The 57,230-nt window shown below is 60.7% G+C and carries 48 protein-coding genes and 1 pseudogene (1 of these 49 running past the window's edge); 26 read left to right on the top strand and 23 right to left on the bottom strand.

Translation table 11 applies throughout. The annotated features are described in order from the left end of the window. The 3 genes from BOP96_RS20000 to BOP96_RS19990 form a co-directional block, all read right to left on the bottom strand. Positions 1-886 carry the 5' portion of a vWA domain-containing protein gene (locus BOP96_RS20000; protein WP_003189625.1) on the bottom strand. The gene continues 293 nt to the left of window position 1, outside the view, so 886 of the gene's 1,179 nt are visible here — the first part of the coding sequence; the start codon lies at positions 884-886; its stop codon lies off the left edge, out of view. Beyond that, entirely contained in the window at positions 886-1,731 is an 846-nt protein-coding gene (locus tag BOP96_RS19995) for an AAA family ATPase (RefSeq protein WP_003189627.1), read from the bottom strand. Before BOP96_RS19995 ends, BOP96_RS20000 begins: the two co-directional genes overlap by 1 nt. 192 nt (positions 1,732-1,923) lie before the next feature. Beyond that, positions 1,924-3,000 (bottom strand): DUF748 domain-containing protein, encoded by a 1,077-nt coding sequence (locus tag BOP96_RS19990; protein ID WP_060767247.1) that lies wholly within the window; start codon positions 2,998-3,000, stop codon positions 1,924-1,926. 125 nt (positions 3,001-3,125) lie between these two features. Here BOP96_RS19990 and cysK point away from each other — a divergent pair, with 125 nt between their 5' ends. Then, on the top strand, positions 3,126-4,100 hold the full coding sequence (gene cysK / locus BOP96_RS19985; RefSeq protein ID WP_014717498.1) for a cysteine synthase A: 975 nt from the start codon (positions 3,126-3,128) through the stop codon (positions 4,098-4,100). Here the strand turns inward: cysK and BOP96_RS30620 are convergent. Continuing rightward, positions 4,099-4,191 (bottom strand): annotated as a pseudogene (locus BOP96_RS30620) (outer membrane lipoprotein carrier protein LolA); the annotation flags it as partial. The gene cysK and the pseudogene BOP96_RS30620 sit on opposite strands and share 2 nt — an antisense overlap. Positions 4,192-4,339: 148 nt before the next feature. Between BOP96_RS30620 and BOP96_RS19980 the strand changes: the two are divergent. Then, complete coding sequence (locus BOP96_RS19980; protein ID WP_005786126.1) at positions 4,340-5,278, top strand: aspartyl/asparaginyl beta-hydroxylase domain-containing protein; 939 nt, start codon at positions 4,340-4,342, stop codon at positions 5,276-5,278. Between the two features lie 181 nt (positions 5,279-5,459). Here BOP96_RS19980 and acnA read toward each other — a convergent pair whose 3' ends face one another. After that, entirely contained in the window at positions 5,460-8,201 is a 2,742-nt protein-coding gene (gene acnA, locus BOP96_RS19975) for an aconitate hydratase AcnA (RefSeq protein WP_073453811.1), read from the bottom strand. A gap of 196 nt (positions 8,202-8,397) precedes the next feature. Between acnA and rlmM the strand changes: the two genes are divergently transcribed. Continuing rightward, positions 8,398-9,474, top strand: coding sequence for a 23S rRNA (cytidine(2498)-2'-O)-methyltransferase RlmM (gene rlmM / locus BOP96_RS19970; protein WP_038449465.1), 1,077 nt, complete (start codon positions 8,398-8,400; stop codon positions 9,472-9,474). 129 nt (positions 9,475-9,603) lie between these two features. Beyond that, positions 9,604-9,849, top strand: a complete 246-nt coding sequence (gene tusA / locus BOP96_RS19965) for a sulfurtransferase TusA (RefSeq protein ID WP_020302891.1) — start codon at positions 9,604-9,606, stop codon at positions 9,847-9,849. On the opposite strand, the gene BOP96_RS19960 is transcribed toward tusA, so the two are convergent. Then, complete coding sequence (locus BOP96_RS19960; RefSeq protein ID WP_014717502.1) at positions 9,846-11,240, bottom strand: MATE family efflux transporter; 1,395 nt, start codon at positions 11,238-11,240, stop codon at positions 9,846-9,848. The genes tusA and BOP96_RS19960 overlap by 4 nt on opposite strands. A gap of 251 nt (positions 11,241-11,491) precedes the next feature. Between BOP96_RS19960 and pdxB the strand changes: the two genes are divergently transcribed. Continuing rightward, positions 11,492-12,634 (top strand): 4-phosphoerythronate dehydrogenase PdxB, encoded by a 1,143-nt coding sequence (pdxB, locus tag BOP96_RS19955; protein WP_014717503.1) that lies wholly within the window; start codon positions 11,492-11,494, stop codon positions 12,632-12,634. 102 nt (positions 12,635-12,736) lie between these two features. Here the strand turns inward: pdxB and BOP96_RS30140 are convergent, their stop codons facing one another. Then, positions 12,737-12,910 (bottom strand): PA1571 family protein, encoded by a 174-nt coding sequence (locus tag BOP96_RS30140; protein ID WP_014717504.1) that lies wholly within the window; start codon positions 12,908-12,910, stop codon positions 12,737-12,739. 237 nt (positions 12,911-13,147) lie between these two features. Here BOP96_RS30140 and BOP96_RS19950 point away from each other — a divergent pair, with 237 nt between their 5' ends. Next, positions 13,148-14,953 carry an ABC transporter ATP-binding protein/permease gene (locus BOP96_RS19950; RefSeq protein ID WP_175563001.1) on the top strand — a complete coding sequence of 602 codons (1,806 nt, stop codon included), beginning with the start codon at positions 13,148-13,150 and terminating at the stop codon, positions 14,951-14,953. A 65-nt stretch (positions 14,954-15,018) separates the two neighbouring features. Here BOP96_RS19950 and BOP96_RS19945 read toward each other — a convergent pair whose 3' ends face one another. Further along, positions 15,019-16,947, bottom strand: coding sequence for a transglycosylase SLT domain-containing protein (locus BOP96_RS19945; RefSeq protein ID WP_014717506.1), 1,929 nt, complete (start codon positions 16,945-16,947; stop codon positions 15,019-15,021). Positions 16,948-17,160: 213 nt separating this feature from the next. Here BOP96_RS19945 and BOP96_RS19940 point away from each other — a divergent pair, with 213 nt between their 5' ends. After that, positions 17,161-19,083 carry an ATP-binding cassette domain-containing protein gene (locus BOP96_RS19940; RefSeq protein ID WP_020302894.1) on the top strand — a complete coding sequence of 641 codons (1,923 nt, stop codon included), beginning with the start codon at positions 17,161-17,163 and terminating at the stop codon, positions 19,081-19,083. Positions 19,084-19,265: 182 nt separating this feature from the next. Here BOP96_RS19940 and BOP96_RS19935 read toward each other — a convergent pair whose 3' ends face one another. Next, complete coding sequence (locus BOP96_RS19935) at positions 19,266-19,706, bottom strand: universal stress protein (protein WP_014717508.1); 441 nt, start codon at positions 19,704-19,706, stop codon at positions 19,266-19,268. Between the two features lie 105 nt (positions 19,707-19,811). Between BOP96_RS19935 and BOP96_RS19930 the strand changes: the two genes are divergently transcribed. From BOP96_RS19930 to BOP96_RS19895, 7 genes are all read left to right on the top strand, one after another. Further along, a complete protein-coding gene (locus BOP96_RS19930) occupies positions 19,812-20,249 on the top strand; it encodes a hypothetical protein (RefSeq protein WP_019818247.1) in 438 nt (145 codons plus the stop codon). 486 nt (positions 20,250-20,735) lie between these two features. Next, complete coding sequence (gene fadB, locus BOP96_RS19925) at positions 20,736-22,883, top strand: fatty acid oxidation complex subunit alpha FadB (protein ID WP_005786151.1); 2,148 nt, start codon at positions 20,736-20,738, stop codon at positions 22,881-22,883. A 29-nt stretch (positions 22,884-22,912) separates the two neighbouring features. Then, the gene (fadA, locus tag BOP96_RS19920) at positions 22,913-24,088 is read left to right on the top strand and encodes an acetyl-CoA C-acyltransferase FadA (RefSeq protein ID WP_003189650.1); all 1,176 of its coding nucleotides are present in this window, start codon (positions 22,913-22,915) and stop codon (positions 24,086-24,088) included. Between the two features lie 98 nt (positions 24,089-24,186). After that, positions 24,187-24,423 (top strand): DUF1653 domain-containing protein, encoded by a 237-nt coding sequence (locus BOP96_RS19915; protein ID WP_003189651.1) that lies wholly within the window; start codon positions 24,187-24,189, stop codon positions 24,421-24,423. Positions 24,424-24,537: 114 nt separating this feature from the next. Next, complete coding sequence (topA, locus tag BOP96_RS19910) at positions 24,538-27,159, top strand: type I DNA topoisomerase (protein ID WP_003189652.1); 2,622 nt, start codon at positions 24,538-24,540, stop codon at positions 27,157-27,159. A 191-nt stretch (positions 27,160-27,350) separates the two neighbouring features. After that, positions 27,351-27,872: a DUF6586 family protein gene (locus tag BOP96_RS19905; protein ID WP_003189653.1), complete on the top strand. Its 522-nt coding sequence runs from the start codon at positions 27,351-27,353 to the stop codon at positions 27,870-27,872. A gap of 530 nt (positions 27,873-28,402) precedes the next feature. Continuing rightward, positions 28,403-28,636, top strand: a complete 234-nt coding sequence (locus BOP96_RS19895; RefSeq protein WP_014717511.1) for a hypothetical protein — start codon at positions 28,403-28,405, stop codon at positions 28,634-28,636. 36 nt (positions 28,637-28,672) lie between these two features. On the opposite strand, the gene sulA is transcribed toward BOP96_RS19895, so the two are convergent. Together sulA and lexA are read right to left on the bottom strand one after the other, a co-directional pair. Next, positions 28,673-29,146, bottom strand: coding sequence for an SOS-induced cell division inhibitor SulA (gene sulA, locus BOP96_RS19890; protein WP_005786162.1), 474 nt, complete (start codon positions 29,144-29,146; stop codon positions 28,673-28,675). Positions 29,147-29,156: 10 nt separating this feature from the next. Continuing rightward, positions 29,157-29,765 carry a transcriptional repressor LexA gene (lexA, locus tag BOP96_RS19885; protein WP_003172575.1) on the bottom strand — a complete coding sequence of 203 codons (609 nt, stop codon included), beginning with the start codon at positions 29,763-29,765 and terminating at the stop codon, positions 29,157-29,159. 263 nt (positions 29,766-30,028) lie between these two features. Between lexA and BOP96_RS19880 the strand changes: the two genes are divergently transcribed. Together BOP96_RS19880 and nagZ are read left to right on the top strand one after the other, a co-directional pair. Beyond that, positions 30,029-30,736: a TetR/AcrR family transcriptional regulator gene (locus BOP96_RS19880; RefSeq protein WP_014717512.1), complete on the top strand. Its 708-nt coding sequence runs from the start codon at positions 30,029-30,031 to the stop codon at positions 30,734-30,736. Positions 30,737-30,871: 135 nt separating this feature from the next. Beyond that, a complete protein-coding gene (nagZ, locus tag BOP96_RS19875; RefSeq protein WP_019818244.1) occupies positions 30,872-31,882 on the top strand; it encodes a beta-N-acetylhexosaminidase in 1,011 nt (336 codons plus the stop codon). A 101-nt stretch (positions 31,883-31,983) separates the two neighbouring features. On the opposite strand, the gene BOP96_RS19870 is transcribed toward nagZ, so the two are convergent. From BOP96_RS19870 to mfd, 3 genes are read right to left on the bottom strand one after another with little or no spacing between them, the layout of a single operon-like run. Continuing rightward, positions 31,984-34,674: a DEAD/DEAH box helicase gene (locus BOP96_RS19870; protein ID WP_073453807.1), complete on the bottom strand. Its 2,691-nt coding sequence runs from the start codon at positions 34,672-34,674 to the stop codon at positions 31,984-31,986. Between the two features lie 9 nt (positions 34,675-34,683). Further along, the gene (locus BOP96_RS19865; protein WP_014717515.1) at positions 34,684-35,250 is read right to left on the bottom strand and encodes a CsiV family protein; all 567 of its coding nucleotides are present in this window, start codon (positions 35,248-35,250) and stop codon (positions 34,684-34,686) included. A gap of 10 nt (positions 35,251-35,260) precedes the next feature. Then, positions 35,261-38,710 (bottom strand): transcription-repair coupling factor, encoded by a 3,450-nt coding sequence (gene mfd, locus BOP96_RS19860; RefSeq protein WP_003189666.1) that lies wholly within the window; start codon positions 38,708-38,710, stop codon positions 35,261-35,263. Between the two features lie 340 nt (positions 38,711-39,050). Here mfd and BOP96_RS19855 point away from each other — a divergent pair, with 340 nt between their 5' ends. Then, positions 39,051-40,514 (top strand): glyceraldehyde-3-phosphate dehydrogenase, encoded by a 1,464-nt coding sequence (locus BOP96_RS19855; protein ID WP_032873405.1) that lies wholly within the window; start codon positions 39,051-39,053, stop codon positions 40,512-40,514. A 171-nt stretch (positions 40,515-40,685) separates the two neighbouring features. Here BOP96_RS19855 and BOP96_RS19850 read toward each other — a convergent pair whose 3' ends face one another. Next, positions 40,686-41,219, bottom strand: a complete 534-nt coding sequence (locus BOP96_RS19850; RefSeq protein ID WP_073453805.1) for a chalcone isomerase family protein — start codon at positions 41,217-41,219, stop codon at positions 40,686-40,688. A gap of 214 nt (positions 41,220-41,433) precedes the next feature. Between BOP96_RS19850 and sthA the strand changes: the two genes are divergently transcribed. After that, a complete protein-coding gene (gene sthA, locus BOP96_RS19845; RefSeq protein ID WP_003189670.1) occupies positions 41,434-42,828 on the top strand; it encodes a Si-specific NAD(P)(+) transhydrogenase in 1,395 nt (464 codons plus the stop codon). Between the two features lie 42 nt (positions 42,829-42,870). Here sthA and BOP96_RS19840 read toward each other — a convergent pair whose 3' ends face one another. After that, the gene (locus BOP96_RS19840; protein ID WP_014717518.1) at positions 42,871-43,593 is read right to left on the bottom strand and encodes a glycerophosphodiester phosphodiesterase; all 723 of its coding nucleotides are present in this window, start codon (positions 43,591-43,593) and stop codon (positions 42,871-42,873) included. Between the two features lie 44 nt (positions 43,594-43,637). Then, positions 43,638-44,216: a PilZ domain-containing protein gene (locus BOP96_RS19835; RefSeq protein WP_014717519.1), complete on the bottom strand. Its 579-nt coding sequence runs from the start codon at positions 44,214-44,216 to the stop codon at positions 43,638-43,640. Between the two features lie 94 nt (positions 44,217-44,310). On the opposite strand from BOP96_RS19835, the gene BOP96_RS19830 reads away from it, so the two are divergent. The 3 genes from BOP96_RS19830 to BOP96_RS19820 are packed head-to-tail and all read left to right on the top strand — an operon-like array spanning position 44,311 to position 47,557. Beyond that, positions 44,311-45,561: a lipoprotein-releasing ABC transporter permease subunit gene (locus BOP96_RS19830; RefSeq protein ID WP_014717520.1), complete on the top strand. Its 1,251-nt coding sequence runs from the start codon at positions 44,311-44,313 to the stop codon at positions 45,559-45,561. A gap of 7 nt (positions 45,562-45,568) precedes the next feature. Then, positions 45,569-46,252: a lipoprotein-releasing ABC transporter ATP-binding protein LolD gene (lolD, locus tag BOP96_RS19825; protein ID WP_019818240.1), complete on the top strand. Its 684-nt coding sequence runs from the start codon at positions 45,569-45,571 to the stop codon at positions 46,250-46,252. A gap of 60 nt (positions 46,253-46,312) precedes the next feature. Then, a complete protein-coding gene (locus BOP96_RS19820) occupies positions 46,313-47,557 on the top strand; it encodes a lipoprotein-releasing ABC transporter permease subunit (RefSeq protein WP_014717521.1) in 1,245 nt (414 codons plus the stop codon). 128 nt (positions 47,558-47,685) lie between these two features. Here BOP96_RS19820 and BOP96_RS19815 read toward each other — a convergent pair whose 3' ends face one another. Together BOP96_RS19815 and BOP96_RS19810 are read right to left on the bottom strand one after the other, a co-directional pair. After that, entirely contained in the window at positions 47,686-49,035 is a 1,350-nt protein-coding gene (locus BOP96_RS19815; protein ID WP_019818239.1) for a heavy metal sensor histidine kinase, read from the bottom strand. Next, on the bottom strand, positions 49,032-49,712 hold the full coding sequence (locus BOP96_RS19810; protein ID WP_020302902.1) for a heavy metal response regulator transcription factor: 681 nt from the start codon (positions 49,710-49,712) through the stop codon (positions 49,032-49,034). Before BOP96_RS19810 ends, BOP96_RS19815 begins: the two co-directional genes overlap by 4 nt. Positions 49,713-49,868: 156 nt before the next feature. Between BOP96_RS19810 and copI the strand changes: the two genes are divergently transcribed. Together copI and queF are read left to right on the top strand one after the other, a co-directional pair. After that, positions 49,869-50,390 carry a copper-resistant cuproprotein CopI gene (copI, locus tag BOP96_RS19805; RefSeq protein WP_003189683.1) on the top strand — a complete coding sequence of 174 codons (522 nt, stop codon included), beginning with the start codon at positions 49,869-49,871 and terminating at the stop codon, positions 50,388-50,390. Between the two features lie 66 nt (positions 50,391-50,456). Further along, positions 50,457-51,287 (top strand): NADPH-dependent 7-cyano-7-deazaguanine reductase QueF, encoded by an 831-nt coding sequence (queF, locus tag BOP96_RS19800; protein WP_073453803.1) that lies wholly within the window; start codon positions 50,457-50,459, stop codon positions 51,285-51,287. A 135-nt stretch (positions 51,288-51,422) separates the two neighbouring features. Here queF and BOP96_RS19795 read toward each other — a convergent pair whose 3' ends face one another. Together BOP96_RS19795 and BOP96_RS19790 are read right to left on the bottom strand one after the other, a co-directional pair. Next, on the bottom strand, positions 51,423-51,689 hold the full coding sequence (locus BOP96_RS19795; protein WP_014717525.1) for a DUF4404 family protein: 267 nt from the start codon (positions 51,687-51,689) through the stop codon (positions 51,423-51,425). Positions 51,690-51,800: 111 nt separating this feature from the next. Then, a complete protein-coding gene (locus BOP96_RS19790; protein WP_003189687.1) occupies positions 51,801-52,409 on the bottom strand; it encodes a hypothetical protein in 609 nt (202 codons plus the stop codon). 195 nt (positions 52,410-52,604) lie between these two features. On the opposite strand from BOP96_RS19790, the gene BOP96_RS19785 reads away from it, so the two are divergent. Next, positions 52,605-53,294 carry an MlaA family lipoprotein gene (locus tag BOP96_RS19785; RefSeq protein ID WP_003189688.1) on the top strand — a complete coding sequence of 230 codons (690 nt, stop codon included), beginning with the start codon at positions 52,605-52,607 and terminating at the stop codon, positions 53,292-53,294. 137 nt (positions 53,295-53,431) lie between these two features. Here BOP96_RS19785 and BOP96_RS19780 read toward each other — a convergent pair whose 3' ends face one another. Beyond that, a complete protein-coding gene (locus BOP96_RS19780) occupies positions 53,432-53,728 on the bottom strand; it encodes a PilZ domain-containing protein (protein WP_003189689.1) in 297 nt (98 codons plus the stop codon). A 276-nt stretch (positions 53,729-54,004) separates the two neighbouring features. Between BOP96_RS19780 and rssB the strand changes: the two genes are divergently transcribed. Next, a complete protein-coding gene (gene rssB / locus BOP96_RS19770; protein ID WP_014717527.1) occupies positions 54,005-55,186 on the top strand; it encodes a two-component system response regulator RssB in 1,182 nt (393 codons plus the stop codon). Beyond that, positions 55,186-55,668 (top strand): anti-sigma factor antagonist RssC, encoded by a 483-nt coding sequence (rssC, locus tag BOP96_RS19765; protein ID WP_010212025.1) that lies wholly within the window; start codon positions 55,186-55,188, stop codon positions 55,666-55,668. Before rssB ends, rssC begins: the two co-directional genes overlap by 1 nt. A 196-nt stretch (positions 55,669-55,864) precedes the next feature. On the opposite strand, the gene tal is transcribed toward rssC, so the two are convergent. Continuing rightward, entirely contained in the window at positions 55,865-56,791 is a 927-nt protein-coding gene (tal, locus tag BOP96_RS19760; RefSeq protein WP_014717528.1) for a transaldolase, read from the bottom strand. Positions 56,792-57,230 lie beyond the last annotated feature (439 nt).

Raw genomic sequence — 57,230 nt, 5'->3', positions numbered from 1 at the left:
GCAGATCCTGGGTGGACGTGCGCTCCGAGGTGCGACGCTGGTTGTTCTTCCACACCGACTCGTACACAAAGTTATGGAAATAGAAGTACTCCAGGTGCTTGAACTCGGTCTTGCACGCGGAGAACAGCTCTTCGCAGATCTTCACGTGGGCATCCATCGAGCCGCCGATGTCGAACAGCAGCAACAGCTTGATGGTGTTACGCCGTTCGGGGCGCATCTGAATATTCAGCAAGCCGGCATCGCGAGCGGTGTGGTCGATGGTGCCATCGATATCCAGCTCTTCGGCCGCACCCTGGCGCGCAAACTTGCGCAGGCGGCGCAGGGCGATCTTGATGTTGCGCGTGCCCAGTTCCACTTGGTCGTCGAGGTTCTTGTACTCGCGCTGGTCCCAGACTTTCACCGCCTTGCCCTGGCGCTTGCCGGCGTCACCGACGCGAATGCCTTCGGGGTTGTAGCCGCCAGAACCAAAGGGGCTGGTGCCGCCGGTGCCGATCCACTTGTTGCCACCGGCGTGGCGTTCTTTCTGTTCTTCCAGGCGCTTCTTGAACTCTTCGATCAGTTTGTCCAGGCCACCGAGGGACTGGATCTGCGCACGTTCCTCATCGCTCAAGGAACGTTCGAATTCCTTGCGTAGCCATTCTTCGGGGATCAGCGCCTGCAGGTGGTCGTCGAGCTTTTCCAGGCCGTTGAAATAAGCGCCGAAGGCCCGGTCGAACTTGTCGAAATGCCGCTCGTCCTTGACCAGGATCGCCCGGGCCAAATAATAAAACTCGTCCATGTCGGCGAAGGTCACGCGCTGTTTGAGCGCGTTGATCAGGTCGAGCAGCTCGCGCACCGACACCGGCACCTTGGCGGCACGCATCTCATTGAACAGGTTGAGCAGCATCAGCGATTACCGCGACGGCTCATGAACGCCAGACGCTCCAGCAACTGCACGTCTTGCTCGTTCTTCACCAAGGCGCCGGCCAGGGGAGGGATGGCCTTGGTCGGGTCGCGCTCGCGCAGCACCGCTTCGCCAATATTGTCGGCCATCAGCAGCTTGAGCCAGTCGACCAGCTCGGAGGTGGAAGGTTTTTTCTTCAGGCCCGGCACCTTGCGCACATCGAAGAACACGTCCAGCGCTTCGCTGACCAGGTCTTTCTTGATGTCCGGGTAGTGCACATCCACGATTTTTTGCAGGGTGGTGCGGTCGGGGAAGGCGATGTAGTGGAAGAAGCAGCGGCGCAGGAACGCGTCCGGCAGCTCTTTTTCGTTGTTGGAGGTAATGATGATGATCGGGCGCTTCTTGGCCTTGATGGTCTCGTCGATTTCGTAGACGTAGAACTCCATCTTGTCGAGTTCTTGCAGCAGGTCGTTGGGGAACTCGATGTCGGCCTTGTCGATTTCATCGATCAGCAGGATCACCCGCTCTTCGGACTCGAAGGCTTCCCACAGCTTGCCCTTCTTCAGGTAGTTGCGCACGTCGTGCACCTTGTCCACGCCCAGTTGCGAGTCGCGAAGGCGGCTGACCGCGTCGTACTCGTACAGGCCCTGGTGCGCCTTGGTGGTGGACTTGATGTGCCAGGTGATCAACCTGGCACCGAAGGATTCGGCCAGTTGCTCGGCAAGCATGGTCTTGCCGGTGCCCGGTTCGCCCTTGACCAGCAGCGGCCGCTCCAGGGTGATGGCGGCGTTGACGGCCAGTTTCAGGTCATCGGTAGCCACATAGGCCTGGGTGCCTTCGAACTTCATCGGTCATTCCTCGGACTCATCAATGGCCCGACTATACCCCTCAGCCCCGGCGACTGTGAACGCAGACGGGGCATTCAGTCTCTGAATGGCGGGTCACATCAGCCCTGGCCCATGCAGGAAGTGTGGGAGCTGGCTTGCCTGCGATGGCGGTGTATCAGTGACAGATGAGTTGGCTGATCAGCTCCCACAGGATTAATCAGCGCTGGGCTTGGGCTGTTCGTAATGAGCATTGAACGCCTGGATGAACCCATTGCGCAGAATCGCGATCACCGCAGAAAACGCACTGACATTTTGCTGATGCACGCTACCGCTCAGCTCCACACGGGTGGCGAACTGGTTTTTACGCTGGTTTTTCAGCACGGTTTCGCTGGCGCCCACCACGGCTTCCCAGATTGAGCGGAAGATATTCTTGTCCTGGTTTTCAACGTCTTGTTGCCAGTCGAACACCTCCACATCACGCAGCAGTGGCTTGATGTAGCCGGTGAGCCGGCCATTTTCAGCCTGGGCTTCGATCACCACATCACCCGTGCCTGCCTTGAAGTCGAACTTGCCATAGGCCGATGCAAAGTCGTTCATGCGTTTGAGTTGCAGGTCGCGGGCGCGGAAGCGGAACTCGAACTCTTCGAAATCGCTCAGCGGGTCAAAGGTGGCGTTGGCTTCCAGGGGCGCCTGGCCTTGCAGCAGTGCCTTGCCTTCAAAGCGTGCATCACGCTTGCCTTTGACATCCACCACATTGGTCAGGTTATAGAAGCTGGCGTTGACCCCGGTGGCGTTGATATTCACCTGAGGCTTGGAGCTGAAGTTATGGAAGGCGATCTCGCCGTCTTCGATGCGTACTTCATTGAGGGTAATCGGCAGCAGCTTGCGCAGTTGTTCCTGCCAGTCGGTGCCTTTACCGGTCTGGGACGCCTGTTTGTTGGCACCGCCATCGACGAAGTTGATCTGGGGGCGTACAAAATGCCCCTCGGCCACGACGGCATGGTCGTACCACAGCGAATGCCAGCTCACGGCGAACTCGATCAGCGGCGCCTTGACGAAAGGTACCGGGACCTTGCCGTCCACCTTGACGATTTGCAGGCCGTTGATCCGATAGGCGCCGCGCCATAGCGCCAGGTCCACATCGGCAATCTCGCCACGGTAGTCGCCCATGTTGGCGAGTTTGTCGTTCAGGTAGTTGCGCACCAGGTAGGGCAGCGCGATGTGCACGGCAATCAGGACCAGCACCAGAGCGGCGATTGTCCCTAACGGCCAACTGTAGCGACGTTTCATTGGGCAGTTCTCCTAGCTTGTAGGAGATTGACTGTTCTGATCGTCGCAACGTTCCTCCTTCTGGACGCTTGGGAGCACGAGGCATACCCTTGGGGCCTTCCAAAGTCTCGACAACAGGAATCGCCATGAGCCGCATCTTCGCAGACAACGCGCACTCCATCGGCAACACGCCTCTGGTTCAGATCAACCGCATCGCACCGCGGGGCGTGACGATCCTGGCCAAGATCGAAGGGCGTAACCCCGGCTATTCGGTGAAGTGCCGCATTGGCGCCAGCATGGTCTGGGATGCGGAAAGCAGCGGCAAACTCAAGCCGGGCATGACCATAGTCGAGCCGACTTCGGGCAACACCGGTATCGGCCTGGCATTTGTCGCCGCTGCCCGTGGCTACAAGTTGCTGCTGACCATGCCGTCGTCCATGAGCCTTGAACGCCGTAAAGTGCTCAAGGCTCTGGGCGCCGAACTGGTGCTGACCGAGCCGGCCAAGGGCATGAAGGGCGCCATCGATAAGGCCGCCGAGATCGTCGCCAGCGACCCGGCCACCTACTTTATGCCGGCCCAGTTCGACAACCCGGCAAACCCTGCGATCCACGAGAAAACCACCGGCCCGGAAATCTGGAACGACACCGATGGCGCCGTGGACGTGCTGGTGGCGGGCGTGGGAACCGGCGGCACCATCACCGGGGTATCGCGCTATATCAAGAACACGGCGGGCAAGCCGATCCTGTCGGTGGCTGTGGAACCCATGGTTTCGCCGGTGATCACCCAGGCTTTGGCGGGTGAAGAGATCAAGCCCAGCCCGCACAAGATCCAGGGGATCGGCGCCGGTTTTGTGCCGAAAAACCTCGACCTGTCGATGGTCGACCGCGTGGAGCTGGCGACCGACGAGGAGTCCAAGGCCATGGCCCGGCGCTTGATGCTGGAAGAGGGCATTCTGTGCGGGATCTCCTGTGGCGCCGCCATGGCGGTGGCCGTGCGCCTGGCCGAGAAGCCGGAAATGCAGGGCAAGACTATCGTGGTGATCTTGCCGGACTCCGGTGAGCGCTACCTGTCGAGCATGTTGTTCAGCGATTTGTTTACCGAGCAGGAAAACCAGGCCTGAATACTGTAGGAGCGAGCTTGCTCGCGAAAAACCTGAGAGCGCCACGTTGTGTCAGTAAGCCCTCGTTATCGTTGACGTTCTTCGCGATCAAGCTCGCTCCTACAAGTGTTGATACAGGTCAGTCTGGTTTCCTGGGCCTTCTGCATAATGGCTCAAGTGTTTATCATGGCCGGCTGTTACGTCTGGTTTCCCATTGACAGAAATTTGCTGGCCAGGCGCTTATTTCCAGGAGTTGCTGCATGACCTTTTCTTTGGCCGCCAAACTGTCGGTGTTGCTGCTGTTCATTGGCAGCACGCTGTATGTGCACCTGCGTGGCAAGGCCCGTTTGCCGATGTTGCGTCAGTTCGTCAACCATTCGGCGCTGTTCGCCCCGTATAACGCCCTGATGTACCTGTTTTCCGCGGTGCCGTCCAAGCCCTACCTGGACCGCAGCAAGTTCCCGGAACTGGATGTGCTCAAGGACAACTGGGAAGTGATCCGCGAAGAGGCCATGCACCTGTTCGACGAGGGCTACATCCGCGCCGCCGAAAAGAACAACGACGCCGGCTTCGGTTCGTTCTTCAAGAAGGGCTGGAAGCGTTTCTACCTCAAGTGGTACGACAAACCGCTGCCTTCGGCCGAGGCACTGTGCCCCAAGACTGTGGCCCTGGTGAGCAGCATCCCTAACGTCAAGGGCGCGATGTTCGCGCTGTTGCCGGGTGGCAGCCACCTCAACCCGCACCGCGACCCGTTCGCCGGTTCCCTGCGTTATCACCTGGGGCTGTCCACGCCGAACTCCGACGACTGCCGTATCTTCGTCGACGGCCAGGTCTACGCCTGGCGCGACGGTGAAGACGTGATGTTCGATGAAACCTACGTGCACTGGGTGAAAAACGAAACCGAACAGACCCGTGTGATCCTGTTCTGCGACATTGAGCGGCCATTGAGCAACCGCGTGATGACCCGCATCAACCGCTGGGTCAGCAAGCAACTGGGCCGCGCAACCGCGCCGCAGAACCTCGATGACGAGCGCGTGGGCGGCATCAACCAGGCGTACGCCTGGAGCAAGACCTTCAGCGACAAGTTCAGTGGCCAGGTCAAACAGTGGAAGCGCAAGCATCCCAAGGCCTACCGCATTGCGCGGCCGGTGCTGGCGGTGGTGGTGTTGGTATTGCTCTGGAAGTGGCTGTTCGGCTAAACCGCACACCATAAAAAGGCGCTGTATCGAAAGATACAGCGCCTTTTTCATGCCTGGAATGTGATCAAAACTGTGGGAGCTGGCTTGCCTGCGATGGCGGAGTATCAGCTATAAAAAGGTTGGCTGACCCACCGCTTTCGCAGGCAAGCCAGCTCCCACCCACCTTTGATCTGCGTTTTTCTTAAGAGGCGATCAACTGGCGCAGCACGTAGTGCAGAATCCCGCCCGCCTTGAAATACTCCACTTCATTCAAGGTATCAATCCGGCACAGCACCTCAACCTTCTCGCTGCTGCCATCCTCCCGCGTGATCACCAACGTCAGGTTCATCCGCGGCTCGATCTCGGCGTCGGTCAGTCCGAGGATATCGATCTTCTCCTTGCCGGTGAGCTTGAGTGTCTTGCGGTTCTGATCCAGCTTGAACTGCAACGGCAACACGCCCATGCCTACCAGGTTGGAGCGGTGGATACGCTCGAAACTCTCGGCAATCACCGCCTTGACCCCTAGCAGGTTAGTGCCCTTGGCCGCCCAGTCGCGGCTGGAGCCGGTACCGTATTCCTGGCCGGCGATCACCACCAGCGGGGTGCCCGAGGCCTGGTACTTCATGGCGGCATCGTAGATCGCCATTTTCTCGCCAGTGGGGATATACAGCGTGTTACCGCCTTCTTCGCCGCCGAGCATTTCATTGCGAATACGGATATTGGCGAAGGTGCCGCGCATCATCACTTCATGGTTGCCCCGGCGTGAGCCGTAGGAGTTGAAGTCACGCGGCTCCACGCCCTGTTCGCGCAGGTAGCGCCCGGCCGGGCTGTCGGCCTTGATATTGCCGGCTGGGGAGATGTGATCGGTGGTCACCGAATCCCCCAGCAGGGCCAGCACGTTGGCGCCCTTGACGTCCTCGATCACCGGCAGCGGGCCAGCAATGTCGTCGAAGAACGGCGGGTGCTGGATGTAGGTGGAATCCTGCTGCCACACGTAGGTGGCTGCCTGCGGCACTTCAATGGCTTGCCACTGTTCGTCGCCGGCAAACACTTCGGCATATTCCTTGTGGAACATGCTGGTGCTGACTTGGGCCACCGCTTCGGCGATTTCCTGGCTGCTGGGCCAGATGTCCTTGAGGTATACCGGATTACCCTGCTGGTCATTGCCCAGCGGTTCGCTGCTGATGTCGATGCGCACGGTGCCGGCCAATGCATAGGCGACGACCAGGGGCGGCGAGGCCAGCCAGTTGGTTTTCACCAGTGGGTGCACACGGCCTTCGAAGTTACGGTTGCCGGACAGCACCGAGGCCACGGTGAGGTCGGCCTTCTGAATGGCTTTTTCGATCGGCTCGGGCAGGGGCCCGGAGTTGCCGATACAGGTAGTGCAGCCGTAGCCCACCAGGTCGAAGCCAAGCTTGTCCAGGTACTGGGTGAGGCCCGCAGCCTTGTAGTAGTCGGTGACCACTTTGGAGCCTGGCGCCAGGGAGCTTTTCACCCAGGGCTTGCGGGTCAGGCCTTTTTCCACGGCTTTTTTCGCCACCAGCCCGGCCGCCATCATCACGCTGGGGTTGGAAGTGTTGGTGCAGGAGGTAATCGCGGCGATCACCACCGCGCCGTTTTTCAGGCGATAGGTGTTGCCTTCGTATTCATAATCCGCCTCGCCGACCAGATCGGCATTGCCCACGGCAACGCCGCCTCCGCCCTCGCTTTCGAGGCGGCCTTCTTCTTTGCTGGTGGGCTTGAATTGCAGGTCGAGAAAATCACTGAACGCTTGGCCTACATTCGGCAGGGCGACGCGGTCCTGGGGGCGTTTAGGCCCGGCGAGGCTGGCCTCGACAGTGCCCATGTCCAGGGCCAGGGTGTCGGTGAAGACCGGCTCCTGGCCTGCGTTGCGCCACAGGCCCTGGGCCTTGGTATAGGCTTCCACCAGCTTGACCGTCTCAGCCGGGCGGCCGGACAGGCGCAGGTAGCCCAGGGTCACCTCATCCACCGGGAAAAAGCCACAGGTCGCGCCATATTCCGGTGCCATGTTGGCGATGGTCGCGCGGTCGGCCAGGGGCAAATCGGCCAGCCCGTCGCCGTAGAACTCGACGAACTTGCCCACCACGCCTTTTTTGCGCAGCATTTGCGTCACGGTCAGCACCAGGTCGGTGGCGGTGATGCCTTCCTTGAGCTTGCCGGTGAGCTTGAAGCCGATGACTTCCGGGATCAGCATCGACACCGGCTGGCCGAGCATCGCCGCTTCGGCTTCGATGCCGCCCACGCCCCAGCCGAGTACGCCGAGGCCGTTGATCATGGTGGTGTGGGAGTCGGTGCCTACCAGGGTGTCGGGGAAGGCGTAGGTGCGGCCGTCTTCTTCTTTGGTCCATACGGTGCGGCCCAGGTATTCGAGGTTGACCTGGTGGCAGATACCGGTGCCAGGTGGCACGACGCTGAAGTTGTCAAAGGCGCTCTGGCCCCAGCGCAGGAAGGCGTAGCGTTCGCCGTTGCGCTGCATTTCGATGTCAACGTTCTGCTCAAAGGCGCTGGTGCTGCCGAACTTGTCGACCATCACCGAGTGGTCAATCACCAGGTCCACCGGTGACAGCGGGTTGATGCGCTGCGGGTCGCCCCCGGCCTTGGCCACGGCGGCGCGCATGGCGGCCAGGTCGACCACCGCGGGTACCCCGGTAAAGTCCTGCATCAGCACGCGAGCGGGGCGGTACTGGATCTCGCGGTCAGACTGGCGCTCTTTGAGCCAGGCGGCGATGGCCTTGAGGTCGGTGCCGGTGACGGTCTTGGCGTCTTCCCAGCGCAGCAGGTTTTCCAGCAGCACCTTGAGGGACATCGGCAGCTTGTCCAGGTCACCCAGGCTCTTGGCGGCTTCGGGCAGGCTGAAGTAGTGGTAGGTTTTACTGTCTATTTGCAGTGTCTTAAGGGTTCTCAGGCTATCAAGGGATGACATTACATGACTCCTTATGGTCCGCACGGCTACGGACCTGACGGGACGAACAGAGCTATCACGTTAGCGCTGTTTTCATTAGCAGGCTAATAACTGGACTCTATCGCTGAGTCCAAGGTTCCGAACTCGGCTATCATGCGCGCGTTTTCATGACAGGTATTGCGATAGCGCAAGGCCAGTTGATTCACCAGGAGATTCAATGAACACCCTTTTTATGCACTGCCGCCCGGGTTTTGAAGGCGAAGTCTGTTCCGAGATCGCGGAGCACGCCGCGCGCCTGAACGTGTCCGGCTACGCCAAGGCCAAGACCGGCAGCGCCTGCGCCGAATTTGTCTGCACCGAAGAAGACGGCGCCCAGCGCCTGATGCACGGCCAGCGCTTTGCCGAGCTGATCTTCCCCCGGCAGTGGGCGCGCGGGGTGTTTATCGACCTGCCGGAAACCGACCGTATCAGCGTGATCCTCGCCCACCTGCGCGAGTTCCCGACGTGCGGCAGCCTGTGGCTGGAAATGGTCGACACCAATGACGGCAAGGAACTCTCAAACTTCTGCAAGAAGTTCGAAGTGCACCTGCGCAAAGCTCTGCTTAACGCCGGCAAGCTGGTGGACGACCCGAGCAAGCCTCGCCTGCTGCTGACCTTCAAGAGCGGTCGCGAAGTGTTCATGGGCCTGGCTGAGTCGAACAACTCGGCGATGTGGCCCATGGGCATCCCGCGCCTCAAGTTCCCGCGTGACGCGCCCAGCCGCTCGACCCTGAAGCTGGAGGAAGCCTGGCACCACTTTATCCCCCGTGACCAGTGGGACGAGCGCCTGCACGGCGACATGACCGGCGTCGACCTCGGCGCCGCACCGGGCGGCTGGACCTGGCAACTGGTCAACCGTGGCATGCTGGTGACTGCCATCGACAACGGCCCCATGGCCGAAAGCCTGATGGACACCGGCCTGGTGCAGCATCTGATGGCCGACGGCTTCACCTTCGTGCCCAAGCAGCCGGTAGACTGGATGGTCTGCGACATCGTTGAGAAGCCCGCTCGCAACGCGGCACTCTTGGAAACGTGGATTGGCGAAGGGCATTGCCGCGAGGCGGTGGTGAACCTGAAGTTGCCGATGAAACAGCGTTACGCCGAAGTGAAGCGTTTGCTGGAGCGCATCGAAGAGGGCTTCAAGGCGCGTGGCATTCGTGTGGAGATCGGCTGCAAGCAGCTCTACCACGATCGCGAAGAAGTGACATGTCACCTGCGCCGCCTGGTAGACGTAAAGAAATCCAAAGGCCGCTGATATTAAATGTGGGAACTGGCTTGCCTGCGAAAGCGGTATAACAGTCGAAATTTATGTTGAATGTGCCCCCGTCATCGCGGGCAAGCCCGCTCCCACATTGTTGAGCGGTGCCAGTTTTAGGAGTGAAGTATGAGTCTTGAACAGCCGGTTGATGGCACCCTCGACGCCACCGGCCTCAACTGCCCGGAACCCGTGATGATGCTGCACCAGCACATCCGCGACCTGCCGGCGGGCGGCCTGCTCAAGGTGATCGCGACCGACCCGTCGACCCGTCGCGATATCCCCAAGTTCTGCGTGTTTCTCGACCATGAACTGGTGGATCAGCAGGAAGATGCTGGCACCTACCTGTACTGGATCCGCAAGAAAGCCGATTAAGCCTGCGCCTTTTCGGCCCGAATGCGTCGGCGTGCACTGCGCGCCAGGCGCACCACCAACATCCCCGCCGCACAGCTCAAGCCCACGATCAGCCCTTGCCATAAACCGCTCGGGCCGCTGGGCTCGCCGAGCCAGTTGGTCAGGCCCAGGGCGTAACCCACCGGCAGGCCCACGCCCCAATAGGCGAACAAGGTCAGCACCATGGTCACCCGGGTGTCCTGGTAGCCGCGCAATGCGCCGGCGGCGGTGACCTGGATCGAGTCAGAGAACTGGAACAGCGCCGAGAACACGATCAGCATCGACGCCAGGTGGATCACCACCGGGTCGGGCGTATAGATCGCTGCAATCTGCTCGCGAAACAACAGCATCAAGCTGCAGGAAAAGCAGGCATACGCCAGTGCGGTGCCCATGCCGACGCCGGCGGCGAAGCGTGCTTCCCGAGGTTCGCCGCGCCCCAGCGCCTGGCCGACGCGCACGGTGACGGCCATGCTCAAGGAATAAGGGATCATGAACACCAGGGAGCTGACGTTCAGCGCGATCTGGTGGCCGGAGACCACCGTGGCGCCCAGGCTGCCGATCAACAAGGCGATCACCGCAAAAATACTCGATTCGGCAAAGATCGCCACGCCTATCGGCAGGCCAATGCCCAACACGCGCTTGATCACCGCCCACTGCGGCCAGTCGAAGCGCTTGAACAATTCGCTGCTTTGATAGGCCGCGCCCCAGCGCGTCCAGATGGCCAGGCCGATCATCATCACCCACATTGCAATCGCGGTAGCCCAGCCACAACCCACGCCGCCCATGGCCGGTACGCCCAGGTGGCCGTAGATGAAGATGTAGTTCAGCGGAATATTCAGCGCCAACCCGCACAAGCCCATGACCATGCTCGGCCGTGTGCGGCCCAGGCCGTCACTGAAACAGCGAAACACGTAGTACAACGCCACCGCCGGCATACCGGCGGCGATGCCATGCAGGTAGCCCATGGACGGCTCGATCAAGTCGGGTTCGACCTTCATCGCATGCAGGATCGGCTCGGCGCACAGCAACAACAGCGCCCCTGCGATGCCAACCACCACGGCCAGCCACAATGACTGACGCACCAAGGGCCCGATCTCGCTGAACTGGCCCGCACCGTAGCGCTGGGCGACTTTCGGCGTGGTGGCCAGCAGAGTACCGGTCATCAACAGGTACACCGGGATCCAGATCGAATTACCCAGGCCCACCGCCGCCAGGTCCTGCGGGCTCACGCGCCCGGCCATCACCGCATCGACGAAGCTCATTGCGGTGGTTGCCAGTTGGCCAATCATGATCGGCAAGGCCAGCGTCAGCAGGCCGCGCACTTCCCGGCTGATGCGGGCGGGGCGGGAGAGGGTAGCGGTGGCAGTGTTCACGTACAGGTGTCCAATAAAAAAGGCAGTCGCAAGGACGGCGGATTCTACGCGTTGACGCAGCGGTCAGGAAAAAACCTGTGTTAGGGATTTGTAAGCAATGCGCCCAGGCCAGCGCTGAACCCTGTGGGAGCTGGCTTGCCTGCGATGCAGGCACCTCGGTACATCAGGCAAACCGGGTCGATGCCATCGCAGGCAAGCCAGCTCCTACACAGGATCTTCTGTACACTGCCAATCCGCCAAAGGAGCCTGCCATGCTGATTGTTGCCGACGAAAATATCCCGCTGCTCGATGCATTCTTCGAAGGGTTTGGCGAGATTCGCCGCGTGCCTGGCCGTTCCATCGACCGCGCTACGGTCGGGCAGGCCGACGTGCTACTGGTGCGCTCGGTGACCAACGTCAACCGTGCCCTGCTTGAGGGCAGTAACGTGCGCTTTGTTGGCACCTGCACCATCGGCACCGACCACCTGGACCTCGACTACTTCAAGCAAGCGGGTATCCAGTGGTCCAGCGCGCCCGGCTGCAATGCGCGTGGGGTGGTGGACTACGTGCTTGGCAGCTTGCAGACCCTGGCTGAAATCGAAGGCGCTGACCTCAAACAGCGTACCTATGGCATCGTCGGTGCCGGCGAAGTCGGCGGGCGCTTGGTCAAGGTGCTCAAGGGCCTGGGCTGGAATGTGTTGGTGTGCGATCCGCCGCGCCAGATTACCGAAGACGGTGATTACGTCAGTCTGCAGCAGGTCATCGAGCAATGTGACGTGATCAGCTTGCATACGCCGCTGATCAAGTCCGGCAACGGTTCGACCTGGCACCTGTTTGATCGCCAGCGCCTGGCACAGCTCAAGCCGGGCACCTGGCTGATCAACGCCAGCCGGGGTGCGGTGGTGGATAACGCCGCGCTGCGCGAGGTGTTGCTGGCGCGCGAAGACCTGCAAGCGGTGCTGGACGTGTGGGAAGGCGAGCCCGAGGTGGACGTCGACCTGGCTGACCTGTGCGTGCTGGCCACGCCGCATATTGCCGGCTACAGCCTCGATGGCAAGCAGCGCGGCACCGCGCAGATTTACCAGGCGCTGTGCGCGCACCTGGGCCAGGAACCGAGTATTCACTTAAGTGATTTGCTGCCGGCCCCCTGGCTGGCCGAGATGCACCTGCATCCTGAGACTGACCCGGCCTGGGCGCTGGCGACCTTGTGCCGCAGTGTGTACGACCCACGCCGTGACGACGCGGATTTCCGTCGCAGCCTGGTGGGCACTGTGCAGGAACAGCGCCAAGCTTTCGACCTGCTGCGCAAGCACTATCCGGAGCGTCGCGAGATCGATGGCTTGAAGGTGCGCATCAACGGGGAGTCGGCGGTGCTGTCACAGATCGTGACTGCTCTGGGTGCCGAACAGCTGTAACGGTTATCGCGGTGCTCTTGAGGCCTTCGCGAGCAAGCTCGCTCCTATAGGGGGCATAAAAAACCCGGCCACCTGGGCCGGGTTTGAAAGAGCGTGGGCGCTTCAGCCTTGCTGGGCAGGCTTGACCAGTCGCTGTTCCAGCTCGCTGCAGGCTTGCTGGATCATTTCTTCGGTAATCTGCACTTCCCGGCCCTTGGCATCGATGTACGAGCAAGGCAGCTGCTGCGGCTGGCGGATCACTTCAATCTTGGCGTCGCTGCTATTTTGCAAGGTCATGGCCTGTCTCCTCATCAGGTTGTGTACCTACTTTAATTCCCCCGCATGAACGCGCTGTTACAACTCCTTACACGCTCATCGGTTTGAACACCCAGTCCACCAGAAACCGGTACATATTTCCAGATCAGGCTTAGACCGATAGCCTCTAGCGGCCTGCATCGGCGGGCATAATTAACCTGACTCATTGTTATTTGCGCAAGTTCCCCCAATGTTGAGGTACAGACTCCTCATTGGGTGATGCCTTCCATGTTCTCCATCCGTCAACGCCGTGCGATTCGCCTGGCCAGCCGCTTTATTGCGCCCTACCGTTGGCAGGCGCTTGGCGCACTGCTGGCGCTGATCGTCACCGCTGGCATCACCTTGTCCATGGGGCAGGGCATACGCCTGTTGGTGGACCAGGGCTTCATGACCCAGTCGCCACACCTGCTCAACCAGTCAATCGGCCTGTTCATGCTGCTGGTGCTCGGCCTGGCCGTGGGCACCTTCACGCGGTTTTACCTGGTGTCGTGGATTGGCGAGCGGGTGGTAGCCGATATTCGCCGGCAGGTGTTCAACCACCTGATCTACCTGCACCCCGGCTTCTACGAGAACAACCGCAGCTCGGAAATCCAGTCGCGGCTGACCACCGACACCACCTTACTGCAATCGGTGATCGGCTCATCACTGTCGCTGTTTCTGCGCAACGCCCTGATGGTGATCGGCGGCATCGTGTTGCTGTTTATCACTAATCCCAAGCTCACCAGCATCGTGGTGGTGGCGTTGCCGCTGGTGCTGGCGCCGATTCTGATCTTCGGGCGCCGGGTGCGCAGCCTGTCGCGTTTGAGCCAGGACCGTATCGCGGACGTCGGCAGCTATGTCGCCGAGACGTTGGGCCAGATCAAGACCGTGCAGGCCTATAACCATCAGGTTCAGGACGAACAACGCTTTGCCGTCACCGTCGAGGACGCCTTTGTCACGGCACGTAAACGCATCTTGCAGCGCTCCTGGCTGATCACCCTGGTGATCATGCTGGTGCTCGGCGCGGTAGGCGTGATGCTTTGGGTGGGCGGCATGGACGTGATCAGCGGGCGCATTTCCGGCGGTGAGCTGGCGGCGTTCGTGTTCTACAGCCTGATTGTCGGCAGCGCCGTCGGCACCCTGAGCGAAGTGCTTGGCGAGTTGCAGCGTGCCGCCGGGGCAGCCGAGCGTATCGGTGAGCTGTTGCAGTCAGGCAACGAGATCCAGGCGCCGGCCACTGGCGGCGTACGTTTGCCGGATCGGGTCAGTGGCCGCATGGAACTGCAGGACCTACGCTTTTCCTATCCTTCGCGACCGGACAGCTATGCCATCGACGGCTTGAACCTGACCATCAACCCGGGCGAAACCCTGGCCTTGGTAGGGCCGTCCGGTGCGGGCAAGTCGACGATTTTCGATCTGCTGCTGCGCTTCTACGACCCCCAGCAAGGCCGAATCCTGCTCGAAGGCCAGCCGCTGACCGAGCTAGACCCCCTGGACCTGCGGCGCCATTTCGCCCTGGTGTCCCAGAGCCCGGCGTTGTTCTTCGGCAGCGTCGAGGACAACATCCGCTACGGCAACCCGTCCGCCACCACCGCCCAGGTGGAAGCCGCCGCGCGTATTGCCCACGCCCACGACTTCATCCTGCAAATGCCCGACGGCTACCAAACCCACCTCGGCGAAAGTGGCCAGGGCCTCTCCGGCGGCCAGCGCCAACGCCTGGCCATCGCTCGCGCCTTGCTGGTCGACGCGCCGATCCTGCTGCTGGACGAAGCCACCAGCGCCCTCGACGCCCAGAGTGAACACCTTATCCAGCAAGCGCTGCCGCAGCTGATGCAGGGGCGCACCACGCTGGTGATCGCCCACCGTTTGGCCACGGTGAAGAATGCCGACCGCATTGCGGTGATGGACCAGGGCAAGCTGGTGGCGGTGGGCACGCATCAGCAGTTGATTGCGAGCAATCCGCTGTATGCGCGGTTGGCGGCGTTGCAGTTCAGTGCGGACCCTGTGGGAGGGGGCTTGCCCCCGATAGCGGCGGATCAGCAATAGACGTGTGACTGACAGCCTGCAATCGGGGGCAAGCCCCCTCCCACATTAGAAGCAGGTTCAGAGCCTTATTGGTCGTCGAAGTACCGCTCATGCCAATCCACCAACGGCTGTGGTGAGTTGAGCTTCTGCCCGTAGATCACCGAATAAGACAGCACGTTCTGCACATACTGGCGGGTTTCGTCGAAGGGGATGCTTTCCACCCACACGTCGAAACTCAGGTGGTCTGCGCCGCGCAGCCATTGGCGCACGCGGCCGGGGCCGGCGTTGTAGGCAGCGGAGGCGAGCACGCGGTTGCCGTTGAACTGGCTGTGCACCTGGCTCAGGTACGCAGCACCGAGCTGGATGTTTTTATCCGGGTCCAGTACCTGGGCCGGGGAGGCCAGGGGGATGCTGAACTTGCGCGCGGTTTCCTTGGCCGTGCCGGGCATCAGTTGCATCAGGCCGCTGGCGCCGACGCCGGAGCGGGCATCGTCCATGAACGCGCTTTCCTGACGGGTGATGGCAAAGATCCAGCTGGAGTGCAGGCCACGTACCTTGGCTTCGCGCACCAGGGTGTCGCGGTGGGCCATCGGGAAGCGGATGTCCAGATCGTCCCAGTACTGCGCCTGGCTGATGGTGCGGATGGCCGGAAAGTACCACTTCATGTCGTAGGCCAGTTTGGCCTGGGCGACCATCTCGTCACGGTTGAAATGACGGCTGACGTGGTACCACTCGCGGCGACCGTCGACGATCTGGCCACGGGCGTAGAATTCCAGGGCACGCCGCACCCCCGGGGTATTGCGCACCTTGTTGACCAGCGCCTGGCTCATCACCAGCGGCTTGTTGTTCAACTGGTAAGGGGCTTTGGAGCGGTCAGCAGCGAGGAAACCGTAGAAGTCCCGCTCCTTGGCCACGTTTTTGTACAGCACCAAAGCCTGCGGGTTTTTCGGCTCGGCCAGCTCCAGGCTGCGTGCCTGCCAGTAGCGCCAACGGTTGGTGGTGGCCAGGTCCTGTGGGAGTTTGCGGGTCAACTGGTAGGCGTCTTCCCAGCGCGCTAGGCGCAACAGCAGGCGCAGACGCCACTCGGAAACCGTATTGTCGCGTAACTCGGGGTCGTACTTGGTCATGACCTCCAGTGCGCGCGGGTCGAAGCGCTTGGCCAGGGTCAAGCCGATCTCGCGGGCAATCGAGACTTTTTCGTCACGGGAGAAGTGCATGCTGCTGGCGTAACCGTCGAGCAGCGACATGGCTTTGTCCGGATCCTGCCGCGCCAGGCGACGCAGGCCCAGGCCCACGGCGTCAGACATGGCCTCGGTGGCCGGCTGGAAGCGTGACGGGTCGCTGAGCATGTCGGGCTTTTGCGCCACATCCACCATCAAGCGACCTTGGGCGCCGAGGGTGGGTAGGGTTTTCACCAGGCTATTGGCCAGCGCGTAGTTACGCGCTTCGGCGGCGAGCTTGGTGCGCTCCCAGATCTTCTGCTCGGTGAGCTGGCCGGCAGCGGCCCACTGGCCAAACGTGGCGTCACACGCGGCGGGCTGGGATTTGCCGGTCATCCACAATTTTTCGGCGGTCTTGTAGCCTTCAGCCTTGAGATTGTGGCTGAGCTGGTACTGGCCATGCAGGCAATCCAGCTCGACGAAATTGAGCTTGGTGTCGTAGTACTTTTCAAAAGTTTGCCAATCGCCGCGTTCGGCCAGCCAGCGCAGCCAACGCAGTTTCATCCAGTTGGCCTGAGGCAAGTCGCCGTGTTTGGCGAGGAATTGTTCGATTTCCTCGTTACTTGCGGTTTTCAGGCGCGCGGTCAGTTCGTCGTAGGCCAGGTAGGGCGTGAGCGGGTAATCGGCCAGGGCCTGGCTGTATTGCATGTAGGGGCCGCTGTCGCCCTTGGCCAAGGCACGTTTGGCTTGATCGTAATACTGGCGTTGAGTGGTGAGGTCCACCGCCTGGGCGGATTGAACGGCAGTGGCGGAAAGAAGCAGACAAGATAAAAAGTTGAAAAGGCGACTGCGCATGAGACGTCCGTGCAGAGAAATCACGACTAGCACCGGCACTGCCGACACTGATTGCCCCTAGCTTAGCCTTTTGCCAGCGGCCCGCGAAAGCTTTGCCGGCTGGTTCGTTCAAGTTCGCCGGAAATGTCCTACAGAACGTGTCAATAGAGAAAATGCCGACCGCATCCCACCCTCACATCAGGTAGAATGCGCGCCCAGTTTTTGGAGAAGCGTATGACCCTGCTCAAATTCAGCGATGTGTCCCTTGCTTTCGGCGCCATGCCGTTGTTGGACAAGGTGTCCTGGCAGATCGCCCGTGGTGAGCGGGTGTGCATCATCGGCCGCAACGGCACCGGCAAGTCCAGCATGATGAAGCTGGTAAAAGGCGACCAGAAGCCCGATGACGGCTCTGTCTGGCGTGCCCCGGGCCTCAAGATCGGCGAATTGCCGCAAGAATTGCCGGTGGCCGACGGACGGACAGTGTTCGACGTGGTAGCCGAAGGCCTGGACGGTGTTGGCGAGTTGCTCGCGCAATACCATCACCTGGCACAGAACTGCGTCACCGAAGAAGACCTGGACAAACTGATGCACGTCCAGCAAGACCTCGAAGCCCGTGACGGCTGGCGCTTGCAGCAACTGGTGGACAGCACCCTGAGCCGCCTGCAACTGCCGGCAGACAAGACCCTCGCCGAATTGTCCGGCGGCTGGCGTCGCCGTGTGCTGCTGGCCCAGGCCCTGGTGTCCGAGCCGGACCTGCTGCTGCTCGACGAACCGACCAACCACCTGGACATCGGCGCCATCGCCTGGCTTGAAGAAGCCATCAAGGACTTCCAGGGCGCCGTGCTGTTTATCACGCACGACCGTGCTTTCCTGCAGAGCCTGGCTACGCGCATCCTCGAGCTGGACCGTGGCGGCCTGATCGACTGGAACGGCGACTACGCCAGCTTCCTGGTGCATAAGGAAGCCGCCCTGGCGGCCGAAGAAACCGCCAACGCGCTGTTCGACAAGAAGCTGGCCCAGGAAGAAGTCTGGATCCGCCAGGGCATCAAGGCCCGTCGCACCCGTAACGAAGGCCGCGTGCGTGCCTTGAAAGCCTTGCGCGTGGAGCGCAGTGAGCGCCGCGAGCGTACCGGCAAGGCCAATATCCAGCTCGATACTGCCGACAAGTCGGGCAAGCAAGTGATGGTGCTGGAGAACGTCAGCTTCCATCACCCGGACGGCCCGTTCCTGATCAAGGACTTCTCCATGGTCCTGCAGCGCGGCGACCGTATTGGCCTGTTGGGCGCCAACGGTACCGGCAAGACCACCTTGCTCAAGCTGATGCTCAGCGGTCTGCAACCGACCAGCGGCAAGGTGGAAGAGGGCACTCGCATCGACGTGGCCTACTTTGACCAGTTGCGCCACCAGTTGGACCTGGAAAAGACCGTGATCGACAACGTCGCCGAAGGTCGCGACTTTATCGACATCGACGGCCAGAGCCGCCACGTACTCAGCTACCTCGGCGACTTCCTGTTCAGCCCGCAACGTGCGCGCACGCCGGTCAAGGCGCTGTCGGGGGGTGAGCGTGCGCGCCTGCTGCTGGCCAAGCTGTTCAGCAAGCCGGCCAACCTGCTGGTGCTCGACGAACCGACCAACGACCTCGACGTGGAAACCCTGGAACTGCTGGAAGAGGTCTTGCTGACCTTCAACGGCACCGTGCTGATGGTCAGCCACGACCGGGAATTCCTCGACAACGTGGTCACCAGCACCCTGGTTTTCGAAGGCGAAGGCAAGGTGCGCGAATACGTGGGCGGTTATCAGGACTGGCTGCGTCAGGGCGGCTCGCCGCGCCTGCTGGGCGTGACCGAGAGCAAGTCGGGCAAGGCGGACCTGAACACGGCGGTGGTGGCTCCCGCCGCTGCCGAGGCGCCTGCACCGGCTGCTGACGCTGCGCCGGCCAAGAAGAAGCTGAGCTATAAGTTGCAGCGCGAGCTGGAAGCCTTGCCAGGCGATATCGACGCCAAGGAACAGCAGATCGCTGCGGTCGAAGCGGAAATGGCTGACGCCGGCTTCTACCTGCGCCCTGCGGCAGAAACCGCCAAGGTTATCGCCTCCCTGGAGACGTTGAACCAGGAGCTGGAAGCGTTGGTTGAGCGTTGGGCCGAGCTGGATGCCTGAGTGATCGAGCCGCAATAAAAAAGCCCGGCGCTCTTCTATGAGCGCCGGGCTTTTTAATATGAAATGCGATTCAACTGTGGGAGCTGGCTTGCCTGCGATAGCAGTCTGCCAGTTGATGCATCGGGTGGCTGATACACCGCTATCGCAGGCAAGCCAGCTCCCACATTAGACCTTTATCGGTCTTACGGACTCTTTATCAGTTTGACGGCCAATACATCGCACGGCGCGCCGTGCAATACATCATTGGCGGTCGAGCCCAGCAACAACGCCAAACCGTGACGACCATGGCTACCCACCACGATCAAGTCGCAAGCCTTTTCCTTGGCCAGGTGGTGAATTTCCTGGCGCGGTTGGCCGTATGTCAGGTGGCAGTCTTCCTTTTTCAGGTGCGGGTATTTGAGAATCAAACGGTCAAGGCGCTCCTTGGCCTGGTCAAATTGTTGTTGCTGCAGCTGGGAAAGGTCCATCGGCACGTCACCACCAAAGGCCATGGCCATGGGCTCGACGATGTGTACCAACGACAGTTTGGCGCCATTGGCAATCGCGGATTCCTGTGCGCGCTTGATCACTGGATCGCACTCTTCGGTCAGGTCGACAGCGACCAGAATATGTTCGTAGGGCATGAGGCGTTCCTCCAGAGGACTGCAATAAGTTCAGTATGGCTGCTTTCAAGCGGATGGGGTTGCCGCAGATCAAATCCGCTCATCTAGAAATTCGGGAGTACACATATGACGGTCTGGATAGTGGTGTCAATCCTTGCGGTGGTTTTGAGCCCCCTGGTATGGCTGCGACCTTCGCGCCAGCAGAGTGGGCGTATGGCCCTGCGCATGGAGGCACGCCGCATCGGCCTGGCCATGCAGTTGGCGCCTCAGGAATGGCCGCACTGGCTCAAGCAGGAGCCGCCGAGCCCCTGTGCGCAGTATTGCCGGCCACGACGCGGCAGCGCGCCCGCAACGTGGAGCTACTGGCAGCTGGAGCCGGGGCTATGGGTCAATCAGTGGCGTGAACCCTGTGTGGATGAGAAGTTGTTGCCGCATTTTGCAACGCTGCCGGCAAACGTCTACAAGGTCGAGGCCGACAAACAGATGATTGCTCTGTATTGGGGCGAAAAGGGCGACGCAAGCGTGCTGAAAGATATTGATACGCTGCTCAAGGCCCTGGCCTGACCCAAGCTCTGTAGGAGCGAGCCAGCTCGCTCCTACAGGAAAGCCAGGCAATAAAAAGCCCGACATCATCATCGGGCTGGAGGTGGCCAGGCAGGCCGGTAAATCTGCACATTGCCGCTAGCCTAGTCGTGTATTGCTTTCTGTACAGCCTTTTCCCACATCCTTTCCATTATTGATCCTGTGAATATTTGAATATTGACGGGTGGCGAGCCTGTGGGCCGGGTTCTGAAATGACTGGAAAGTCGCGCTTTTCCTAGCCTTTGGAGCGATTGACAATTGCTCGGAATTGGATGAAGGTGGCGTACCCAAATCAAACGGGCGTATGAATTGAGCGTTTGCCTGTCAGACGACTCATACAAAACCCGACTATCGCACTGGCGGGTGTGCCTGGCGGATTGGCGTGAGCATTGATTCAACTGTCAATGTCAAACCAGAGACCAGCGTCCAGTGTGTACTGTTCAGCTTCCATATCGTGGAGATCAGTTGATGATTTACGAAGGTAAAGCCATCACGGTTAAGGCTCTTGAAAGTGGCATCGTCGAACTCAAATTCGACCTCAAGGGTGAGTCCGTCAACAAGTTCAACCGTCTAACCCTGAACGAACTGCGTCAGGCCGTAGACACCATCAAAGCAGATGCTTCGGTCAAGGGCGTGATCGTCTCCAGCGGCAAGGACGTGTTTATCGTCGGCGCTGACATCACCGAATTCGTCGACAACTTCAAGCTGCCCGATGCCGAGCTGGTGGCTGGCAACCTCGAAGCCAACAAGATCTTCAGCGATTTCGAAGACCTCAACGTGCCGACTGTTGCTGCCATCAACGGCATCGCGTTGGGCGGCGGCCTGGAAATGTGCCTGGCGGCAGACTTCCGTGTCATGTCCGCGACGGCCAAGATCGGCCTGCCGGAAGTCAAGCTGGGTATCTACCCAGGCTTTGGCGGTACCGTGCGCCTGCCGCGCCTGATCGGTGCCGACAACGCGATCGAATGGATCGCCGCCGGCAAGGAAAACAAGGCTGAAGACGCGCTGAAAGTCGGTGCCGTCGACGCTGTGGTGGCCCCCGACAAACTGGCCGAAGCCGCGCTGAACCTGATCAAAGGCGCCATCAGCGGCGAATTTGACTACAAGGCCAAGCGTCAGCCGAAGCTGGAAAAACTCAAGCTCAACGCCATCGAACAGATGATGTCGTTCGAAACCGCCAAAGGTTTCGTGGCAGGCCAGGCCGGCCCGAACTACCCGGCGCCGGTTGAAGCGATCAAGACCATCCAGAAGGCCGCGAACTTTGGTCGCGACAAAGCCCTGGAAGTGGAAGCGGCAGGCTTCGTCAAACTGGCGAAAACCTCGGCGGCCCAGAGCCTGATCGGCCTGTTCCTGAACGATCAGGAACTGAAGAAAAAGGCCAAGGCCTACGACGAAATCGCCAAGGACGTGAAACAGGCCGCCGTACTCGGCGCCGGTATCATGGGCGGCGGTATCGCCTATCAATCGGCGTCCAAAGGCACGCCGATCCTGATGAAAGACATCAACGAGCACGGTATCGAGCAGGGCCTGGCCGAAGCCGCCAAGCTGCTGGTGGGCCGCGTTGATAAAGGTCGCATGACCGCTGCAAAAATGGCTGAAGTGCTCAACGGCATTCGTCCTACGCTGTCTTACGGCGATTTCGGCCACGTCGACCTGGTGGTCGAAGCGGTTGTCGAGAATCCGAAGGTCAAGCAGGCCGTGTTGGCTGAAGTTGAAGCCCAGGTCAAGGACGACACCATCCTGGCGTCCAACACCTCAACCATTTCCATCTCGCTGCTGGCCAAGGCCCTCAAGCGGCCGGAAAACTTCGTCGGCATGCACTTCTTCAACCCGGTGCACATGATGCCGTTGGTGGAAGTGATCCGTGGCGAGAAATCCAGCGAGCTGGCGGTTGCCACCACCGTTGCCTACGCCAAGAAAATGGGCAAGAACCCGATCGTGGTCAATGACTGCCCGGGCTTCCTGGTCAACCGCGTACTATTCCCCTACTTCGGCGGTTTCGCCAAGCTGGTCAGCGCCGGTGTGGACTTCGTGCGCATCGACAAGGTCATGGAGAAGTTCGGCTGGCCCATGGGCCCGGCTTATCTGATGGACGTGGTCGGCATCGACACCGGCCACCACGGTCGCGACGTCATGGCTGAAGGCTTCCCGGACCGCATGAAAGACGACCGCCGCTCGGCGATCGACGCGCTGTACGAGGCCAAGCGCCTGGGCCAGAAGAATGGCAAGGGCTTCTACGCCTACGAGGCCGACAAGAAGGGCAAGCAGAAGAAAGTGGCCGACCCGTCGGTGCACGAAGTGCTCGCTCCGGTCATCTACGAACAGCGTGAGGTGTCCGACGAAGACATCATCAACTGGATGATGATCGCCCTGTGCCTGGAAACCGTGCGTTGCCTGGAAGACGGCATCGTTGAAACCGCCGCCGAAGCCGATATGGGCCTGGTGTACGGTATTGGTTTCCCTCCATTCCGTGGTGGCGCGTTGCGTTACATCGATTCGATCGGTGTGGCCGAGTTCGTTGCCCTGGCTGACAAATACGCTGATTTGGGCCCGCTGTACCACCCGACCGCGAAGCTGCGTGAAATGGCCAAGAATGGCCAGAGCTTCTTCGGTTAAGCGCCCAATCGACTAGAGCGAGAATATTTATGAGCTTGAATCCAAGAGACGTCGTGATTGTCGACTTCGGTCGTACGCCGATGGGCCGCTCCAAGGGCGGCATGCACCGCAACACCCGCGCCGAAGACATGTCGGCGCACCTGATCAGCAAAGTGCTGGAGCGCAACACCAAGGTCGACCCGAACGAAGTCGAGGACGTGATCTGGGGCTGCGTCAACCAGACCCTGGAGCAGGGCTGGAACATCGCGCGCATGGCGTCGTTGATGACCCAGATCCCGCACACCGCGGCCGGCCAGACCGTCAGCCGCCTGTGCGGCTCGTCGATGAGCGCGCTGCACACCGCTGCGCAAGCGATCATGACCGGCAACGGCGATGTGTTCGTGGTCGGCGGCGTGGAGCACATGGGCCACGTCAGCATGATGCACGGCGTCGATCCTAACCCGCACATGTCCCTCTACGCGGCGAAAGCCTCGGGCATGATGGGCCTGACCGCGGAAATGCTCGGCAAAATGCACGGCATCACCCGTGAAGCCCAGGACGCCTTCGGCCTGCGCTCCCACCAACTCGCCCACAAGGCGACGGTGGAAGGCAAGTTCAAGGATGAAATCATCCCGATGAACGGCTACGACGAGAATGGTTTCCTGAAACTGTTCGACTACGACGAAACCATTCGTCCGGACACTACCCTGGAAAGCCTGGCGGCCCTCAAGCCCGCCTTCAATCCAAAGGGCGGCACCGTGACAGCCGGTACTTCCTCGCAGATCACCGACGGTGCTTCGTGCATGATCGTGATGTCGGCGCAGCGTGCCCAGGACCTGGGTATCCAGCCGCTGGCCGTGATTCGTTCGATGGCAGTGGCGGGTGTGGATCCGGCGATCATGGGCTATGGTCCAGTACCGGCCACACAAAAAGCCTTGAAGCGCGCAGGCCTTTCCATCTCTGATATCGACTTCTTCGAGCTCAACGAAGCTTTCGCCGCACAGGCCTTGCCAGTGCTGAAAGATCTGAAAGTACTCGACAAGATGAACGAGAAGGTTAACCTGCACGGCGGTGCGATTGCCCTGGGCCACCCATTCGGTTGCTCCGGTGCGCGTATCTCTGGCACTTTGCTTAACGTGATGAAGCAAAATGGCGGCAACCTTGGGGTTGCAACCATGTGCATTGGTCTCGGCCAAGGCATCTCTACCGTCTTCGAACGCGTCTAAACGTTCGGTTGACGGAAGCCGGGGCCCAGTGCCCCGGTTTTTGTTTTTTGGAACTTTTAAATATTTTTTTTCAACAAATTTTGCATGAGGGCCAGAGCATGAAAGTCGAACCAGGGCTCTACCAGCATTACAAGGGGCCGCAGTACCGTGTTTTCAGCGTGGCGCGCCACTCTGAAACCGAAGAAGAAGTGGTGTTTTACCAAGCACTGTATGGCGAATACGGCTTTTGGGTACGCCCTTTGAGCATGTTCCTGGAGACCGTCGAAGTTGACGGCGAGCAGGTCCCACGCTTTGCTTTGGTCACGGCCGAACCCAGTCTTTTTACAGGGCAATAACGGCAGGTCGCGCAGAATGCTGCGCTTGACCTCATCCGGTTGCCACTATATATAGCGTTGCCGCGTCAGGCGCCAACTGCCTTTCACTTCTCGAATTCAGGAATTTTCCGATCCATGGGCAAATCGCTGGTCATTGTGGAATCCCCGGCTAAGGCCAAGACCATCAACAAGTACTTGGGCAACGAGTACGTGGTGAAGTCGAGTATCGGCCATATCCGAGACCTGCCCACCAGCGGTTCGGCTAGCGCCAGCAAGGAGCCTGCCGCCAAGCGCGGCAAGGCCGCCGCGGGCGAAGGTCCGGTACTCACGCCTAAAGAAAAAGCGCGCAAGCAACTGGTTTCGCGCATGGGTGTGGACCCGGACCATGGCTGGAAGGCCAAGTACGAAATCCTTCCGGGCAAGGAAAAGGTCATCGAAGAGCTGCGCCGGCTCGCCAAAGATGCTGACACCATCTATCTCGCGACGGACTTGGACCGCGAAGGGGAAGCCATTGCCTGGCACCTGCGCGAAGCCATCGGCGGTGATGACAGCCGCTACAAGCGCGTGGTGTTCAACGAAATCACCAAGAAAGCCATCCAGGAAGCCTTCTCCAAGCCGGGCGAGCTGGACATCGACCGTGTCAACGCCCAGCAGGCCCGTCGCTTCCTCGACCGCGTCGTCGGCTACATGGTCTCGCCACTGCTGTGGGCGAAGATCGCCCGTGGCCTGTCCGCCGGCCGTGTGCAATCGGTAGCGGTCAAGCTGGTGGTTGAGCGTGAGCGCGAGATCCGTGCGTTCATCCCTGAAGAATACTGGGAAGTCCACGCCGACCTCGGCACTGCCAAGGGCGCCAATGTGCGCTTTGAAGTGGCCCGTGAAAAAGGCGAAGCCTTCAAGCCGCTGAACGAAGCCCAGGCCATGGCCGCGCTGGAGAAGCTCAAGGCCTCCAGCTACAGCATCGTCAAGCGTGAAGACAAACCGACCAGCAGCAAGCCGTCGGCGCCGTTCATCACCTCCACCCTGCAACAGGCCGCGAGCAACCGTTTGGGCTTCGGGGTGAAGAAGACCATGATGATGGCCCAGCGTCTGTATGAGGCTGGCTACATCACGTATATGCGTACGGACTCCACCAACCTGTCGCAAGACGCGGTGGCGATGGCGCGTACCTATATTGAAAGCGAATTCGGCAAGACCTACCTGCCGGAGAAGCCGAACGTCTACAGCAGCAAGGAAGGCGCACAAGAGGCACACGAAGCGATTCGTCCTTCCGACGCCAACACCACGCCTGCCAAGCTGAGCGGCATGGAGCGCGACGCTGAGCGCCTCTACGAGCTGATCTGGCGCCAGTTCCTGGCTTGCCAGATGCTGCCGGCGCAATACCTGTCTACTACCGTCAGCGTGGGCGCGGGCGATTTCGAGCTGCGTGCCAAGGGCCGTATCCTCAAGTTCGATGGCTACACCCGTGTGATGCCGCAGATCGCCAAGCCTGGCGATGATGATGTGCTGCCGGACATGGCCCAGGGCGACACACTGAAGCTGATCAAGCTCGACCCGTCCCAGCACTTCACCAAGCCGCCGGCGCGTTATTCCGAAGCCAGCCTGGTGAAAGAGATGGAGAAGCGCGGTATCGGTCGTCCGTCGACCTACGCGGCAATCATCTCCACCATCCAGGACCGTGGCTACGTTGCGTTGCACAACCGTCGTTTCTATTCGGAAAAGATGGGTGACATCGTCACCGAGCGTCTGTCGGAGAGCTTCTCCAACTTGATGGACTACGGCTTCACTGCCGGCATGGAAGAGAACCTCGATGACGTGGCCCAGGGCGAACGCGACTGGAAAAACGTGCTGGATGAGTTCTACGGCGACTTCAAGAAAAAGCTTGAAGTGGCCGAGAACCCCGAGAACGGGATGCGCGCCAACCAGCCGGTGATGACGGATATTCCGTGCACTACCTGCGGTCGACCGATGCAGATTCGTACCGCCTCCACCGGCGTGTTCCTCGGTTGCTCGGGCTACAGCCTGCCGCCCAAAGAGCGCTGCAAGGCGACCGTCAACCTGGTGCCGGGCGATGAAATCGCGGCTGACGACGAGGGTGAGTCCGAGTCGCTGGTGCTGCGTGGCAAGCACCGCTGCCCGATCTGCAGCACGGCGATGGACGCCTACCTGCTGGACGAGAAGCACAAGCTGCACATCTGTGGTAACAACCCGGATTGCAACGGCTACGAGATCGAAGAGGGCACCTATCGCATCAAGGGCTATGAAGGCCCGAGCCTGGAATGCGACAAGTGCGGCAGCGAGATGCAGCTCAAGACTGGCCGTTTCGGCAAGTTCTTCGGGTGCACCAACCCAACCTGCAAGAACACCCGCAAACTGCTGAAAAGCGGTGATGCGGCGCCGCCGAAGATGGATCCGGTGAAAATGCCCGAGCTCAAGTGCGAGAAGGTCAACGACACCTACATCCTGCGTGACGGCGCTTCGGGGCTGTTCCTGGCTGCGAGCCAGTTCCCGAAAAACCGCGAGACCCGTGCACCACTGGTGATGGAGATCGTGCCGCACAAGGACGAGATCGATCCGAAGTACCACTTCCTGTGTGAAGCGCCGAAAAAGGACCCGGATGGTCGCCCAGCCGTGATCCGTTACAGCCGCAAGACCAAGGAGCAGTACGTGCAGACCGAAGTGGACGGCAAGCCTACTGGCTGGAAAGCGTTCTACGACGGCGGCAAGTGGAAGGTCGAGGACAAGCGCCAGGGCGCTTGATCCGCTAGTCTGTTAACGCCAAAAGCCGTCTGTATAGACGGCTTTTGCTTACTGTAGGAGCGAGCTTGCTCGCGAAGATCGTTAACGAAAACGCGGGAAACCTGGCACCCTGCGGTGCCTGGAAGTTTTTCGCGAGCAAGCTCGCTCCTACACAGCCAGCATCACGCCTATTCGTTGTGGAGATTGCCGTCATGGCCAACGAACTCTATACCCGTACCAATCAGAAAATTTACTTCGCGGGTTTATCCCTGGAGGCCCTTGGCCGTGCCGAGGAAGGGAAAGAGATGAACGCCATCGCGCTGGTACAGGCGGGGCGCGAAGCGGCGTTGTTCCACCTGTACGGTGCCTTGCTGGGGCTGTGCCATGAGATCGCCGGGTTCTACCGCCTACCCCAGGCCGGTGCGCCGCGTGCAGAAATGATCATGAATCGTGAAGTGCTGGATTCAATGGCGATCCCCGAGTTGGCCGAACTGGTGGAAATGGCTCAAAGCCCCGACAGTTGGGTGGCACGGCTGCTCAAAGCCCATGCGGATATGTTTCAACCGCCGCGTATTCCCCATGTGCCCAAAGGTGATGTCACCCAGCCGCTGATCGTCGCCGTGGCCTTGGAGCAGGATGAGCCTAAGCCTTTGAGCCGTGAGGAGTTGGAAGGCTGGCGCCAGGAGCTGAAAAAGATGGCGCTGCGTTTTCGTGAAGGGCTCAACGAGTGCTGAAGGGGTTGCACTAAGCAAATGTGGAAGCTGGCTTGCCTGCGATGACGGCCTGCCAGCCGACACCTATCGATCTGATGCCCCGCGTTCAACCTGTGGGAGCTGGCTTGCCTGCGATGGCGGCCTGACAGGCGACCCTGTTATACCGAGTACATATTCATTCCTGCGGCAACGGCCACTTAGGGCTCCGCCTGACGGCGGGTCGCTGTGGAAAAGCCGGAATGCCAGCGTGGTTTAACGGGGAGCCTGAGATCAAGATCAAAAGCAGATCAAAAGCTACTCGCTTCGCATCGTGGTTACCGTTGGCTGCTTTAGCCTGCAAAGTTGTATAGGTACCTATGCTGCGATAGCGGTGGGTCAGTTTGCTGATTATGCGCTGATACTCCGCCATCGCAGGCAAGCCAGCGCCCACATAGAGACGCGTGTTCCCTAGGGCGCCATTCATCACACCGTAAACAAACCTGTCCATATCCCCTGCGAGGCTGGGTGGATGACTGATATAATCCCAGGCCTTTCGTGGAGAACAGACTTTTATGCCAACGTCCTTTCTGGAAATTGTTGAACTGCCTGACGGCCGAATCGAACTGCGCCGGGCTGAGGACGAGGGTTCTCTGGTTATTCTGGATTTCTCCGAAGACGCCAAGGTCTTCCTGCAAGGCCAGCACGTCGAAGTGGCTAAAGCCATGTTGAGCGTGGGCGTGCAGATGGCAGGTCGCCTTGCCGAAGGCGAGCCGGAGAAAGATGAAGGGCCGCGCGTTCTTCACTGAGTCCTTTGTGACGGCTGCTTCTGTGGTGCGCCATCATTACCCCAATCGAATATTCAAACTCTGTGCATCACCCGTGCGCGCAGCACTGATCAGTTGCTGCTTGGCGCTGGCATTCAGCGGGTTCAACCAGCTCACCACCGTATGGCTGCGGCCCAGGCGCAAGGCTTCGCAGGTTAGCTGCTGGGCACTTTGCGCGCCGCGTGGTTGCAGCAACAGGATACGCTCACGGTTGAGCCCAGCGTCCCGCAGCCAGGCCTGGGTGAGGCTGGCGGGCGGGGCGATCAGTGTCAGCCAGCGGGCGTCCTGATCTTCGCTCAATTCGCGCAGGATAGGTGCCAGCAGGTTCAGGCAGCTCTCAGCCGCACCGCGCAACGACAGTTCACTGAACGCCTCAGGTTCGCCGCCCCAGGGGGCTTCGACCGTTTCCTTGAGGATTGGCGCAAGGGGCTGGGCCATGAAGGCCTCGAACAGCGACAGTTGTGTATGTTGTGGGGTGTGCACGAGCTGCATGATGCCTCCTTTAGCGGCGAATGACGCCGACACTCAAGCCTTCGATCACCAGGTCCTGGTCTTTCAGGTTGACTTCGATCGGGGCAAACTCAGGGTTTTCGGCCAGGAGCCAGACCTTGCTGCCTTCGCGCTTGAAGCGTTTGACCGTGACCTCGTCGCCGATACGGGCCACGACGATCTGGCCATTGCGGGCTTCGCGGGTGGTATGCACGGCCAGCAGGTCGCCGTCGAAGATACCCACGTCCTTCATGCTCATGCCGTGCACACGCAACAGGTAGTCGGCGCGAGGGTGGAAGAAGGTCGGGTTGATGTTGCAGGATTCCTCGACGTGCTGCTGCGCCAGGATCGGCGCACCTGCGGCGACGCGACCGATGATCGGCAATGTCGACTCGTCGGCCTTGGCTTCGAAGCCAGGGATGCGAATACCTCGTGAAGCACCCGGGGTCATCTCGATCGCACCTTTGCGAGCGAGGGCCTTGAGGTGTTCCTCGGCGGCGTTCGGGGACTTGAACCCCAGTTCCAGGGCAATCTCCGCACGGGTAGGCGGGTAACCATTGTCATCAAGGCAGCGCTTGATAAAAGCCAGAATCTCAGCTTGGCGTGGCGTCAGTTTTAGCATGTTGATCGCTCTGTCTTTTTATACAGTGACTGGGATTATATACAGTGAACTGCGCTTGGCAATCATCCTTTTTAATGGCCCCGCTGGACGGTCATCCGTCAGCCGTCCTACAGAGCAGAAGCGGCGCTGCCTACACAGCTGCAAGGATGTGATTAAATAGCGATGAATCAGATGACTGACCAGCCGCAAAGCGGACCCGCAGGCTTGACAAGACACACTCTGAAACGTATGTTTCAAACAAGTGTTTGTCAGGCGGAGTAGCCATGGCCCAGTCGGAAACCGTTGAACGCATTCTCGATGCTGCCGAGCAATTGTTCGCGGAAAAAGGATTTGCTGAAACTTCATTGCGCCTGATCACCAGCAAGGCTGGGGTCAACCTGGCCGCCGTGAACTATCATTTCGGCTCGAAAAAGGCCCTGATCCAGGCGGTGTTCTCACGCTTTCTGGGCCCGTTCTGCACAAGCCTCGACCGTGAGCTGGAACGCCGCCAGGCCAAGGCCGATCACAAGCCCAGCCTGGAAGAGCTGCTGGAAATCCTCGTGGAGCAAGCCTTGGTCGTGCAGCCTCGCAGCGGCAACGACCTGTCGATCTTCATGCGCCTGCTGGGCCTGGCGTTCAGCCAGAGCCAGGGCCACTTGCGCCGCTACCTGGAAGACATGTACGGCAAGGTGTTCCGCCGCTATATGCTGTTGGTCAACGAAGCGGCCCCGCGTATTCCACCTATCGAGCTGTTCTGGCGTGTGCATTTCATGCTCGGTGCCGCAGCTTTCAGCATGTCGGGTATCAAGGCGCTGCGGGCAATTGCCGAGACCGATTTCGGTGTGAACACGTCCATCGAGCAAGTCATGCGCCTGATGGTGCCGTTCCTTGCCGCTGGCATGCGCGCCGAAACCGGCGTCAGCGACCCGGCCATGGCCGCCGCCCAGTTGCGCCCACGCAGCAAAACCGTACCGGTCGCCGCCAAGGTTTGATCGCTGCGGGTGGGCGCGGCCGCTTGCATCCGCTAAGCTAGCCGCCATGCCGATTTCAGCTATTTATTCGCAACCCGTCGTCCTTGCCGTGCCTGGCAAGGACGACGGGTTGTGTGCGTTATTTAAGGAAGGTTTATGACTGCTGCCCTGCAAGGTTCTTTGATGGTCGACGTCGCCGGTACCTGGCTCACGGCCGAGGATCGTCATCTGTTGCGCCAACCGGAAGTGGGCGGCCTGATTATTTTTGCGCGCAATATCGAGCACCCGCGCCAGGTTCGCGAGTTGAGCGCCGCGATTCGTGCAGTGCGCCCGGACTTGCTGTTGGCCGTGGACCAGGAGGGCGGTCGCGTGCAGCGTCTGCGCCAAGGCTTCGTGCGCCTGCCGGCCATGCGTGCGCTGGCGGATAACCCCAACGCTGAATACCTGGCCGAACAGTGCGGCTGGATCATGGCCACCGAGGTGCTGGCGGTGGGCCTGGACCTGAGTTTTGCCCCCGTGCTGGACCTCGACTACCAGCGCAGCGCCGTGGTCGGTACCCGTGCTTTCGAAGGCGACCCAGAGCGCGCTGCCGTGCTCGCGGGTGCCTTTATCCGTGGCATGAACAGCGCCGGCATGGCCGCCACCGGCAAGCACTTCCCTGGCCATGGTTGGGCCGAGGCCGATTCCCACGTCGCCATTCCCAATGATGAACGCAGCCTGGAGCAGATTCGCGCCAACGACCTGGTGCCTTTCGCACGCCTGAGCAAGCAATTGGCCGCCGTGATGCCGGCGCACGTCATCTACCCGCAGGTCGATGCCCAGCCTGCTGGTTTTTCGCGCCGCTGGTTGCAGGACATCCTGCGCGGTGAGTTGCAGTTTGACGGGGTAATCTTCAGCGATGACCTGTCCATGGCCGGCGCCCATGTGGTCGGCGATGCGGCCAGCCGTATCGAAGCGGCGCTGACCGCCGGTTGTGACATGGGCTTGGTGTGCAATGACCGTGCGGCGGCCGAGCTGGCGCTCAGTGCAGCACAGCGGATGAAGGTCACGCCGTCGGCGCGGATTGCGCGTATGCGTGGGCAGGCGGTTGCCTCGACGGACTATAAGCAGGACCCGCGTTGGCTGACAGCGCTTACTGCGTTGCGCGATGCGCAGTTGATCGACTGAAAACCGAAGCGCGGCCATCGCAGGCAAGCCAGCTCCCACATTTTGATTTGTGAATACAGTCAGGTGTGGGAGCGGGCTTGCTCGCGAAGGCGGCCGAACAGTCAGCGCTTTTCTTGCTTATTGGGCAACGGCGCAAACAACGCTTCAATCTCCTCATTGCCCAACTGCCAATCCCCCGTGGTTCGCCCATCCAGCACGCCCGCAGCCAGATCGGACTTCTCCTTCTGCAAGTGCTGGATTTTCTCCTCCACCGTGCCCCGGGCAATCATCTTGTACACGAACACCGGCTTTTCCTGGCCGATGCGGTACGCACGGTCGGTGGCCTGGTTTTCCGTAGCCGGGTTCCACCAAGGGTCATAGTGGATAACCGTGTCGGCTTCGGTCAGGTTCAAGCCCACGCCGCCAGCCTTCAGGCTGATCAAAAAGATCTGCAGCTTGCCGCTCTGAAAATCCTTCACCGGTGTACGTCGATCCCGGGTCTGGCCGGTCAGCAGGGCGTAGGCAATGCCGCGCTTTTTCAGTTCGGCCTCGATCAGGCTCAGCATCGAGGTAAACTGTGAGAACAGCAGGATCCGGCGGCCTTCTGCAAACAGCTCGTCGAGCATGTCCATCAGGCTGTCGAGCTTGCCCGAGCTGCTACCACGGGCGGGCAGGGTGGCGTCGTTGACAAGGCGCAAGTCGCAGCACACCTGGCGCAGTTTGAGCAGGGCTTCGAGGATGATGATCTGGCTGCGAGCCACGCCCTTGCGGGTGATCTCGTCGCGGACCTTTTTATCCATGGCCAGGCGCATGGTTTCGTACACGTCGCGCTGGGCCTCGTTGAGGTCGACCCAGTGGATGATTTCGGTCTTGGGTGGCAGTTCGGTTGCCACTTGTTCCTTGGTGCGGCGGAGCAGGAAGGGTTTGATCCGACCGTTGAGGTGCTGCAATCGCACCTCGCTGGCACGTTTTTCAATCGGCACGCGGTAATCACGGTTGAAGCTCTTCACGTCGCCCAGCCAGCCCGGCAGCAGGAAGTGGAACAGCGACCACAGTTCGCCCAAGTGGTTTTCCAAAGGCGTGCCGCTCAGGCACAGGCGCTGGCGTGCATTCAGCTCGCGTGCGGCCTGGGCCGCCTTGCTGGACGGGTTCTTGATGTACTGCGCTTCATCCAGGATCAAGACGTGCAAGGGCAGGGCGGCGAGCTGTTCAATGTCCTTGGGCAGCAGGGCGTAGGTGGTCAGCAGCAGGTCGTAGTCATTCAGGTTGGCGAAATGTTTCTTACGCCCCGCGCCATAAAGTGCCTGCACTCTCAACTGCGGGGTGAAGTGCGCGGCTTCATCGAGCCAGTTCGGGATCAGGCTGGTAGGCATCACGACCATGCACGGCCGATCAAGGCGCCCTGCGTTTTTTTCGGTGAGGATGTGCGCCAGGGTCTGCAAGGTTTTGCCCAGGCCCATGTCATCCGCAAGTATCCCACCCACCTCCAGTTGGCGCAGCGACTGCATCCAGCTCAGACCTTCCAGCTGGTAGGGGCGCAAGGTCGCATTCAGGCCTTCGGGCGCCACGCAGGTGAAATCCTTGATATCGCGCAGGCGCTGGGCGAAGTTGCGGATCTTCTCGCCGCCTTCCCATTGCAGTGGCAGGTCTTCCAGCGGGTTGAGGCGTATGGCGTCGGCCTTGGCCAGGCGCAGCGCGGTGGTGCCGGCTTCCTGCAGGTAAAACTCGCCGAGGGTCGCCAGCACCGGCTTCAAGCGGCCGTAGGGCAGCGCCACTTGCAGCGGGCCGTGGCCGTTGGGCAGGCCGGGGATGTTCACCAGGATCAGCTCTTCATCGCGGCGCCGCGCCAGTTTCTCCGGGTTGAGGATCTCGGTGTGGGAGCGCATCAGGTTCAGCAGGATCGGCAGCAGGCTCAAACGTTCGCCGTTGACGATGATGCCCAGCTCCAGGTCGAACCAATCGCGTTCCGGCCCTTCATCGACCGTGGCATACCAGTCATCGACGGGGCTGAGATCAAAGCCGAAGTCTTCATCGATCTGCAGCTCCCAGCCCTCGGCACGCAAAGTGGGCGACACATTGAGGGTGAAGTTCAGCCAGGCACTGTCATTGACCATTTCGAAGAGCTCGCCGGCGCTTTCCGGCAGGGCCTTGCTCTGGCGCGTGGCGATCTTGAAGCCAAGCAGGCGCAGGTGTTCGCGATAGGCCTGTTCTTGCTCGGGATGGCGCTTGATCCGCAGGCTCTGCGTCTCTTGGCGCACAATGATGTCAGCATTTTTTTGCCCGCTGACATAGTTGCCCAGGTAGTTGAACGACAACGCCGCACGGTGCTGGATATAGCGCTGCATCTTGCCGTTGCGCGGTTCGAACGCGCTGAACTCCACGCTGGCCAGCCACAGGCGTGGCACCGGTTGCACATCGTCCATCACCACTTGCGGCAGGACCACGCGGTTTTCGAGCACCGCCTGGAGCTTCTCCAGCAGCTGCGCATCCTGAGCCGCTGCCGGGTAGGCCAGGGTTTCCTGGACCTTGAGCAGCACCGCCGCGATGTGTTTGCAGTTGGTGTGCACCGGGCACGTGCAGCGGCTGTCCACCAAGATCAGCAGGCCCTTGGCTGATTCGCGCAGTGAGATGGTTTGGCGGTAAACATTACCGCCCGAGCCTTCGCAACTGGCGGTGATGGTGCTGTCGCCGCACTCGACGATGCGCACGCGGTTCTCCAGGGCGTAGCGTCGCCCGCGCTCGAGGCTTTGCTCTTTGAAGCGATTGGCCCACGAAGGGGCCAGGGGTTTGGTCAACGACGACGTCAGGGGCATGGCGCGCAATCAGTCCTGAAGGTCGGGCGGTGGCGCGCTGGGTGGCTTGGCGGTCAGCGAGGTGATCTTGATCAGCAGCGCCAGGTGGCCGCCGTCCAGGTAGTTGAGCTGGTTGTTCTTGGTGCGCACGTCTTTCTGGCTCAAGTGTTCGCTGGCGATCACGCTGCCGTTGCCGTCGAACTGGTTGATCCAGAAATCCGCGTCGATATCGGTAAAGCGCCCCAGTTGCAGGCTCAACACCCCTTCGATAGGGAACTGGCCGAATTGCTCCTGGCCGTCGGTGATCGCCACCTTCACCGCTTGCTCGCCCAGGTTCTGCTCCCAGGCCTTGTGGGCGAGCACCGTGTAGTTGGCGTCGGCGCGCAGCTTGTCGACGATATTGCCCAGGCGCGGCGGGCTCATCCGCTCACCCAGGCGCGGCGCGCCCGCATCCCAGTTTTCCGGGGCGGCGCGGCTGTTGATCACTGGTTCTGCATTCTGGCGCACCAGGATCATTTCCACCTGATACAGGCTGTCGGCAAAGGCCGAAGGTGCGAGTACCACCAACAACAGGCTCAAAATGCGGAACACGCGCATGGGGGCGTCCTTAAACGGATTTCGGAATGAGGCGTTCAAACAGCGCCTCCAAAGTGTTGAAGCGTTCTTCGGCGCGTTCCATCGGCACCATGAACTTGAACAGCGTAGCCCCTTCGAACTTGTAGCGGTTGGGCTGGCCCTGGATCAGCTTGATCAGCACCAACGGGTCAACCGGCGTCTGCGCTTCGAATTCGATACGCCCGCCTTGCGGCCCGGCGTCGACTTTCTTGATGCCCAACTGCTCGGCCTGCAACTTGAGCAGGGTCAGGCGCACCAGGTTCTTGGTCGGTTCAGGCAGCAGGCCGAAACGGTCGATCATCTCTACCTGCAAGTCCTTGAGGCCTTCTTCGTCGGCCGCCGAGGCAATGCGCTTGTACAGGATCAACCGTGCATGCACATCCGGCAGGTAGTCTTCGGGAATCAACGCCGGCAAGCGCAGGTTGATCTCCGGGCCGCCGCCCAAGGGTTGGTCGAGGTTCGGTTGTTCGCCTTTGCGGATGGCTTTTACCGCGCGTTCGAGCATCTCCATATACAGCGTGAAACCCACCGCCTGGATCTGCCCGCTCTGGCCGTCGCCGAGCAATTCACCGGCACCCCGGATTTCCAGGTCATTGGTGGCCAATACAAAGCCGGCCCCGAGGTCCTGGGTATTGGCGATCGCTTCCAGGCGTTTTTCCGCATCGGAAGTGATCTGCTGGCGCGGCGGTGTCAGCAGGTAGGCATAGGCCTGGTGGTGACTGCGCCCGACGCGACCGCGCAATTGGTGCAGCTGCGCCAGGCCGAACTTGTCGGCACGCTCGATGATGATGGTGTTGGCGCTCGGCACGTCGATGCCGGTCTCGATGATGGTCGAGGCGATCAGCACGTTGAAGCGCTTGTGGTAGAAGTCGCTCATCACCTGTTCGAGTTCGCGCTCGCGCATCTGCCCGTGGCCGATGGCGATACGGGCCTCAGGTACCAGTTCGGCGAGGTCGGCGGCGCATTTCTCGATGGTTTTCACATCGTTGTGCAGGTAATACACCTGGCCGCCGCGCAGCAGTTCGCGCAGCAGGGCTTCCTTGACCGTGCTCTTGTTCTGCTCCATCACAAAGGTGCGCACCGACAAACGACGCGCCGGTGGCGTGGCGATGATCGACAGGTCGCGCATGCCCGACACCGCCATGTTCAGCGTGCGCGGAATTGGCGTGGCGGTGAGGGTGAGGATGTCGACTTCACTGCGCAGGGCCTTGAGCTGTTCTTTCTGGCGCACGCCAAAGCGGTGTTCTTCGTCGATGATCACCAGGCCCAGGTTCTTGATCTTCACATCGTCCGACAGCAGCTTGTGAGTACCGATGACGATGTCGATCTTGCCCTCGGCCAGGTCGGCAACGGCGGCGTTCACTTCCTTGGCGGACTTGAAGCGGCTCATCACCTCCACGGTCACGGGCCAGTCGGCAAAGCGGTCGCGGAAACTGTTGTAGTGCTGCTGGGCGAGCAGGGTGGTCGGCACCAGGATCGCCACCTGGCGACCGCCGTGTACCGCAATAAAGGCTGCACGCATGGCCACTTCGGTCTTGCCGAAGCCCACGTCGCCGCACACCAGGCGGTCCATCGGCTTGGGCGCGAGCATGTCGGCGCGCACCGCTTCGATGGTGGTTTGCTGGTCCGGGGTTTCTTCGAACGCGAAGCCAGCGCTGAAGGTGGCGTAATCGGCTTTGGGGTCAGCGAAGGCATAACCTTCGCGGGCAGCACGGCGGGCATAGATGTCGAGCAGTTCGGCGGCCACGTCGCGCACCTGTTCGGCGGCCTTGCGCTTGGCTTTCTGCCAGGTCTCGGAGCCCAATCGATGCAACGGCGCCAAGGCGTCGTCGCTGCCGGTGTAGCGGGCGATCAGGTGCAGGTTGGCCACCGGCACGTAGAGCTTGGCGCCCTCGGCGTATTCCAGGGTGAGGAATTCGGCGGCCTGGTTGTCGATCTCCAGGGTCTGCAGGCCCAGGTAGCGGCCCACGCCATGGTCGATATGCACCACCGGCGCGCCTTCGCGCAGCTCGGTGAGGTTCTTGATCACCGCGTCGTTGTTGGCATCGGCGCGTTTTTCCCGGCGACGGCGTTGCATCACGCGCTGGCCGAACAGCGGGCTTTCGGCGATCAAGGCCAGCGCCGGGTCATCCAACCGCAGCCCTTCGTCCAGCGGCGCGATGGTGATCGCCAGGCGCTCTTTGCTGGCGACAAAGTCAGGCCAGCTGTCGACGGTTTTCGGCCGCAACTTCAGGCGTTCCAACAGCTCTAGCAGCACTTCGCGACGCCCGGCGGATTCGGCGGTAAACAGCACGCGGCCCGGGAAGTCGCCGAGGAAGTTCGACAGCGCCTCCAGCGGTTGCGTGGCTTTGGCCTGGATCGCCAAATCGGGCAACGCGCTCGCCGGGAAACGCTCCCGGCCACTGCCGGCGTCCACGTCCTGCTGGCTGGCTACTACACGCGGCCAGTTTTTCAGGCGCGCGAAGCAGTCTTCAACTGGCAGGAACAGTTCAGCGGGCGGCAATAAAGGCCGGGATGGATCGACGCGACGTTCTTCGTAGCGGTTGCGCACATCGTTCCAGAAGTTTTCCGCCGCCTGTTCGATACCCGGCAGCGAGAACACCTGGGTGTCCTGGGGCAGGTAGTCGAAGAGGGTAGAGGTCTCGTCGAAGAACAACGGCAGGTAGTACTCGATACCGGCAGGTGTAATCCCGCTGCTCAAGTCCTGGAAGATCGGGCAGCGACGGAAATCCACATCGAAGCGCTCACGAAAGCGCGCCTTGAAGCGTGTTACCGCGTCTTTTTGCAGCGGAAACTCCCGCGCCGGCAGCAGCTTGATCGAGTCGACCTTGTCGATAGAACGCTGGTTCTCCGGGTCGAAGGTGCGCAGCGTCTCGATTTCGTCATCGAACAGGTCGATGCGGTACGGCAGCTTGCTGCCCATCGGGAACAGGTCGATCAAGGCGCCGCGCACCGCAAACTCACCGTGCTCGTACACCGTGTCGACGCAGCGGTAGCCGCTGGCTTCCAGGCGCGTGCGCATCTGCTCGACGTCGAGCTTCTGGCCCACGTCCAGCACCAGGCTGCTGCCGAGCAGGAACTTGGTCGGCGCCAGGCGGTGCAGGGCGGTGGTGATCGGCACCACCAGCACGCCGTGGGCCAGTTCCGGCAAGCGGTACAGGCTGGCGATGCGCTGGGAGATGATGTCCTGGTGCGGCGAGAACAGGTCGTAGGGCAGGGTTTCCCAGTCGGGAAAATGCAGCACCGGCAAATCCGGGGCGAAGAAGCTCAGCTCCTGCTCCAACCGTTCGGCACTTTGGCTGTCGGCGGTGAGCAGCAGGGTAAAGCGCTTGGCTGCGCTGGCAGCCTCGGCAATGGCCAGGCTCAGGGCGGCACCGGGCAGGTTGCCCCAGTGCTGTTTACCTGCCGCGGCAGGGAGTAGCGGTAGACGCAGAACGGGCACGGAAGGTTGAGCTCCAAGCGTTGCGACAAAGTCGGTAATTGTAACGGCCCCAGGTGCCGCCTGTCAGTTGCTGACTGTGCCTATTACGGTTTGCAGGAAATGTAGTGGCTAAGACAAACAATGGCGGGTTTTGACTCAATATGTAGTGCCAAAATGCGCGAATGTTTAGGAGGGTTACGGACAAGTCGGCCTGGTCGCCAAACTAGTGGCCTTCTGGAACCCGCGTGTTTCCTGGGCTGTAGCGCGGTGGTATTTTTTTGCAAGGGCTTTTTGTTGCCCTTCGCGCATTGCTCAACGCTCAGTCGGGCGACATAATGTAGCCCCTTTTTTCTGCCCCTACATGTGGAAGGTTCCCGTGACTCAGAAGCCCGACCAGTGTCTTGGTGAATGGATCGACCGTGAAGCACTCGCTGAAGCGATGATTCCGCTTATCGGTCAGCTGTACCGCAATAACAATGTGGTGAGCTCGATCTATGGCCGCAGCCTGATCAACCAGTCTGTCATCGCGATTCTCAAAGCTCACCGCTTTGCGCGCCATCGCTCCGCCGACGACAGCGAACTCTCCGTCCACGAAACATTCCCGCTGCTCAAAGCCATGAGCGAGCTCAAGCTCGGCGCGGCTTCGGTAGACCTGGGCAAGTTGGCCTACAAATTCCGCAAAGAAGGCGCTGGCCGCACCGCCGAGCAGTTCGTGCGTGAAGAAATGGCCGATGTGGTTGGCCAGCAAAACGCTGCCGCCCGTAAAGGCACCGACGTGGTGCTGTACGGCTTTGGCCGTATCGGCCGCCTGCTGGCGCGCATCCTGATCGAGAAAACCGGTGGCGGCGACGGCCTGCGCCTGCGTGCCATCGTGGTGCGCAAAGGCGCCGAGAACGACCTGACCAAGCGCGCCAGCCTGCTGCGTCGCGACTCGGTACACGGCTCGTTCAACGGCACCATCACCATTGACGAAGAAAACAACACCATCACCGCCAACGGTAACCTGATCCAGGTGATCTACGCGAAGAACCCTACCGAGGTGGATTACACCCAGTACGGCATCCAGAACGCCCTGCTGGTGGACAACACCGGCGTATGGCGTGATGCCGAGGGCCTGGGCCAGCACCTGGCTTGCCCGGGTGTTGACCGCGTTGTGCTGACCGCGCCTGGCAAAGGCAAGCTCAAGAACATCGTGCACGGCATCAACCACGCTGAAATCACCGCTGACGACAAGATCGTGTCCGCCGCGTCCTGCACCACCAACGCCATCGTGCCGGTGCTCAAGGCGGTGAATGACAAGTTCGGCATCGTTAACGGCCACGTTGAAACCGTTCACTCGTACACCAACGACCAGAACCTGATCGACAACTTCCACAAGGGCGATCGCCGTGGCCGTAGCGCCGCGTTGAACATGGTAATCACCGAGACCGGTGCTGCCACCGCTGCTGCCAAGGCCCTGCCTGAACTGGCCGGCAAGCTGACCGGTAACGCCATCCGTGTACCGACGCCGAACGTGTCGATGGCCATTCTCAACCTCAACCTTGAGAAAGCCGCCACCCGTGAAGAGATGAACGAGTACCTGCGCTACATGGCGCTGCACTCCGACCTGCACAAGCAGATCGACTTCGTCAATTCCCAGGAAGTGGTCTCCACCGACTTCGTGGGCTCGCGCCACGCCGGTGTGGTGGACGCCGAAGCGACCATCACCCAGGACAACCGTGTTGTGCTGTACGTGTGGTACGACAACGAGTTCGGCTACAGCTGCCAGGTGGTTCGCGTGATGGAAGACATGGCTGGGGTCAACCCGCCTGCGTTTCCGCGCTAAGCCTCTGCGCTGAATGAAAAAGCCCCGACTGGTTCGGGGCTTTTTTATGCCTGTGGGTTTTGTGGTGTCTGGGAGGGCCTTATCGCAGGCAAGCCAGCTCCCACAGTTGAACTGCATTTACCTGTGGGAGCTGGCTTGCCTGCGATCACGATGGAACCGTCAACGCCGCCATCACTTGAGTAGCGTGTTGCTTAAACTGTCCGACAGCCCTTTGGGCGCCAGCCAGATACCCAGGTAGGCCTTCGCTAACTCAGCATCTGGGCTGCTGAACACCACCTGCCCATTAATTTCCAGATTCAACCCGCGCCCCGGACGAAAATCCAGGGCATAGCCATCACCGCTGCGAATATCCCGAAAGCGCGCGTGCAGCTTGGCTATCTCTGGGTTCAACCCGGCATTGGCTTGCTGGCGCTCCAAGGTGACGGTGGCCGCCTTGATCACATCATCGCGATCAATGTCGCGAAAGTAATACAGCGCCAGGCGCACAGCCTTCTGCTGGTCCCAAGCCTGCTTTGCCGGCAGGTCAGCGGGTGCATACAGCGCCGCGGCATACACATCCGCCCAGAGATAGTTGAACACCGCCTGGTTTTTCAGGGCCAGCCCCGCAACCTTTGCGGGGAAGCTTGCCTGCTTGAGCCGCTGTGCATCGTTGGCGTGCGCCATGAGCGACACCATCAGCATCAAACAGAAAAATAGTTGTCGCATAATGGCTCATCCTGAATTCGACGCTGGTTTGCGTCCTGTAGTATGGCAACACTGGCCTACGACGCGACCAAGGGTTAATGTTCGCGGCGCTCGGCCTTCTATAGACTGTGCCCCGGTTCACACACTTGAGCCAAATTGTCCTTCATGCACGCTGGCCGCGGCATGATTTAGCCCGGCGTCCAACCGTACGCCTGGCCTGTTCTGAGGAGTACGCATGGCTGTCTACAACTACGACGTGGTGGTACTGGGTTCCGGCCCAGCTGGAGAAGGTGCGGCGATGAACGCTGCCAAAGCAGGGCGCAAGGTGGCGATGGTCGATAGCCGTCGCCAGGTCGGCGGTAACTGCACCCACCTGGGTACCATCCCGTCCAAGGCATTGCGTCACTCGGTACGGCAGATCATGCAGTTCAATACCAATCCGATGTTTCGGGCCATTGGTGAGCCGCGCTGGTTCTCCTTCCCGGACGTACTGAAAAGCGCTGAAAAAGTCATCTCCAAGCAAGTCGCCTCGCGTACCGGCTACTACGCCCGTAACCGCGTCGACCTGTTCTTCGGCACCGGCAGTTTTGCCGATGAGCAAACCGTCGAAGTGGTCTGCGCCAATGGCGTGGTCGAGAAACTGGTGGCCAAGCACATCATCATCGCCACCGGTTCGCGCCCGTATCGCCCGGCGGACATCGATTTCCACCACCCGCGTATCTACGATAGCGACACCATCCTGAGCCTGGGCCATACCCCGCGCAAACTGATCATCTACGGCGCCGGCGTGATCGGCTGTGAATACGCCTCGATCTTCAGTGGCCTGGGTGTACTGGTCGAGCTGGTGGACAACCGCGACCAGTTGCTCAGCTTCCTCGACTCGGAAATCTCCCAGGCGTTGAGCTACCACTTCAGCAACAACAACATCACCGTGCGCCATAACGAAGAGTACGAGCGGGTCGAAGGCCTGGACAACGGGGTGATCCTGCACCTCAAGTCCGGCAAGAAGATCAAGGCCGACGCCTTGCTGTGGTGCAACGGCCGTACCGGCAACACCGACAAGCTGGGCATGGAAAACATCGGGGTCAAGGTCAACAGCCGTGGCCAGATCGAAGTGGATGAGAACTACCGCACCTGCGTGCCGAACATCTACGGCGCCGGTGACGTGATCGGCTGGCCAAGCCTGGCCAGTGCCGCCCATGACCAGGGCCGCTCGGCCGCTGGCAGCATTGTCGACAACGGCAGCTGGCGCTACGTGAACGACGTGCCGACCGGGATCTACACGATTCCCGAGATCAGCTCGATCGGCAAGAATGAGCACGAACTGACCAAGGCCAAGGTGCCTTACGAAGTGGGCAAGGCGTTCTTCAAGAGCATGGCGCGTGCGCAGATTGCCGGTGAGCCGCAAGGCATGCTGAAAATCCTGTTCCACCGCGAAACCCTGGAAGTACTCGGCGTGCATTGCTTCGGCTACCAGGCCTCGGAGATCGTGCACATCGGCCAGGCGATCATGAACCAGCCAGGTGAGCAAAATACCCTCAAGTATTTCGTCAACACCACCTTCAACTACCCGACCATGGCCGAAGCCTATCGGGTAGCGGCCTACGACGGCCTCAACCGGCTTTTTTGAGCGGCTCCGGCCGGTGGCCTGAGCCGGCCGGGGAGACCGATTTCAGTAATTCTCGAGGGTGGCAGTGGCCAAACCGGGAAAGTCTGTAATCAGGCTATCTACGCCGAAGTCGGCGAGCCTGCGCATCAGCGCAGGTTCGTTGACTGTCCACACGGACACATGCAAGCCCTGGCGCTGGGCTTTTTCCAGCCGCTCGGGGGTGCACAGCGTCCAGTTCAATGCCAAATACTCACAGCCGTAGTTCTGCGCGACCTTCAGCGGGTCGAGCCAGGCGTATTCAGCGACCAGGCCGCGTGACAGGTCCGGGGTGAGTTCTACCGCGGCTTTCAACACCTCCCGCGAGCTTGAGGTCACTGTGACCTTGTCCATCAGGCCGAAGCGCACGGCCATTTCACGGATGGCCAGCACAGTGGTGGCGGCACGGGTACGCGAGGCGCTTTTGACTTCCAGTTGCCAGTGATCGAAGTCGCACTGTTCGAACAGCTCCTCCAGACGTGGAATCGGGCAGGGGCTTACCCAGCCTGGGCCGCCTTTGCGTGCGTCCATCTTCACCAGGTCAGCCGCCGAGTACTCGACGACCTTGCCGCGCCGGTCGGTGGTGCGCTTGAGGGTCGGGTCGTGGATGACCATCAACTCGCCGTCCATGGACAGGTGCAAGTCCAGCTCGCAGCGGCGTACGCCGTGCTTGAGGCATTCCTGAAAGCTGGTCAGGGTGTTTTCCGGTGCTTCGCCTTTGGCACCGCGGTGGCCGTAAATCAGGGTCACAGTTGCTCCTTTGCGCCAGGATGGCTGGCGTCGTGAATACGCATTCAGAGGTCTTCGCTTTGTTCTCGCGCCAGACGGCGTTCCTGGGCCTGTTTCTGCAGGATATAGCGCGCCAGCAGTTGGCGTTGGGCATCGGTCATGGACTCGAACTCCGTACCCACGTCAAAGCCGTCGCCCTTGGGGTCGCAATGGGTCACCCGCGCGCGCAGCAACAGGCCGAGCGCCTGGGGCATCAGCACCAGCTTGACCGCCAGGTGAGTGTCGGCGGGCAGCGGTGTCGGGTGCTGGAAGTCGATGCCGCCTTCGGAGAGGATCACCGGTTGCGGCGCGCCCACCTCCTTCAGCAAACCGCGAGCCATGACCTGGCTGAGCAGATCCAGGCGTTTGTTCTGCACTTTGAGGAAGGCCGCCAGGCTGCGGTCTTTCTCGCTGATCTGGCGCAGCAGGTGCTGGGCTTCGAATTCGCTCAAGTGCAGCTCGCTGAGCAGATTGAACAGCGGTGAATCATCCAGCAACACTTCCTTGCTCGCCGCGTCGGGGCCAGACAGGGGTTTGATTTGAAGTGCGATCATGTCATCGATACGGTAGTATTCGCGGCGCTCTTCTTCATCTAATGTCGACATGGCGAACCCCAGGTAACGGTAATGGTCTGAGTGTAAAGCTGCTGACCAGACCCCGCCACCGGGACGTCTTCTTTTCCTCCGAACAAGCCCCGACATGTTCAGACCTCTCTTCGTATTTATCGGCACGCGTTATACCCGTGCAAAGCGTCGCAATCATTTTGTGTCGTTCATTTCCTTGACCTCGATGATCGGTCTCGCCCTGGGCGTGGTCGTGATGATCGTGGTGCTGTCGGTGATGAACGGCTTCGATCATGAGATGCGCACCCGCGTGCTGGGCATGGTGCCCCACGCGACCATCGAGGGCGATGCGCCCATCAACGACTGGCAAAGCCTGGCCGCCAAGGTCCAGCAGAACCCCAAGGTGGTGGCGGTCGCGCCGTTTACCCAGATGCAGGGGTTGCTGACCAACGACGGCAAAGTGCAGAAGATCCTGCTCAACGGCATCGACCCGGCCCAGGAGCGCAACGTCTCGATCATCGACAAGTTCATGCTGCAAGGTAAGCTCGACGCGCTGGCGCCGGGCAGCTTTGGCATCGTCATCGGTGACAAGGCCGCGGCCAAGCTGGGCGTGGGGGTTGGCGACAAGCTGACCTTCGTCGCCCCGGAAGTCACCGTGACCCCGGCCGGCATGTTCCCGCGCATGAAGCGCTTTACCGTGGTGGGCACCTTCCACGTCGGTGCTGGCGAGATCGACGGTTACATCGGCCTGACCAACCTCACCGACCTGGCCCGCCTGCATCGCTGGCAGCCTGACCAGGTGCAGGGCCTGCGCCTGAAATTCAACGACCTGTTCGATGCGCCGCGCGGTGCCTGGGAAATTGCCCAGCACCTGGGGGAGACCGAGTACTACGCCCGCGACTGGACCCGCACCCACGGCAACCTGTACCAGGCCATCCGCATGGAAAAAGCCATGATCGGCCTGTTGTTGTTGCTGATCGTCGCCGTGGCGGCTTTCAACATCATCTCCACGCTGGTGATGGTGGTGAACGACAAGAAGGGCGACATCGCCATTCTGCGTACGTTGGGCGCCACGCCGGGGCAGATCATGGCGATCTTCATGGTGCAGGGCACCGTCATCGGCGTAGTCGGCACCTTGATCGGCACGGCGGTGGGCATTCTGGCCGCGCTGAACGTCAGCGCCGCCATTGCCCTGCTTGAAAAAGTGATCGGCCACAAGTTTCTCAACGCCGACGTCTACTTCATCGATTACTTGCCGTCCCAGGTGCAAACCCAGGACGTGCTGATGGTGGGCGGCGCTGCGTTGGTCCTGAGCTTCCTTGCCACCCTGTATCCAGCCTGGCGCGCGGCACGTACCCAGCCAGCACAGGCATTACGTTATGAGTGAATCGGGCATGAGTGAAAAAGCAATCCTGAGCTGCCGCAACCTGGGCAAATCCTACGAGGAAGGCCCGGAGTCGGTGGTGGTGCTGTCCAACCTGCAGCTTGAACTGCACCCTGGCGAGCGCGTGGCGATCGTCGGCAGTTCCGGTTCCGGCAAGAGTACCTTGCTCAACCTGTTGGGCGGCCTCGATACGCCGTCCCAGGGCAGCGTATGGCTGGCTGGCGAAGAACTGTCGGCGTTGAATGAAAAGGCCCGCGGCCAACTGCGTAACCGCTCGTTGGGCTTTGTGTACCAGTTCCACCACTTGCTGCCGGAATTCACCGCCCTGGAAAACGTGTGCATGCCGCTGTTGATCGGCAAGACCGCGATTCCTGAAGCGCGTCAGCGTGCCACGGCCTTGCTCGAACGCGTCGGCCTGGGCCACCGCCTGGAGCACAAGCCAGCGGAGTTGTCCGGTGGTGAGCGCCAGCGCGTGGCGATTGCCCGTGCCCTGGTGAACAACCCGGGCCTGGTGATGCTCGACGAGCCGACCGGCAACCTCGACTCCCACACCGCCCAGGGCATCAAGGACTTGATGCTGGAACTGAGCACCCAGATGCGCACCGCGTTCCTGGTGGTGACCCATGACATGAGCATGGCCCGGCAGATGGACCGCGTACTGCATTTGCAGGAAGGTCATCTGGTCGCTATCTGACCTGTTGCAAGCCCGGTTTTTTGAGGTCGGGCTTTTTCATTTTTCCAACGGTGCCCGCGAATGTTCAGACCGTTATCGATTTTTATCGGCACGCGCTATACCCGCGCCAAGCGCCGCAACCGTTTTGTCTCGTTTATCTCGATGACCTCGATGATCGGCCTCGCCCTGGGCGTATTGGCGATGATCGTAGTGCTTTCGGTAATGAACGGCTTTCAGCGTGAAATGAGCTCGCGCATCCTCGGCATGGTGCCCCACGCCACCATCGTCGGCGTAAAGCCGATTGATGATTGGCAGCCGGTGGCCGCCGCCGCGATGAAGAATCCGCAAGTCACCGCCGCTGTGCCCTTCACCCAGATGGATGGCATGTTTTCCTATAAGGGCGCGATGCAGCCGATCGAGATCAGTGGCGTCGACCCGGCCCAGGAAGGCAAGGTGTCGATCGTGGCCCAGCACATCGTGCGCGGCAAACTCGACGACCTCAAACCCGGCGAGTTCGGTGTGGTGGTCGGTGATATCACTGCGCGGCGTTTTCGCCTGAACGTGGGCGACAAGCTGACCCTGATCGTGCCGGAGCTCAGCAGCGCCCCGGGCGGTATCACCCCGCGGATGCAGCGCCTGAATGTGGTGGGCATCTTCAAGGTCGGCGCCGAACTGGATGGCTCCATGGCCCTGATCCACATGGCCGACGCCGCTGAAATCCAGCATTGGCAGCCCAACCAGGTACAAAGCGTGCGCCTGGCGGTAAAGGACTTGTACGCAGCGCCCAAAGTCTCGGCAGATATCGCCGCCAGCCTGGGCGCGGCTTACAAGCCGGATGACTGGACCCACACCCAGGGCAGCCTGTTCAGCGCGATGAAAATGGAAAAGACCATGATCGGCCTGCTGTTGCTGATGATCGTCGCCGTGGCCGCGTTCAACATCATCGCCACCTTGATCATGGTGGTGAACGACAAAGGCGCGGATATCGCCATCCTGCGTACCATCGGCGCCACACCTCGGCAGATTATGGCGATCTTCATGGTGCAGGGCACCGTGATTGGCGTGGTCGGCACCTTGATCGGCGGCGTGCTGGGGGTGATTGCGGCGCTGAACGTGAGTGAGCTGGTGGGCTGGCTGGAGCGGGTGAGCGGGCAGCATATCTTCAGCTCGGATGTGTACTTTGTCAGTAACCTGCCTTCGGAGCTGCAAGGTGGGGATGTGTTGCTGATCTGCTCGGCGGGGTTTGTGTTGAGCTTCTTGGCGACGATTTACCCGGCGTATCGGGCGGCGAAGATTGAGCCGGCGCACGCCCTCAGGTATTCGTAACCTGCTCGTTCCCACGCTCTGCGTGGGAATGCCTCACCGGACGCTCCGCGTCCGCTGTTAGGACGCAGAGCGTCCCGGAATGCGTTCCCACGCGGAGCGTGGGAACGATCAGCAAAGCGTGGGAACGATCAGCAGTCGCCCTTGGGCAACTCAATCACAAACCTGGTCCAGCCCGCCTGCGACTCACAATAAATCCTCCCGCCATGCGCCCGCACAATCGACTGGGTAATCGCCAACCCCAGGCCCGCATGTTCACTGCTACCTGCACGCCTCGACGGATCGGCTCGGTAGAACCGGTCAAACAGCCGCGGCAATAACGGCGCAGGAATACCTTCCCCGCTGTTCTCAACCGTCAGTGTCACGCCACTCTCGATCCGCACCCGCACTTCGCCGCCCGGTGGGGTAAACCGCAGCGCGTTATCCAGCAGATTCGACAAGGCCCGGCGCAACATACCGCGATCGCCCATCGTCTGGGCGGTGCCTTCGCGCACCAGCGTCACCTGTGCGTCCTCCGCCAGCAGGGTAAAGAACTCCAACAGTGCGTCGACCTCATCGCCCAAATCCAGAGCTTCTCGGCTGGGCATCAGCAAGCCGTGGTCAGCTTTGGCCAGGTACAGCATGTCGTTGACCAGTTGCGCCATCCATTGCAGCTCTTCCAGATTGCTGTGCAGCGCCTCGCGGTAATCCTCCAGCGGGCGCGGTTGGGTGAGGATGACTTGGGTCTGGGTCAGCAGGTTGGACAGCGGTGTGCGCAGTTCGTGGGCGATATCTGCGCTGAAGGCAGACAGGCGCTGGAACGCGTCATCCAGGCGCGCCAGCATGGCGTTGACGGCTTGGGCCAGCTCCGCGAGCTCCACCGGCATTTGTTCTTGGGGTAAGCGTTGCGTGAGGGAGTGGGCGGAGACACTGGCGGCCACTTCGCCCATGCGCCGCAGCGGTCGCAAGCCACTGCGCGCAGCCCAGGCGCCGAGCAGGGCAGTGGCCAGGGCCGAGAGGCCGACGGTCAGCCAGATCAAGCGTTGCATGCGTTGCAGAAAGTGCTGGTGGTGGGTGATGTCGAGGATCAGGGTCAGTTGTGGCGAATCCAGTTGGCTGGGCGTCAAGGGCGCGATGAATACGCGGTAGTCGGTGCCTGCGTATTGCAGGCTGTGCAGGCCGGGTGCTTGGGGCAAGGGAAGGTGTGGCGCGCCGTCCAGCCAACGTTGCCCAGCTCCGGTGATGCGCAAGGCGAGGTCGGGCTGGTGGTCGAGTTCGGCGCGCAGTTGAGGGGTTCGCCGGGCGAGGTCTTCCGGTGAGGCGACACCCTGCAAGGTGCTGCGCAGGGCCACCAGTTTGCTTTCGAGCTGTTGCTGGTCCAGCTCCATGAAATGCGCCTCGCTGGCCCGGTTGAACAACACCCCGGCGATCAACGAGACCACCGCCGTGCAGGCGGCAAACAGCAGCGCGAGGCGGCTGGTCAGGGACAGGCGCTTGATCACGTGAACCGTTCCTCCAACACGTAACCCATGCCGCGCACGGTGTGGATCAGCTTATTGGGGAAATTGTCGTCGACTTTCAGGCGCAGGCGGCGAATGGCGACTTCGATGATGTTGGTGTCGCTGTCGAAATTCATGTCCCACACCTGGGAGGCGATCAGCGTCTTGGGCAGCACTTCGCCCTGGCGGCGTAGCAGCAGCTCCAGCAAGGCGAACTCCTTGGCGGTGAGGTCGATGCGCTGGCCGCTGCGCTCGACGCGCCGGCGGATCAAGTCCAGGCTCAGGTCGGCCAGTTGCAGCGTGGTCTCCTGCGGCGTGCTGCTGCCACGGCGCAACAAGGTGCGCACCCGCGCCAGCAGTTCGGAAAACGCGAAGGGTTTGACCAGGTAATCGTCGGCGCCCAGCTCCAGGCCATGTACTCGGTCTTCTACGGCATCGCGAGCGGTGAGGAATAGCACCGGGATGTCCAGGCCGGCACTGCGCACCGCCTGCAGGATTTGCCAGCCATCGCGGCCGGGCAGCATCACATCGAGGATCAACAAGTCATAGTCGCCCGTTAGCGCCAAGTGCTGGCCACTGGTGCCGTCGGCCACCAGTTCGGTGGTAAAGCCCGCTTCGGCCAGGCCCTGACGCAGGTAATGACCGGTTTTGGGTTGGTCTTCGACGATCAGCAGTTTCATGTAGGGCTCTTGGTCAAGGTGGACGCCGGCCTTTATACCCTGGGCTCCGGGGTATGGGCGCAAGCTGACAAAGTTGTAATCTAGCAGTCAGCTGGCTGGCAGCGAGGCCATCTTAAAGTGTTGCCCACGCTGGATACCTATTTTGGAGAGTGAAAGATGGCGTTGCGTACACCCCAGTTATTGGCGGGCTGCCTGTTGGCGTTGAGTTTCAATGCACTGGCGGATGCGACTCACACCTACGCGTTCGGCCAGCCGGCCCCGGCGGATAAAGCCACGCGCACCGTTGAAGTCACGCTGCGGGACATTGCCTTTGAGCCCAAGTCCCTGGACGTCAAGGCCGGTGAAACCGTGCGCTTCGTGCTGGTCAACAAAGGCCAGTTGCTGCATGAGTTCAACCTGGGTGACGCGGCCATGCATGCCGCCCACCAGAAAGAGATGTTGCAGATGCAAGCCAGTGGCATGCTCACCGCCACCGGCATGGGCAAGATGGATCACAGCGCCATGGGCCACGGCGACATGGGCGGCATGAAGCACGACGATCCCAACAGTGTGTTGGTGGAGCCGGGCAAGACGGCCGAACTGACCTGGACGTTCAAGCAGGCCACAGGCCTTGAGTTCGCCTGCAACCTGCCTGGGCATTACCAGGCGGGCATGGTCGGCAAACTGACCGTTGAGTGAGGCGTTTGTTAAGGGCGGGAGCAAAGGCTGGTAGACTGGCGCGGTTTATTTAGCCAGGTTTCCGCCATGCATCCCGCAGCCGAACATTCGCCGCTGGGCAAGTCCAGTGAATACATCAGCACTTACACGCCTTCGTTGTTGTTCCCGATTCCACGCGCCGCCAAGTGGGCCGAGCTGGGCCTGAGCGCCGAGACCCTGCCGTACAAGGGCGTGGATTTCTGGAACTGCTTCGAACTGTCCTGGCTGTTGCCCTCGGGCAAGCCGGTGGTAGCCATCGGTGAATTCAGCATTCCGGCCGACTCGCCAAACATCATCGAGTCCAAGTCGTTCAAGCTGTACCTCAACTCGCTGAACCAGACCGCGTTTGCCGATACGCAAAGCCTTGAAGCCACCCTGCGCACCGACCTCAGCGCTGCGGCCGGCAAGCCCGTGAACGTGCGCATTCGCAGCCTGGCCGACATCGAGGCCGAAGGCGTGATGGCGTTGCCGGGCGTGTGCATTGACGGCCTGGATATCAACGTCAGCAGCTACGAACACCCGCGCCCGGAACTGCTGCTTTGCGATGATTCGCGCGTGGTGGAGGAGAGCGTGCACAGCCACCTGCTCAAATCCAACTGCCCGGTGACCAGCCAGCCTGACTGGGGCAGTGTGGTGGTGGAATACCGTGGTGCGGCGCTGGATCACGCCAGCCTGCTGGAATATATCGTCAGCTTTCGCCAGCACTCGGACTTTCATGAGCAGTGTGTGGAGCGGATCTTCCTGGACTTGCAGCGCTTGCTCAAGCCGGAGAAGTTGACGGTGTATGCACGCTATGTGCGCCGGGGTGGGTTGGATATCAACCCGTATCGCAGCACTGAGAACACCCAGTTCCTGAACGTGCGCCTGGCGCGTCAGTAAGCCTTCATACAAAAAACTGTGGGAGCTGGCTTGCCTGCGATTGCGATCTTTCAGTCATTCATCAAGTGACTGATACACCGCTATCGCAGGCAAGCCAGCTACCACATTTGGTTTTGTGTTTGGCTTGGGCTCGGGTTAGATGCCGATATTGCCAAGGGTTAGCACGATATTGCGCAACGTCCCGGCAATGCCTGGATGGTCCAGTTCAAAACCTTCCACTGCCCGGTTCACATCGTCAGCGATGCTGGGCGTCTGGGTGGCCGGTTCCATTTCCAACTGGACTTCGAATTTGGCGATCAACTCTTCCAATGCTTGACGTTTCTCGGCGGGCAACTCGGGATGGTTCTCCAGTTGCTCACGCACAATATCGGCCTGCTGTTGTAACTTCTCGCGATCAGGCATGACGTTCTTTCCTTTTATCGATAGGCACTGGCATAGACCGCGGCACGCCGTGAAAGGTCTACGGGCTGAACTGTAGATTAATCCACTGCGGCCAACTGTGCATGATCTCGATCAGGGCTTCTCGCCCTTGAGCTGGCGCAGGCGGATGTCGGCCAGGCAGGTGCCGAGTTCGCCGAGGTGGTCGATCACCGAATGCACACCCAGGCCATAGAGCGCCACCGTGGCCTTGCCGCGCTTGTGTTCGCGTTGCTGCTCGGTCAGCGCCTGCCATTGCTGGGGCGACAGGCCGCAGAGCGAACCGCAGGAGGCCAGGCCGATGGTCCACAAACCGGCATTCAGGCCCGATTGCAGCAGGCGCGGCTCGCCGCTGACCAGTACGCAGCCTTCCAGGCGTTCGATGTTCAACTCCATCAGGGCTTGCCAGCAAGCGTGGGGCGCGGGCCAGCGAATGGAGGAGGGCGAGGCCGCCTTGAGCCAGCCAGGCAGGCCGGCGCAGAGTGGCGTGGTCACGGCGGGAGGCAGTTCGTCCAGCCAGGCGCAGGGCACGCCTTGTTCTTTGAGACTGCGCAGGATTTTCAACGCGCCTGGCGTGGCCTCGGCGTCGGCGCAAGGTGAGTCGGTGCGCGCCAGGGAACCAAAATCCACCAGGCAGCCACTCAGGCCAAATAACACGGCGGTCAATGAGGGGGCGGCGGCGACGGCAATCTCGGCGTGTGGCATCTGAACGTCCCTGAAATAGCTGCCACGCTATCGGGGCGGCATGACAAGGGGATGACACTGTCGATATTTGTAGGAATTTTGTGCATTTTCCCTAAGACGATTCTAGGTAGCTGCCTAAATCGGCACTTCCGTCATATACTGACAGCCTTATTCAGGGCATAGCGCCCATGACAGACCATTCAAGGAGCAAAAGCTATGCGCTGGAGCCAGTACTTCGCTCAGCTATCGGTGTGTGCCACCATCCTGTTGGCGCCTTTCGCTGCCCAAGCGGCCTCGGAAGATGACCCGTGGGAAAGCGTCAACCGCCCCATCTTCACCTTCAACGACACCGTTGACACCTATGCCCTCAAGCCAATCGCCCAGGGCTATCAGTTCGTCACCCCACAATTTGTGCAGGACGGCGTTCACAACTTCTTCCGCAACATCGGTGATGTCGGCAACCTGGCCAACAACGTGCTGCAACTCAAGCCGCACAATGCAGGCGTCGACACCGCCCGCTTGTTGGTCAACACCACATTTGGCGTTCTGGGCTTTATTGACGTCGGCACCAAAATGGGGCTGCAGCGCAGCGATGAAGACTTCGGCCAGACCCTCGGCTACTGGGGCGTGGGCAGCGGCCCGTACGTGATGATCCCGTTGCTGGGCCCAAGCACCTTGCGTGATGCGCCGTCCAAATACGTCGACAGCTACACCCAACCGTACCGCTACATGAACGACATCGGCTGGCGTAACAGCACCTTCGGCCTCAACGTCGTCGACGTGCGCGCCAGCCTGCTCGACAGCGAAAAGCTGATCAGCGGCGACAAGTACACCTTCATTCGTAACGCTTACCTGCAGAACCGCGAGTTCAAGGTCAAGGACGGCAAGGTCGTTGACGACTTTTAAGCTGTGACGTTTTGAAATGAAAAAGGCGACCTTTATAGGGTCGCCTTTTTTGTGCGCGCTGATCATTCCCCACGCTCCGCGTGGGAACGCATCCCGTGACGCTCCGCGTCACCTTTGCGCAGGGGCGGGATGTTGCGTTAGCGCATTTTCAGAATCTTGAGGCCCAGATGCTGGTCATCGCCTACCGCCTTGGTCCACACCACCTCGGTATCCGCTTCAAGACCCCTGAGCGCGGCGTGCTCTGAGTCGATGCGCACGGTCAGCAGGTCACCCACCGTGAACTGGCGAGGTGCCTGCACCTGCATGCCGGAACTGGAGAGGTCCACGCAGGTACCGGCAATCTCCTGCCCGGCATGGATCAAAGACACATCGGCATCTATTCGCATGCGGATGAAATCGCGTTTTTCGGCGTAGTCGCGCTCGTGTTCGCTCACAGCATCCATCCTTACTTTGCGTTGTGGTTGTGAGGGTTCTTATAACTCCCGGTGATTTGCGGTGTAAAGACGCCCGGCGACCATCGGCATGAGCTTGAAACCCCTCACGGATGGGAGTACCGTCTGCGCCTTAGAAGGGCACCTCTGCTTTACCGTTGTGCATGGGCCAAATCCCAATGCTTTGTAGGACAGAGAGGCTAGAAAGCGAATCCAGTACGTGAGCCCGGCCATTGCCGAGCCGCCTACGCCAACCTAATTCTGGCGCCGTTTGCCCACATGCAAAAAACCAGTGCCACGCTGCTGATAATCGATGACGACGAAGTAGTGCGCGCGAGCCTCGCGGCCTACTTGGAAGACAGTGGCTTCAGCGTCCTGCAGGCCAGTAATGGCCAACAGGGTCTCCAGGTATTCGAGCGCGACAAGCCCGACCTTGTGATCTGCGACCTGCGCATGCCCCAGATGGGCGGCCTGGAGCTGATTCGCCAGGTGACCGACCTTGCCCCGCAAACGCCGGTGATTGTCGTGTCCGGTGCCGGTGTCATGAACGACGCCGTCGAAGCCCTGCGCCTGGGCGCTGCCGATTACCTGATCAAGCCCCTGGAAGACCTGGCCGTGCTGGAGCACTCGGTGCGCCGCGCCCTGGACCGTGCACGCCTGCTTTTGGAAAACCAGCGCTACCGCGAAAAGCTCGAGACCGCCAACCGCGAGCTCGAAGCCAGCCTGAACCTGCTGCAGGAAGACCAGAACGCCGGTCGCCAGGTGCAGATGAACATGCTGCCGGTGAGCCCCTGGACGATTGACGAATTCAAGTTTGCCCACCAGATCATCCCGTCGTTGTACCTGTCGGGTGATTTTGTCGACTATTTCCGCGTCGATGAGCGCCGCGTTGCTTTCTACCTGGCCGACGTTTCCGGCCACGGCGCGTCTTCGGCTTTTGTCACCGTGTTGTTGAAGTTCATGACCACACGGCTGTTGTTCGAGTCCAAGCGCAATGGCACCTTGCCGGAGTTCACCCCCTCCGAGGTGCTGGGCCACATCAACCGGGGCCTGATCAGCTGCAAGCTGGGCAAGCACGTGACGATGGTCGGCGGCGTGATCGACGAAGAAACTGGTCTTTTGACCTACAGCATTGGCGGTCACCTGCCGATGCCTGTTTTGTACACTCCTGACAGTGTGCGCTACCTGGAAGGGCGTGGCCTGCCCGTAGGCTTGTTTAACGAAGCCACCTACGAAGACCACATCCTGGAACTGCCGCCGACTTTCAGCCTGACGCTGATGTCCGACGGCATCCTGGACCTTTTGCCAGAGCCTACACTCAAAGAGAAAGAAGCCGCCTTGCCCCAAAAGGTCAAGTCGGCGGGCGGCAGCCTGGATGGCCTGCGGCAGGTTTTTGGATTGGCCACGCTAGGGGAGATGCCGGATGATATCGCCCTATTGGTGTTGAGCAGGAATCTTTGATGAGTACCGGAAGAATCCAATTCGCCGAGCAAGACGGGACCTTCGTCCTGAAATTTGTCGGTGAAGTGCGCCTGACCTTGTGTTCGGCCCTGGATGCGACGATCGAGCGGATCTTCACCGCGCTGAACTTCTCGGCGATCGTGATCGACCTGACCGAAACGCGCAGCATCGATAGCACCACCCTGGGCCTGTTGGCCAAGTTGTCCATTCTGTCGCGGCAGAAGGTCGGCCTGTTGCCGACCGTGGTCACCACCCATGAAGACATCACTCGTCTGTTGCAGTCCATGGGCTTTGACCAGGTGTTCAACATCGTTGATCGCCCCATCCCGTGCCCGGAATGCCTCACCGACCTGCCGTCCCAGGACCAGTCCGAAGAGATCGTACGGGTCAAGGTGCTGGAAGCGCATAAGATCTTGATGGGCCTCAACGAGTCCAACCGCGAAGCCTTCCACGACCTCGTCAACGCACTCGAGCGGCACTAACAGCTTCCCTGCTCAAACACACACAGTCCAATGTGGGAGCTGGCTTGCCTGCGATTGCGCAGGGTCAGTCGATGAAGTGTTGACTGGCCCACCGCTATCGCAGGCAAGCCAGCTCCCACATAGGGCGGCGGTGACACCGACGCACAAAAAAGGGCGGCACCCTCACAGGTACCGCCCTTTTTGCCGCTATCTGCCTTTACAGCTTGGCCGACAACAACGCCTCCAGCTTCTCCTGGTCCCGCGCAAACTGGCGAATGCCCTCTGCCAGCTTCTCAGTCGCCATCGCGTCCTCGTTGGACTCCCAACGGAACTGCGCTTCAGTCATATGCACACGGGCCTCACCGGCATGGCCTGGCGCCAACTTGCGCTCCAGCTTGCCTTCATCCGCCGCCAGCTTCTCCAGCAGGTCCGGGCTGATGGTCAGGCGATCACACCCGGCAAGCTCTTCGATCTGGCTGAGGTTACGGAAGCTCGCACCCATCACCACGGTCTTGTAGCCGTTAGCCTTGTAGTAGTTGTAGATGCGCGTCACCGACTGCACGCCCGGGTCTTCGGAGCCGGTGTAGTCGTTGCCGTTGGCCTTCTTGTACCAATCGTAGATACGGCCCACGAACGGCGAAATCAAAAACACACCCGCTTCAGCACAAGCCACGGCCTGGGCAAACGAGAACAGCAGAGTCAGGTTGGTCTGGATGCCTTCTTTTTCCAGCTTCTCCGCGGCGCGGATGCCTTCCCAGGTGGAGGCGATCTTGATCAGCACGCGGTCACGGCCAACCCCAGCCTTGTCGTACAGGTCGATCAGACGGTGCGCACGCTTGAGAATCGCGGCCTCGTCGAACGACAGACGCGCATCCACCTCAGTGGAAATACGGCCCGGCACGACTTTGAGAATCTCTTGACCCACCGCCACCGCAAAGCGGTCACTGGCCAGGCCCACATCGCCGTTGCAGTCCTGCACACACTCATCCAGCAGCTTGGCATAGCCAGGAATCGACGCAGCCTTGAGCAGCAGGGAAGGGTTGGTGGTCGCGTCTTGCGGCTTGAGCTTGGCGAGCGTAGAGAAATCGCCGGTATCGGCTACGACGGTGGTGAATTGCTTGAGTTGTTCCAGCTTGGAAGTCATGGGCGTGCTCTGTCCTGTGGGTCTGATGACATTACCCGAGCGCTGGCAGGCGCTCAAGGGCGCAAATGCGTTAGGTCGTTTGCGAGGGCAATAACCTGAAAACAGCCGTTTGAATTACCGGCCGTGGTGCTAACTAGGAGGCCAGAATCGCCGACAGGTTCCCCCCAACTGCTCGATGCCCTCCGATCAAACTGTGGGAGCCAACTTGCCTGCATGACGCCAGCCCAGCCACTGAGATTCATCTGACCCCCATCTATCAAACTGTGGGAGCTGGCCTGCCTGCGATGACGCCAGCCCAGCCACTGAGATTCATCTGACCCCCATCAGTCAAACTGTGGGAGCTGGTTTGCCTGCGATGACGCCAGCCCAGCCACTGAGATTCATCTGACCCCTATCAGTCAAACTGTGGGGAGCTGGCTTGCCTGCATGACGCCAGTCC

The sequence above is a fragment of the Pseudomonas sp. FSL W5-0203 genome, from assembly GCF_001896155.1.
Lineage (GTDB): Bacteria > Pseudomonadota > Gammaproteobacteria > Pseudomonadales > Pseudomonadaceae > Aquipseudomonas > Aquipseudomonas paracarnis.
The sequence above is the reverse complement of the archived record's forward strand: the minus strand, read 5'-3'. Positions and strand labels throughout refer to the sequence as shown.

Excerpts from the sequence above, each read along its gene's own strand:
- BOP96_RS19895 (WP_014717511.1), top strand. The coding sequence starts at position 28,403 with ATGCCAACGTCCTTTCTGGAAATTGTTGAACTGCCTGACGGCCGAATC.
- BOP96_RS19790 (WP_003189687.1), bottom strand. The coding sequence starts at position 52,409 with ATGCCACACGCCGAGATTGCCGTCGCCGCCGCCCCCTCATTGACCGCC.
- BOP96_RS19855 (WP_032873405.1), top strand. The coding sequence starts at position 39,051 with ATGTGGAAGGTTCCCGTGACTCAGAAGCCCGACCAGTGTCTTGGTGAA.
- rssB (WP_014717527.1), top strand. The coding sequence starts at position 54,005 with ATGCAAAAAACCAGTGCCACGCTGCTGATAATCGATGACGACGAAGTA.
- rssC (WP_010212025.1), top strand. The coding sequence starts at position 55,186 with ATGAGTACCGGAAGAATCCAATTCGCCGAGCAAGACGGGACCTTCGTC.
- sulA (WP_005786162.1), bottom strand. The coding sequence starts at position 29,146 with ATGCAGCTCGTGCACACCCCACAACATACACAACTGTCGCTGTTCGAG.
- BOP96_RS19785 (WP_003189688.1), top strand. The coding sequence starts at position 52,605 with ATGCGCTGGAGCCAGTACTTCGCTCAGCTATCGGTGTGTGCCACCATC.
- cysK (WP_014717498.1), top strand. The coding sequence starts at position 3,126 with ATGAGCCGCATCTTCGCAGACAACGCGCACTCCATCGGCAACACGCCT.
- BOP96_RS19850 (WP_073453805.1), bottom strand. The coding sequence starts at position 41,219 with ATGCGACAACTATTTTTCTGTTTGATGCTGATGGTGTCGCTCATGGCG.
- BOP96_RS19935 (WP_014717508.1), bottom strand. The coding sequence starts at position 19,706 with ATGCCCTACGAACATATTCTGGTCGCTGTCGACCTGACCGAAGAGTGC.
- BOP96_RS19865 (WP_014717515.1), bottom strand. The coding sequence starts at position 35,250 with ATGCGCGTGTTCCGCATTTTGAGCCTGTTGTTGGTGGTACTCGCACCT.
- tusA (WP_020302891.1), top strand. The coding sequence starts at position 9,604 with ATGAGTCTTGAACAGCCGGTTGATGGCACCCTCGACGCCACCGGCCTC.
- BOP96_RS19820 (WP_014717521.1), top strand. The coding sequence starts at position 46,313 with ATGTTCAGACCGTTATCGATTTTTATCGGCACGCGCTATACCCGCGCC.
- fadA (WP_003189650.1), top strand. The coding sequence starts at position 22,913 with ATGAGCTTGAATCCAAGAGACGTCGTGATTGTCGACTTCGGTCGTACG.
- BOP96_RS19870 (WP_073453807.1), bottom strand. The coding sequence starts at position 34,674 with ATGCCCCTGACGTCGTCGTTGACCAAACCCCTGGCCCCTTCGTGGGCC.
- BOP96_RS19995 (WP_003189627.1), bottom strand. The coding sequence starts at position 1,731 with ATGAAGTTCGAAGGCACCCAGGCCTATGTGGCTACCGATGACCTGAAA.
- BOP96_RS19940 (WP_020302894.1), top strand. The coding sequence starts at position 17,161 with ATGACCCTGCTCAAATTCAGCGATGTGTCCCTTGCTTTCGGCGCCATG.
- lolD (WP_019818240.1), top strand. The coding sequence starts at position 45,569 with ATGAGTGAAAAAGCAATCCTGAGCTGCCGCAACCTGGGCAAATCCTAC.
- BOP96_RS19810 (WP_020302902.1), bottom strand. The coding sequence starts at position 49,712 with ATGAAACTGCTGATCGTCGAAGACCAACCCAAAACCGGTCATTACCTG.
- BOP96_RS19945 (WP_014717506.1), bottom strand. The coding sequence starts at position 16,947 with ATGCGCAGTCGCCTTTTCAACTTTTTATCTTGTCTGCTTCTTTCCGCC.
- BOP96_RS19830 (WP_014717520.1), top strand. The coding sequence starts at position 44,311 with ATGTTCAGACCTCTCTTCGTATTTATCGGCACGCGTTATACCCGTGCA.
- queF (WP_073453803.1), top strand. The coding sequence starts at position 50,457 with ATGCATCCCGCAGCCGAACATTCGCCGCTGGGCAAGTCCAGTGAATAC.
- nagZ (WP_019818244.1), top strand. The coding sequence starts at position 30,872 with ATGACTGCTGCCCTGCAAGGTTCTTTGATGGTCGACGTCGCCGGTACC.
- BOP96_RS19795 (WP_014717525.1), bottom strand. The coding sequence starts at position 51,689 with ATGCCTGATCGCGAGAAGTTACAACAGCAGGCCGATATTGTGCGTGAG.
- sthA (WP_003189670.1), top strand. The coding sequence starts at position 41,434 with ATGGCTGTCTACAACTACGACGTGGTGGTACTGGGTTCCGGCCCAGCT.
- acnA (WP_073453811.1), bottom strand. The coding sequence starts at position 8,201 with ATGTCATCCCTTGATAGCCTGAGAACCCTTAAGACACTGCAAATAGAC.
- BOP96_RS19915 (WP_003189651.1), top strand. The coding sequence starts at position 24,187 with ATGAAAGTCGAACCAGGGCTCTACCAGCATTACAAGGGGCCGCAGTAC.
- BOP96_RS19950 (WP_175563001.1), top strand. The coding sequence starts at position 13,148 with ATGCCTTCCATGTTCTCCATCCGTCAACGCCGTGCGATTCGCCTGGCC.
- lexA (WP_003172575.1), bottom strand. The coding sequence starts at position 29,765 with ATGCTAAAACTGACGCCACGCCAAGCTGAGATTCTGGCTTTTATCAAG.
- BOP96_RS30140 (WP_014717504.1), bottom strand. The coding sequence starts at position 12,910 with ATGACCTTGCAAAATAGCAGCGACGCCAAGATTGAAGTGATCCGCCAG.
- fadB (WP_005786151.1), top strand. The coding sequence starts at position 20,736 with ATGATTTACGAAGGTAAAGCCATCACGGTTAAGGCTCTTGAAAGTGGC.
- topA (WP_003189652.1), top strand. The coding sequence starts at position 24,538 with ATGGGCAAATCGCTGGTCATTGTGGAATCCCCGGCTAAGGCCAAGACC.
- copI (WP_003189683.1), top strand. The coding sequence starts at position 49,869 with ATGGCGTTGCGTACACCCCAGTTATTGGCGGGCTGCCTGTTGGCGTTG.
- rlmM (WP_038449465.1), top strand. The coding sequence starts at position 8,398 with ATGAACACCCTTTTTATGCACTGCCGCCCGGGTTTTGAAGGCGAAGTC.
- tal (WP_014717528.1), bottom strand. The coding sequence starts at position 56,791 with ATGACTTCCAAGCTGGAACAACTCAAGCAATTCACCACCGTCGTAGCC.
- BOP96_RS19835 (WP_014717519.1), bottom strand. The coding sequence starts at position 44,216 with ATGTCGACATTAGATGAAGAAGAGCGCCGCGAATACTACCGTATCGAT.
- BOP96_RS19905 (WP_003189653.1), top strand. The coding sequence starts at position 27,351 with ATGGCCAACGAACTCTATACCCGTACCAATCAGAAAATTTACTTCGCG.
- BOP96_RS19930 (WP_019818247.1), top strand. The coding sequence starts at position 19,812 with ATGACGGTCTGGATAGTGGTGTCAATCCTTGCGGTGGTTTTGAGCCCC.
- BOP96_RS19880 (WP_014717512.1), top strand. The coding sequence starts at position 30,029 with ATGGCCCAGTCGGAAACCGTTGAACGCATTCTCGATGCTGCCGAGCAA.
- BOP96_RS19980 (WP_005786126.1), top strand. The coding sequence starts at position 4,340 with ATGACCTTTTCTTTGGCCGCCAAACTGTCGGTGTTGCTGCTGTTCATT.
- pdxB (WP_014717503.1), top strand. The coding sequence starts at position 11,492 with ATGCTGATTGTTGCCGACGAAAATATCCCGCTGCTCGATGCATTCTTC.
- BOP96_RS19990 (WP_060767247.1), bottom strand. The coding sequence starts at position 3,000 with ATGAAACGTCGCTACAGTTGGCCGTTAGGGACAATCGCCGCTCTGGTG.